Origin of the sequence: Nostoc sp. NMS7, from assembly GCF_017115085.1 — a bacterium.
In the GTDB taxonomy this organism is placed as follows: Bacteria; Cyanobacteriota; Cyanobacteriia; order Cyanobacteriales; family Nostocaceae; genus Nostoc.
Genome location: NZ_JABXKJ010000263.1, coordinates 1 through 52,788, shown reverse-complemented (window position 1 = coordinate 52,788; position 52,788 = coordinate 1). Strand labels below are relative to the sequence as shown.

Genomic DNA, 52,788 nt, shown 5'->3' with positions numbered 1-52,788 from the left:
GTTGAACTTGATAACGAAACCACCACAGAGCAATATGGAACGCCTGCAATTCTTGACCCTACACAGACCGGGTTAATAGTAATTAATAAAACTAAAGTTACCCAGAAATGGGTTGAAGATCAGGGCAAATTTACCATCACCTCGGAGACTGAGAAGCCTTGGGGTTTGATTGTATCAAGAGCTTTCTGGGATAAATTCGCCGAGCCGCCGGATTTACCGCCACAGCTATTTCAATCGTTTTTAGGCGAAAACCGAATTGAAGAATCAAGCTTTGAGAGTGTTGAGGCTGGCGGGAAGTTAATTCAGAAAATTACTAATTTTAATACAGATAAATCTCAATATTTAGCAGAGATAGAAGAAAATAGACCAGACTTCATTACAGGTGAGTTTGTTGGATTGAATCCGACAAAGCAAGTTACCGAAACTTATACTTATAATCCCAAGGAAGTACTTTTAAATAAAATTACCCAGACTCAAGAACTTGCAGTTATCGTATTAAATGGCAGTGATGAAAACTGGGATGATTGGGATAATATCCCAGAATATTTTGTAACTTCAGAAGAAAAGCATGAAGAGTGGAAGGAGATTGATAAATATACTTGGCAATATGAAACTTATACACTTAAATCCACTTGTAAAACCGAGGGTAGTAACGAAATTGAATATCCTGATGATGTAACGGCTAGAAGCCAGATGAAACTAAGCTTGACTTGGGATTCGAGCGAGAAACGCCGCTCAAATTCTGGGCAAGAAACCCCACCCGCAGCCGAGCGCCGCCCAACTACAACGCGCATAGAAGAAAACCCGGTTACTTACACTGCTTTATTCCAAGACCCGTGTAGCGGCAACTTCAAGCAACGTGAGCGCACATATAATGTGGAGTTTTTGGCAGGTATCAGCGTTTCCAGTGATGAAGTTTTCATTCCGTCTGATTCTGACGCCAATTTGCAACTCAAAGCTATTGCTAAACGCGAAGGCGAGTTACTTAGGGCTAGGTGGCAAGGGGCAGAAATGGCGGGAGCAATTCCCAATAGTTTACTTAATGGCTATCAACCGCTATTTGGGGTCAGCGCCGTTGAGTTTGATGGCACAGGGCAGAGCTATCTAGCTGATGGTTGCAGTTGGGTAGTTACGGCACAGAAGGCGTTATTTTCATGTGATGGACTTTGGGTAGGGCAAGCTCAGGGGTCGATTCCAGTACAAGGCGTAATTTTAATTACTGGAAGTACTCTAACTATTAATGGTGCGATCGCGCCAGGTGCAGTGATTACACCTGAAGGTAATGCTGTGGTGGGTGGTATAACAGTTACGCCTGACGGCAATGTGATAATCAATGGTGTAACTTTACCCGCCGACGGTAGCGTGGTAATCCCTGGCGTTGTCACTTTGCCTTACACCGAAATTGAAGCGATGTCTGGGGGGATGGCATTAGGTGGTGAGTGCATATGTTACCCATATTTGCTAATCACTATTACAGCAGTAATTCAAGGGGGGCTAGGATTCGGAGGAGAATGCAAAGGCGGCTTCTTGCTGCTTGGAGGAATGGGACTTGCGGGCGATTGCACAGGAACTACGCCCTTGCTCTATTGGGAAGATTTTAACTGGGATAGTACAGATCCTGGTATTTGGAACGGACTGCAACCATCACCCAATTGGGAATCAATAATTTGGGATGGAACAGACTGGGATAGGCTTTTCTAACCAATGACCAATGACTAATGACTAATGCCCAATGCCCAATGACTAATGCCCAATGCCAAACTTAATTTTTACTAATGCCTGGGTATCGCAAAGTGCCAAAATCCTTTTTCGTGGTGCTACTCCTCCCGATGCCACAAAATTTCGATTAGCATTGGCCAACACTGCGACATTGACCCGAAGTAACTTACTTGCTGACTTTCTAGCGAGTGAGTTACTTCCTGTAAATAGCTATGCTAGGGTATCTACCAATTTCTCAGATGGCAGCTATAACGCCACTTTATCGCGCTATGAATTACCCACAGTTAGCGCCAGCTTTGCGGCTTCCGGGGGTAGCCTCCAGTTTCAGACTGCTTTTTTAATTGCTAATTCTTCCGCCACAGCTTCACAATATTTCACCAACGCCAACGTCAATCCCACAAGCGATCGCATCACTCTTCCCTCTCACGGATTTGTAAATGGCGACCAAATTACCTTTACTGCTGATGCCCTAGCCGTTCTTCCTACTGGGATTGTTGCTGGAACTGTTTACACAGCTGCCAATGTCACCACCAATGATTTCCAACTAACTTTTATGTTGAGCGGAGTCGAAACAGGTGTGGATATCACAGATACAGGAAGCGGCACATTCCGCGCCAGGAGTGCTAATGGCATTATCGTCGCTTATGCCGTAGAATCAACCCCCATTACCATTTTTGATGGACAAGGCTACAGCTATAACATTCCTCTTGTAGTGCTAAATAGTGGTTATGTCACAGGAAGCTGATGATATTCTAAAACAGCGATCGCACCTCAACCGCCATTTATATCAGCAGAAGATTACCGATGCAGCAGAGGCTTTGGGAGAACAGACATTGCCTACTGCTTACACTGGCTTTGATGCGGAATCAGGGCTAGCAAGGTTGCAAGACAGCAATGGAAGTGTTTTTTATGGTGATGCTCAAACTAATGGAGCGATCGCCACTGGCGAAAACATTAGACTGAGGCGAGGTGGGGTGTTTGCCAAATATGACGCGATGCCTCGAAGAAAACCAGAAGTAAATATAGAAACTATGGTCAAGAATACCTATAGAGTCAAAACTTTATTTTGTATTTACAACTTAGATGGGCTTCATCTTGATGTTTACATTGGGGGCGATCGCTTAACTCCGAAAAAAATCTTCTCACTAGATAAAACTGGATTGATTTCTCCTGGCAATATTATGCTAGGAGGAATTACTAATTTAGGCAAAAAGGAAACAATTATTATCGAGACAGAAACAGCCACTTCTCAAAATTATATTTTACGACAAAACAACTCTAATAAGCAAATAACTTTTGAAAAGACATCTATTTGGACTGGGAGAGTTTATCTAAGAAATGGCACATTTGAAGCATCCTTTGGACTTACTGATGGAGAACAAAAACTAATTTATGATTCTAATCAGATAATTATTCTTCCCTTTACCATTACATCTAGTTATCAAAATGATTGTTTGGGGCGACAGCTAGTTACTAGTAATTTCAATCAAACTGTTAAATTTTGGACTCCTGACCGTTTGATTACAGATTATATTTACACAAGAGAATTTATATCAAGTAGGGCTAATCCTGGGAGTGTTATTGACTCTGGGACAACTTATTCCCAATTCAATGAACATTCTGAAGGCTACTTTCTAGTCCAGAAGACATCCGACGGTTACATAACTCAAGACTTTGCCTCTGATGGTGCGTTTGTAGAAAGAGATGAATCTGGTTATTATAGCGACCTCACAGTTTATACCAGAGTTTCATTACACGGGACAATAAAGGAGACTAAGAATGTATTGACTTATTTTCGCACAAATCAAAAACCTCTTATTTTAAATAACAGCGATTTTTTTATAATTAATCCTTCTCAATCTGAACAACCTTTGATTACAAAGAATTCAACTGTAGTTACATTTACGGTAATAGTAGCAGTTGAAGCTTTGATTCCTAACCCAGCTTTATATTATGAGCGAAGCTATTTAGACCCTAGCAATATTTCAGGTAATGTATTATTTAATTGGCTTGTAGATGGTGTCTTTGGATTAATCAGAGGGCAAGTTTATAATGTTTCTGTTATCCGAGGAATCGAAGGTATTGAAACTACACCAATCACACTTTCCATTACTATCGAAATATCATCAATTATTCCGAATATATCTACAGATTTTCCAGGATTAATAGTTTCGGACAATGGCTCTTTCTATTCTTACTATTTTCGTAAAGTCTTGGTTGGAAGTTTTTCGGCTATGATTAATAAATCAGTGATACCAGCAATCAATCTCCAACAGACACTTTCTAGTTATTTATCTGCTGATATTGATTCAGATGGATCTGGATTACGTGCGATAAGAAATTATATACCTGATTATTTGAAAACTGATAATTTTGTTAGTAATAAAATCTATTCAGTTATTGATACTAGCAAGAAAAAAGCGACTATCCAGCAATGGGATATTTCAGATAAAGGAGATATTACCTTTAATAAAATATTTACAGTTGATTATTTTCAGCCAAAAGGTATCGAGCAAAGCTTTGAAATATTAGGACATAGTTGCTATTAAATGGATGAAACATCAATACTGCGATCGCGCACTATTATCAACAGAAGCCTTTATTATTCCAAGCAGGTAGAGGCTCAAAAGAAAAGCGATCGCATCCTCGAAAACAGTGTAAAAATCCTGAATTACGATGCAGTTACAGGAAACTACAACGTACAAAACACCGCAGGGCAAATATTTTCAGCGAGAGCAATTTCCAATGGCGTATTCGCTACAGGCGATCAAGTGAGTTTAGTTGCACCGATTGGGGGAATACCAATCATTGATGCTATGCCGAGATAAAAGTGACCATTCAAACTGGATATGCGATCGCTGATATACCTGCCATAAAAGCTCTGACTCCCCTGCAGCGGACTAACGGCTACTCTCGCCAAGTGCAAGCTGATGCTGCTGGGCTACCTGCTTGGTATACCTGCATAAGTGCTAGTACTGCAACACCTGACGATGACCTAGTATTGCTACCCAATGACAACCCCACCACTGGTAGGTGGCTAAAGTGTGGTGGTGCTAGCGGTGGTGGTGCTGCGTTTGGCGGGATTATGGTTTGCACAAGCGGCTGTACAGTAGCCAGTGGTGGGTCAGGGAAGGCGCTGCAATTTTATGCGCCACAAGCCAATTTAGAATTAGTAATTGAGATTGGATTTGATATTAATATTCAATTGGTGAGTGATGCGATCGCTATCTACAGATGGTCAGCAGCCCCCAATACAACACTTTCAGGAAAGGAAAGCCTACCTATAATCAGCTTGCCTAATACTGGGGGCAAGTTCAACATCATAATCAATTCCACTTATCAATGGATTTCGATATTTGCGAAAAACCCAGCCAAAAACAATCTTTTGGATGGAGTTTGTTTTGTAGTTAATGGCAACGTAATTACTTTATTGGGCTACTCGTGATGAAATTAGTTAATGATTTCCTGATTGTTTTAGTAACAATAAGTTCTATTGTTACGGTGGCTATTATTATTGTCCCACTTGTTTATTTGTTCGCACCCTTGGCGAAGTATCAAGCCAGAATTCTAGAGCAACGACAGCGATTGCAACATAGTACAGACGCTACTCCTGAAGGTCGCTTTCCGTAAATTCATATCTATCTGGCTCATTCCATCTACTGTGATCAATCTCGCTAATTACCCTGGCTTCGTAGTAGCCGAGAAATTTGGAACATAGTCCACTAATATCGCAGATAAACCTGCCCACGCCACCAACCATTTGAATTTCGTTTGTTTCGGGATAATACCAGCAATTTGTAAATACTGTTCTTGCTGGATGAAAAAACAATCCTTTATCTTCTGGTTGATCATATCTGACTTCTACCAATCGCATCAATATCACTCCTTAATATGAAATTAGATAATTTTCTTGCTTGGGCATTAGCAAGGACAATAACTTTATTACCTAACTATCTTATTCTGCTAAAAAAACTAGAAATTGGGGTATTTTTCTTTTGTTGGCGATGTCTACGACAAGCAAAGAACCTCCCGGCTTACTATGGCAGTCTTGAATCGGTGCTAAAAGAACAAGCACTCTCTGAATACAGTCACGCTCAAGTATTCTGCCAGCTTACTGGCAGCAAACTCAATATGTCGGGGGCTGGGCTGATGAGCCGTGAGGAGAAAGCGGCTTTTGATTGGGGCTGTGTAAATTGGGATTCTAGCGGTGAATCCTACAAAGCTGATGGTATGAGTACTCGATATTTGGCGGCGAAAGTTTTCTTCGGATTTCGCACTGCTAATTCTTATGATTGGAGAAATCGCTTGGCATTTATGTACGTGCTGGAAGATTTTCAGTTCAAATTTTATCAGCAATTGATGCGGTTTGTTTCAGAAGAGGTGAGGAAAGAATTAGTTGCGATCGCTAACGATGAAGAAACTCACGCTATCCAACTTAAGTCGTTATTGTGGAATATTGTCGGAGCCAAGCGTCAGCAACAGTTAGTATTTTGGTGGCAAATGCGTTTGTATTTGGCGTTGATTTGTGTGCCTGTGGATGTTTTAAAGTTTGTGATTGGGAATTCTGTTAAGGACGTTTTGCGTGATGCTTAATGGCTACTGAACTAGATCCGATTCCGACGAACTCCGAAACGAAACAATATACTGACGAAGAAATTGGCAAAATCCTAAATACAGCCAAGGCGACTCGCACCGAACGTGACGATGCCGCTAAAAAGGCTAGGGACTTGGAAACCCAAGTTAACGAACTTTCAGAGAAACTAGAAAAAATCAAGGGCATCGACCCGGTTAAATACAAAGAATTAGAAATTACTGCTGCACAATACGAAGACCGCAAGCTCGAAGAACAGCGCGGTTTTGCTGAATTAAAAGAACGCTGGACAGGCGAAAAAACGACTCTCCAACAGCAAATTTTGCAGCTGCAAGAAAGTAATAGACAATCTCAAATTGTCAATGCTCTGGAGAAATCCTTCTATGCCACTGGCGGCAAATCGGGCAAAGATGATGACGGATGGACTTATTTTGACTTGATCCGCGATCGCGCCGCAACCCACATCGTGTTAGACGACCAGGGCAAAATCACCATCATTGACCCCCGCGACAAAACGCCACTCAAAGACACTAAGGGCGTGAGTTTCACTGTTGATGATTTGATGTTCAAATTGCGATCGGCGGGGCCTACAGCTTCTCTTTTTGAACCAATTAGCAATGGTGCAGGCGGCGGAATGACGCGAAGCCAAGGAAGCCAAAACGGTGCGATGGTAGCAGCCCAGATTATGCAGATTCCTAGTCGTAGCGATCGGATTACAAAATTCCGAGCAATGGGAATTACTTAATTAACTGAGTGATTCAGTAATTCAGTAATTCATTAGTCTTGCTTGGCGTGATGCCAGACAGATGACAAAATAATTCAGGCATCACATAATGGCGATGACTCTTTTGGAGGCGGCAAAACTTAGCGCTTCCCCCGTAACTGCAACGATTATCGAAGAATATGCCGCATCCAGTGACATCCTGCGGGCTATTACTTTTGAAAATGTCGCTGGCACCGGCAAGCACTACAACCGTGAAGATAAGCTTCCAGGTGTAGGGTTTCGCGGTGTAAATCAAGGCTATACAGAATCAGTGGGTGTGCTTAATCCCCAATCTGAAGCACTGAAAATCTTTGGTGGCGATTTAGACGTTGACCGCGCCATTATCGATATGCAAGGGCCAGAAGTACGTTCTGTGCATGAGATGCAGAAGGTGAAAGCTCTTGCGCTAGCTTGGACTTATAACTTTATCAAAGGTGATTCAACCATCGATCCGCGGGGATTTGATGGGCTGCAAGTACGACTCACTGGCAGCCAACTAATTTCTAATAATGATGCCGGTGGACCGCTTTCTCTAGAAAAACTTGATCAACTTATTGATCAAGTTGATGGTGGCACCCACTTGGTAATGGGCAAATCTGCACGACGAAAACTAAATCAAGCAATCAGAAATCGTACCGTAAGCGGTGATGTTGATTTCACTCAAGATGAGTTCGGCAACCGTGTGATGTTCTATAACGGGTTGCCAATCTTGATTGCCGATTACGACAACAACGGCAATACTATCATGGATTTCACCGAAACTAGCCCTGATAATGTATCTAGCACCCAATGCCAAAGCATTTATTGCGTTTGCTTCAAGGAGATGATGCTCAATGGCATTCAAGGTGCAATTGATGGGGTTTATGGTGTCAGTTCGCGTGATTTAGGGGAATTGTCAATCAAGCCGGTGTTCCGTACTCGCGTTGATTGGTACACCGCGATCGCCTGTTATCACGGTCGCGCAGCTGCAAGACTTTACGGCATTACCAACGCGCCACCAATTAGCTGATAAATCAATTGCCAAATCTATCTGTACTCCGAGGACAGATAGCTCCAATTTTTCGGTAAATTATTCATTCCTCGAAAATATATGGCTCGTTCAACGATCGCTAATCGTCGCGCTATCCTTTTGGATGCCAGTCTGATTTTACGTGATTTCACAACTGCTCTGGCTATCAGTGCAACAACCGCAGAAACAGCAATCAACACTGTTAACCCCGCCGAACTTTGCTATTACAAAGCCGTTACAGATGTTGCCGCTTATACCGGATACGTATACGGGACTTCATTTTGGCTAATCACCATTGAAGTATCCGCCGATAATTTGACTTTCATTCCCGTAGGCACGGTTAGCCCCATTGGACTTGCCAATCGCTTCCAAGTTCCTCTAAGTGGCGAATGGGTAGAGAAGAATTTGCCGGGTGTAGTTTATAGCAGCATTATTTACACCCGCGCTAAAGCTACAAAAATCGGCACTCCTGGAAACTTGAACTATGGAGCCTTCCTTGCATCATGAGCGTTCCAGTAACTCTTTATAGTCCAGATGGGAAACGCGATCGCCAGATTGCGGCGATCGATGCACCTGGGTGGATTGGCAAGGGATGGCTAAAAGAACCGCCCATAATTCTGCCTCCAGTGGTGCCAACTTTGGCATCAACTCCTGTCCCTGTGCCAGAGCCTCAAGAACTAATCGTCATCGATAGCGCAGCGTTAGCGACGCTAGGAGCGTCGGAAACCCAGGTCATCAAACGTAGCAAGTCATGACATATCAAGAAACGCCCTATCAAAAGTTTACTCCTGTTGACTCCGAAGGGAACCTTGTAGGTTCTGTTGGTGGTAGCAGTGGTGGTAGCGATGCCAGTGCTGCTAATCAAGCAACACAAATTACACGAGAGACTCAGATACTTAACGCGATCGCTACTCTCGCCTTACAGTTTCCTTCTGCTCCCATAGGCGATCGCTTAAAAGTTGATGTCCCTCTGCTAAGTGATCCTCCGACAAACACTACGCTAACGCAAATACTTGCTGCCATAAAGGCACAAATTAATCTTGCAGCAACCATTTGGATAAACGATTCAGGGCTTTACTATATTCGGAGAGAGCTAGTCGCCGAAGGCACAGGGGCGATAACGTATGCTTACACTGATCCGAATGGTAATGCCGCTAATCCCACAGGAGTTTTGCGCCCCCTCGCAACTTCAGATAGAAATGTCATAACTGCCTTCTATGATGTTTTGTCGCCAGGTACGGGGTATTCCGTTGGCGATTTGCTCGCCAGAGTTGGAGTTGTAGATGTTAATGGGACTCCACCCTCTCTTTCTGTAGTTTGGATGAACCTTTCGCTTGGGACAATTTTGGCAACTGCCCCAGTTGGCGCAAGCGTTGAACCATCCAACGAAAATGTCGGCGCTCGACAAATTGGCAATTGGTCTGTTGCTTTGTCAGATGTGGACGCCGCTAAGTTGTTGAATTTGAGTAATGCGATCGGTACTCCGATTACTGCTGCTGTAATGCCCTTTGGAGGTTCTGGGGTGCTTGGGTGGCTGTCGGGAATGTGGCTTCTTGTAAGCCGAATCCCTGCACAAGGAGTAGCGCTTGCGGCGGCTGCTATGCCTGTCACTTTAGCCACCGACGGGGTATTTGCTGTTTTCGCACAATCTATTCTGGCTAAATTAACTTTAGTGGGGGATGCTTTAAAAATAGATGGTAGTGCTGTAACTCAACCTGTATCAGCCACAAGTTTACCACTACCAAATAATGCAGTCTCTTCTACAGATTTTCAAGGTTTAGTTAATGTTTTGAATTCAATTCTCAGAACCATTGCTAGACCTTTGTGGGTTAATCCTAACAATAGTAATGTGAACTGTAATATTGCTAATGGTACTTTGTCAGGTGTGACAATAGTAAGTAGTGTTGGTACAGTTAATAATATTACATCTTTAAATTCTCTCAATAATCAACCAATTCAAAATACTCTCATGTATAGCTGCGATCGCACTACATGGGTGCTTAATGTTAGAAGGCAAATCACTTAACTATGATTCATTTATTTGTTTATTATGGCGCTAATAATGGGGAGCAACCTAATACAATTGCAAACTATTATGGGATTGATTGGACGGTATCAGCCCAAGGACATTTGAGAACGGTTGCGGATTCTACAGTAGCTTTAAATTTGTTGCTTACCTATCAAGCAGTTCAAGTTGAAACTCCTGATAATCAAACTGAGCAAGATGAATTAGATGCTCTTATTGTCGAGTTAAACAAACAAAAAAGAATTAAATATTTACAAGATTGTATTCTTGGCTATCAAAACTATTTAATTTCCTTACCTGAAGATACTGATCCAAATTTTATTCAAGAATTGAATGATTGTATGCTTGCTGCTCAAACTGAGCTAGCTGCATTATTAGGAGAATAATTATGCCGACTACTTTTAACTTTAAGCCAATTATTGATCTTCCAGAATGGCGACCTCTTGCTGTTGCACCGAATGCTAGTTCTAGTGGTAATCCTTTAATCTGTGACCTTAGAAATACAAAGGATAGACATCCAGAAATATTTCAGTTAATTTCTAATACAATTTTTAATTCTTATCAAGTAGAAAATGATGGTTGGTCGTTTGTTGGCAGTCCTGGTCTTACTGGTGCTGTAGGTGCAGGATCAGCAGGAATTTTTGTTCCTAGTCAAGGCGCTAGAGGTTCGATTGCTTCTGGTGCTACTACAACTAAAATCACACCTTCTAGTGCCCTTCTTGTAACCTTGGGATTGAATCAATTAGCTGCTAGAAGTGATAGACGGGGATATAGAATCAAAATTGTAGATAATGGTTCGGGAGGAACTGGAAAAACTGAAGAGAAGCTAATTAGGGCAAATACTAGTAGTTCTACGCCATTAATTACTTTAGACAGCGCATTATCTTTTACTCCTGTTGCTGGCTCTACTTTTGAAATTCTTTCTGGCAGAGCTTATTGCTTGGGTAGTAGTGTAACTCCGGGTTTTAAATATTACGACCCGGCATTAAATCTTTTCTCTGGCTCTCTTTCAGTTACAAACCTACCTGCTGCTATTACTATTGATTCTAGCCTTGTCGCTTTAGATGAGCTTTATGTTCCTTATACGAATGTTCCTGGCGAAGGATTTGTAGTTGGCACTTCTACTTATAATAATGGACTTTATCGATGCTTGTTAGCGACTGCAATTTCTAGCACTACTATCACCGGACAATCTGCGAGTGGTGATGCTAATGTACTTGCAAATGAATACAGAAACTTTCAAATAAGGATAGTAGAAGATACAGTAAATATTGGTTCAGTTGGACAAAGGCGGAGAATTACAAGTCATACTGCTGGGGCATCAGCAGTCTATACAATCCCAACTTGGTCGGTTACTCCTTCTGCTAATGCCAAATTTGTTATTGAAAGCAATAACGATATCTTGCTTTGGACAAGTGGGAATAATTCTACTTATTCTTATACAGCTAGTTCTGTTTCTGGAGGTCAAACTGCTGATAGTTGGTCAACTGCTACTTGGGCAAATAGACCCACAGCAATCAATACAGGTTGTTCTAGTTTTCAAGCATTTGGAATGCTTCTTGATGCTGATAAAAATTTAAGATATAGCCAAATTTATAGCTTTAAGGGTGGGAATGTTTTAACATTAGATATTCTTGACATTGCTGGGTCTGCAACTGGTTCATGGAGTTCATCAGTTCCTTATTCAAACAGTGGAATTACTTTTGGTTCAGGAACTTGCTTAGTTTATGACCCAGTTGGAATTGCTCCTGCTACTGGGGATATTGATACCAGGGGATGCAATGCTTATATAAATTTAAATGGCACATCAAACTTTTATAAGTTTGATGCTTTTACTAGAAGTTTAATTCAGTATCCTCAGCTTCGGTATACTCAAGGTACTCCTCAAGCAGGACAACGAATGGCAATGACGACATTTATAGATAATGTTGACAATACAAAAGTTAGTTTGATAATTACCCAGCGTGCTAGTGGGGCTGAGATGTTTCAGATATTAACTCAGAGGTGATTCCCGTTGCAATTCTTAAGCGGATTCTACAGTTAGAAAAGTTAACCACGCTGCAATAGCTTCAGAGTCTCATTTCGTGCCTGAGAGCGATCCCATCCTAAAGCAATAAATTGCCGACAGATAATCAGATCCTCCAGCAGTTGATTAATGCGATCTTGTTCAGAAGCGATCGCACCTTTAGCCTTCTTAATCGCTTCCTTGATATCCTTAGTTTGTGGTAGCACATCTAGATTCTGAATATGCCAATTGTGCTGGATGATGCGCTCCTGGCACATTTGTATTTGGATCTCAGTTGGCGGTGGTTGTTGCAGCGATTTAAATAATCGCGCTGCAAATTTTGGTGGCACTGAATAACCAATAATCGAGCCAGCAGTGGCGGTATCTGGGGGGAATTCATACCAATCAGGAAAACCTTGTAACCGCGCTGCTGCTTCAAGGGACAGTGATTTGACTGTTCCACCGGGTTCACCCTGAGCGGTGTCGTTCGCGCTTGCGTCTCCAAAGGAGAAGGGTAGCCAAATATCGGCGAACTTATTGCGGTTATTGCCTTTGCCATCGGTGAAGTGCGATCGCAGTATCGTACTGCAAGGGAGATGGGCGGGTTTGACTCTGTACTCTCTCTTTCTTGCTCCTATTCTCTGAATTAACAATGGTGTAGGTTCGTTTGTTGAAAGAAATTCTTCAAGTGCTTTCTTTTGCCCTGAAACCAATTCTGAATCTGTCATTTTGGGAATAAGGCCAGATACCATTTCATACCATCCCACTGGTTGAATTGGCTCCGGCAATGGTGGCAACCAGCCTTTAGCAGCGCGGACAATGAACCGCTCTCTGGCTTGGCAGTCCAGTAAAGTCATGATTTGTCCTTGCCAGAGATAGCCCTCTTCTTCTAATGCCTGGGCGATGACTTTGAAGCTTTGAGAGTCACGGTAACGCTTCACGTTTTCCAGCGTGAAGAATTTAGGCTTCAGGTAACGGATAATTTCGGCAACCGCGGTCGCCATATCAATGTCATCTTGTGTCTCGATAACCCCATCCTTGGCAACACTAAAATTGCTACACATCGGGGAAGCGTGGAGAAAATCGATAGTATGTGGTACGAATGGAAACCTTAACTTTGATATTTCCTGAACAGTTTTTCGCTCGACTTGGCAACCGTATTCGCCAAAATTGCGTTCGTGAGTGTCAGTGATCGCACCACTCAATTTAGGCTTTTTCGGGTCAAATTCCACCGCAATAAGTGGACGTATCCCAGCTTCCACCATGCCAGCCTCGACACCGCCGCCGCCAGCGAATAAGGTAACTGCGATCGGTGCACCTGGTGATAGAACTGGTTTAAATGACTTTTCAATTTCTAAATATTCATAACTCCACTGACAGCCACCTACATGACTCTCTGGCTGACAATCCCAACGAACTATAGCCCATTTCTTACAAAGCTCAAGAACAATTCCTTTTCGCTCTAACCTTCCTTTCAACCTATCACCAAAAGTATCTCGAACGCGATCACCTACTTTAAATTTACAATCAGATTCCAGAAACTTTTCAACAGGATTGGTTTCAACAACCGTGCAAACCATCAGTAGATTTGTGGGGATAAAAAACTCCTTCCCTTCCCACACACCCACTGCCATATCCTGACAAGAGTTTTTAAACTGCCAAGACCAAGGACAATCTTTCTCGCTAATCCAGTCGCCAGGGGAGAGAATTTTAATGTCTTCTGCGGTGGCTGGGCGTTTGGTGCAACTGGTGAATAATTTTCCAAGGTTGGGTGGGGCTAATTCAATCATTTATCCCACTCCTGGGCGATGGACTTTAAATCCTCTAAACTTTTCCCATTTCTGAATTTCACCGGAAGTCTTACGGGTTTGGTCTTGTGGCTCCATTTTGGCTTACGTCCTTGTCCGTTTCCCGCTCCAGATGTGCGAGGTATTTTGCGGACATAGCTGCCTTCAATTCGCTCCTGTACCCCAACTTGATATTTGTGAGCAAGCGTCATTTGATTCTGCACAAAATCATCCCCCGGTGACTTAAACCTCAGTGGGTAAGACCACGCCATAGAATCACAGCTATAGAGAAGCGATTGCACTACTGGCGACTCCAGAGCAGTTTGTTTTAATCCAAACCCATGTAGTCGCAAGTCGGGGCGTTTATTTTTGATGCTGGCTAAAATATCTTCAATTTGGTTCAGATCGGAGTTGCGCTTGCAAACACTACCAACACCTACCCACATATTTGGGAGTAAGCGATCGCCATACTGGTCAATGTGGCTCAGGTATTCCGAGATTTTATATCCCTGGATCACAGGCATAATCGGCACTTGGGGTACTAGGGGAAGCAATGCATCGTATCTTTCAATGGTCAATTGCTGGTGTTGTGTCACCGTCAGTCCGGTTCGTTCAAGAATGAACGGCTCACACATCCAGTCTTGGGATACAGCAATCAGCAAATTACCGCATTGACTCCAACGCCTGATCTGCATAGCGTACTCCCCAACAGATGAACGATATTGACCATATCTTGATATTTCAGTAAAAGCGCCTGAATCTAAAATCCAGTCTTTGGCTACAAAATCACTCTTCCTCTTTTGCAGCTGATTCACGCTGATCATCACCCCAGCACAAGGGAAGTCGGGATTAACGATAGTAGCAGCCTGGCTTGGACTGCTCCCGATAAAGAATAGGATACCGGGAGGCGATTCTGTACATAAACGATTGGCGATCGCCGGATGATTTTGTACAAAATCTTCATACGCTGGCTCAATCATTTCTTTGGCTCCCACATTGGGCATTGCTGTCCCACTCGCTCAAACATCTGTTCAACTTCCACCAAATACTCGCTCTCCACTCCGATAATTTCCAAAACCTGTTCGCGGACACCATCTTCAAAATGGCAGCACTCACCAGAGTAGGAATACAAACCGCTATCAACTACTGGGTGAAATTCTCCCATAAGACAATTGAGGCAAGATTTTACCTTGGCTGCTATCTCCTCATTGGTCTGTTTATTGTCAACCAGCCAAAGTTCGACCGACAATGCACAACCACCTTCGTCATCTCGCTGAATATGAGCAACGTGCTTCACGTCAAAACCCATGAGTTTTGTTTGCCAAAAAAGTGCGCGATGCAATGAAGTGCTAGGATCGGTTTCTATAATTAACAGAGGCTTTTTAGATCCTTTGATGTGGCACTGAATGTGATGATGATAATCTGGGATCTGCCTATAGGCAAAGCCTTCGCAAATCATGATTTTGGCAGGGGCGATCAGGTTAACTTGGGAGCTTATGAGTTCAAGTTGACGAGAAGAAAAATTCATACGGTTTCCTCCGTGTCACACCTGAGAGGACTTTGGCTCACAACTTTTAACCAAGTACAACTGCAAAAATAAGTTTCTCGATCAAGCTCATCACGACAGAGAATATCGGAATTAATCAATTCATCGTAAAGACCGCCAAAACAGTGGCAAGCATTAAGTTCTTTTGACAAGCGATCGCTCACTCTTGAGCAACTTAAACACATCCCATAAGTAGACCAATCGCCATCCCAACAGCCTCTAATGTGCCTGTATTTTTCACCTGCTTTTATAGGGTGATTGCACTCACAGCAAGGAAAAGACAATTCTGCCACTACCTCGTTCTCGTCGTACAATTCTTCTCCCTCTTCGTCGTCATAGTCGGGGCGATCGCAGTCACACATTTATTGCGCCTCCTCCAACCGTACAGCTAGGTTGCTTGGTATAGTTTATGCCTTCAATATCCATGTTAAAACTCCGGTTCTACAGCTTGTCCGTCAACGATGATGTAGCCAGCCTTTAATGCTTGTCTTTCTGCGTCTGCCATAACTGTTGGCAATCCAGTTGCCAACAAATCATTCCAATGGGATAGCCTGGTTTTATCTTCCTTATCTTGATCGCTAACTCTTGGCATCGACTTGCTACTCGCCAGATTTTTAATCTGTTCTGCAATAGGTTTTGGACTATCAACCGATTCAACGGCAGTAGACAAAGATTGTGATTTTTTATTTTGCTGGTCTAATTTTTCATAGTAAGCACGGGCTTCTAGGTCAATAGAATGTTTGTACATCTGGGCATTTTCTGCGCCCTCTGGGGTTGCTGTAGCTGCAATTTCATATTCGTCGGTTGCAGACTTGACTTTATCCCAAATGTCGTCGGGGACGGTTGCGACTGATTCAAGCACTGGGGTTATAGGTGCTGGTTGTGCAGATGCCATGATTTTCGGGTCTATGCTCTCGGTTGACTCTGGCGTAATTCCGGTAAATGCCCGTTGGTGTTTTATAAACTTTTGTTTTTCAATGTCGCTTATTTCAATGCCATTATTCATCCTGGCCGCAGCTGTCGCAGCATGACAGATCATGTGCTTGTGATATTCAGCCCATCGGCTTGCACAGCTTTCAGCAGTGTTTCTTAGTGAAGCTACAAAATCAGCTTCAGCTTGGAATTTATCTTGCTTATGAAACTTTTCCATGCACCTGCTAGTATGCCAATCAACAAAGCTTTGATTGAATCTTATAAATTCTGCTCTAGTTGGAGGTTCTAACCAGGGTGTATCTTCTCCACCATAGACAAGCGCTGGATGTGCAGTTTCAGCCCAGCGATCGTATTTTTGTTGGTCACGAGTTTTCCCTGTAAAAAATTTATCAGTTTTGGCGATTGCCACCGCCGCCGGAACAATTGCCTGCATGAAAGGCTTGCTTGTTAGTTGCGTAGTTTTTGGCTGACTTAACAACGTAGCAAAAGGTTGAGTTGTTGCTTCTTGCCCTATTTCAAATCCAAAATTTCTCTCTCCCTCTTTTTCCCCTTGGGGGGTAAGGGGGGAGGTAGTCTCTGAAGTATTTTCTGTATATATAGATTGAATGTTGTTTGTCGCAGGCTTGCTTACAGGATTTTGCAAACTGGATATATCAAGATTGTCGTTTTCAACAATCTGACAACCATCAGGGTTTGAGCCTTTAGTGAGAATAAGCTCATAAAGCCTTTCTCTATTAATCCTATAAAACAATTGGCTAGGCAGTCCCTCCTTTTTTTCCTCAAGAATTTTAAGCTTGAGTAATCTTTTTCTTGCAGTTGTTTGCTCGTTACGAGTAAGCGCAGTTTCCTGACACCACTCTTTTTGAGTTTTGTAGAACCAATTGTCTTCAAGCGTGGTACGGAAAGACCAATAATAAGCTTGGCTAAGAAATAAACCTTCTGTTGCACCGCCGCCTATAGTTGCAAAGATGCGATGAAATGCAATTGGTTTAGCCAGAAGGCTATCAAGTAAAGTTGTATGCATTTCACTTACCTTTGTAGCGAGCTATAGATTCTTCGATATCAAAAAGGTCTTGTCCTAAGAGAAGTTCTGCTGCTGTATTACAAACAGCCCAAGCCTTATCTTCTAACTCTTGTGGATTCCTACACGTTCCAATACTTGCAGGTAAAGTTTGAAACGAGAAATTAACAATCTTTTCAAGTAAAGATAAGTTAGTGATTCCTAAATAAAGAAGTCTTAGCGGCTGATAAAGCTCACTAGAATATCTACCTTCAGTAAATAATCCCTCAACAGATAAGCCTGAATTTTCAATCGTTAATTTAAAAGACTGCCTTAAGTACTGATTACAAGTTGGGCGATACCCAGTAAACTCAATTTCAAGCGCATCAAATAAACTTAGAGATAGGGTATCGTCTCTTTCTTTGCTGACTTCAAACCACTCACCAAATTTTCTATGCGGAACTAAATAGCTTCTGCTATGAAAATATTTTTCATCCCGATCGCATCCCAAACTAATAGAGGCGATCGCCGGTCTATACCCCATCGATGGCTCATCATCAGAATGCCAACCGATAGAGTCTTGGCCATTGCGATAGCGGTTGCCGATGACAATATCAAAGAAATGACCACAAAAAGCTGTAATGCGATCGCGTAAATTCAACAACTCCGGTGTCCAAGGCAGTGCATCAAGGGTGACGCTGTTGGAGTACAGATAACTAGCTCCAGGTACACCATACATACACTCCAATCGTGGGACTTGAAGTGGTTTGCCCAGCATTCGTATCTCATTTTGCTGCCATGCTAAGGCTTTGCAATGAGTTAGTAGAGCATCGGCTTTGGTGCTATGCAAAAAGCCAGGATGATATTCAATCGGCAGCGTGGTAGGGATATCAAATAAAGTTAATTGCTGCATTCCTCCTCCTCGTCATAGGCATAGTCGGGTTTATCACCCATGAATTCTTCATAAGCAATGTTTACCATCACGCTGCGGCTCTTGTGTGTTCATTCAAAGCTTGATAAGCAGCTTCTCTTTGCCCTTGGTTCCAATTGGCAGACGCTTTTCAGATTGCCTGATTTACCTCCTCTGGAGACAGGCGCATGAGTGCGATCGCTACCTCAGTCACCAAAGCAACGCCAGTGGTATTGAAATTGGTAATTAAGGCTGGAAGTTGCTCCAATGGTGGCGCTCCTTCATTCCGAGGAGCTTCTGTAAATAGTTGTTCACTTGCACCAAACCCTGCTTCTTTTTGGATCTCTCTTAACTCTTGCTTGACAGATGTGGGTGCTGTTGTCATCGCGTCTTGAACTGGTTTGAGGTGCGACAAAAAAATAGTTTTCTGCTCACTTTCCTTGTCACCTTCAATCAGGCACATAGCCGCATTTCCGGTGATCACCCGCACCTGAGCAAATTTGCCCTTATAGTCACCACCGATTATTTCTACTTTCTCCATCAATTTTGGAAGCCAGAGTTTATATGAAGAGGCAAGCTTTTGAGTATAGGTAGTACCTTGGCGAGTAACCTGTCTTGTTTCTGGTTCTATCTGTGTACCGTTCACAGATGGAGGTAGTTCACCACGAATTTTGCCCACGAAACTATTGCTCACACCGCACTGTTTAGCGATCGCGCGATCGCTCCATTTCTGCCATTCCTCATCACTGAGCAAGTTGCTAACAGCCCGGCGTTTATCCTCGTTGGTTCGCCGCAACCCGTGGTTGCCGTTGGCACCGACCGAGAAAAGCACCGCCTCTCTGCGAGTTCCCTGGCGGATATCGGCTTCAATTTCCAGAATCAGAACGGCAGTTGCGCTGATGCAACGATGAAAGCCGTCTGCCAGCCAATAACTTTGTCCATCATAAAAAACGACTACTGGGGGGAACTTTACGCCCTCACGCCAGAGTTGTGCATACTCTTCAATTATTTGTTGGTTTATACCCGCCCTGGACTGTGTACCACCGTCTAGCTTGATAGAAGCTATCTGTATCAATGAATGCTCTATTTTTACTTTTTGAACTGATACTAGAATCAGAGGTTGTCCTGTTTTCTTAGCGGCTTCTAGGGCATTTATCCCGCTAATTAATATATCCTCTGGGGTAACAATAATATCGGGTAAGTTACCCTTATTGTTTAAAATCTGAACTATTTTTTCTACTTCTTCTGCATCAACATAAGTGCCGAATGGTACTTGAATATTTGCAGGATTGATAGCAGATAAATCCTTACGGGTGTTCGATTGCACCGAAACATCTGGGTTTCGTGAAAGTAAAGTTTGTGTCATAATGTAACCATAATGTAAACATTTTTCTTGGGCGTAATCATCCACGATTACGCTATTTTTTTCCTTGCCGTTTTTCAGGTGGCAAGGATAATCGATCCCCACATTTTTTAATGTGAAACTGATATCTTGCAGTTCGAGAGGTAGGACTCCGCACATCACGTACTTCAATCCCAAATCTCAAAAACCCAGAGCGTACCATCTCACGCAATTGCTCGGAGTTGCCTAAGTCCAATCTGTCCCAAGCATCCTCTGTGTCGTACCACTGCCTTTGGTGTTGGGCATCGGCATTGACTCCTAGCATTTGGGCTAGTTTTTTTTTGACGAGCCTTTCCACGATCGCCTCAAGTTGGCTTTCGGGGATGAGTCGATCTCTTGAAAACTCCACATCGCCGGAGACAGGCGATGGGTCAATTTTGTATGGTGGACTTCGTTCCATAGTTACGCCACCAATACCTTGGAGCGTGAAACCAGACCACTACTGGCTTCCGCTTCATACTGTTCTTTCCGGTATTTTATTAGCCAGTCTCTCAACGCAAGATTGACTATTGCTGACTCAGGGACTGCCAGTGCTTTTGCTATGGTTACTACCTCCGATGCTGTAGCAATAGAGGTTGTATAGGATTTTTTAACTGGTTTTTCGCTTCCCTGTACTAGTTTTGCTCTTGCCACTTTAGTTGTAATAATTTCATTGTGTGGTTGCTATAAATCATACTATAAGAATCTGTAAACTGCGCTGGGACTTTTAACATCGGCTAAATGCTGAATTATGATTATGTGGATGGAAATTCTTCAGGCATTAATGGATAAGGAGCAATACGGAGAGCGTTTCATAGAAATTGTTACTAGAGCGAAAGGTGATCTCTCTCAAACTAAGTTTGCTCGCGAACTAGGCATTAGTTCGTCTACTGTTCAAAAGTGGCTAGCCGGAAATGGCTTCCCATCTTCAGAGAACATGGATAAAATTGCCAAAAAGGCCGGGCTAAGTGGTATTGATGCACTGCGTAATTATCTTAAGGGGGAAGAAGTTAAGAGCGATTCTGGCGATCAACCTATTTCGCCAGAGGAAATTTTTTTATTAGCCAAGAGACTGACTAAGGAGCAACGCAAGAGATTAATTAACCTCATGCTTGAGGACTTATAAGCTATACGATTTTTCGTCCCAAGCGTGGACAATGGTTGTTATGTCCATGCTTGGGACAAGTGTAAAAATCAGTTCTTTGCCTCTGTTCGCAATTCAGTTACCGCATCTTCTAAATGTTTCGCTACTGAACTCGGAATCGACCTTTGATTAAAGGCCCATTTGGAAAGCGCGTCTAGCAAGTCTTCCAGCAAAAAACCTTCTTGATTCAGTAGATTCAGAAAATCTTTGATGAAGGGAACGAGTGCTTCGCCACGAGCAATCCGCAAGACCCAGCGAATTGTTTTTTGTTCTTCGGCATCAATCATGTTTACTCCTGTTAATTGCTCGATTGCTGGCATCGCATTACCCGGCGCTTGGTTGCATCTAGCGCAAGCTGCTCTGAGATTTTTCAGTTTGTTGCTACCGCCCTTGGATAGTGGAACGAGGTGGTCGATGGTCATGGTTTCTACTGTTAGGTCGCAGCTACACCAAAAACATTTCATCCCGCATCGCTCAACCAAGAGCATTTTTCTATACCGCATCTGCCTGGGACGAAAGCGTTTTGTGCGCGTGAAAGTTTGTTCTGTGCAAGGTGCAGAGAAGTTTGCTATGGTTAAGCCACTCATAAATTTTCTCGGTTTGTGAATTTAAATCAACCCATGAGCTAGTGCCTGGTAAGCGATCGCTCCTGGGTTTTATTTTTGGGTAGTGAACGCCTTGTTACTGCCGTAAGCACCGCGTAATCTTCAGTCACTTTTCAGTAACTTTGTCATGACACCATTTTAAGTAAAAGAGTTAAGACTGAGATGATATTTTTAACTCAGTGTTCAACATGAATCACCTCAAGCGATTAATTGGTGTCTTGTCCATCACAGCAATCTCAGTTTTAATTACTAACGGACTTGTCTGTGCCCAAGATGCTGAAAAATACTTCAACGTTGGCTCTGATAGCAATGGCGATCGGTTTTTGTTGGATACCACCACTATGGGTGAGTTGGACACCATCACTATGGGTAAGAAAAAACACAAACTTGGAGAGGTTCTTAAGATTTACCAATTTAAAGATGACTTGAAGTTTGAGTATATGCTTCATGCTTCGTGCGGTGATGAAAGATTGTGGATGGTTGGGTCTAGAGTTTTCGACAGAAACACTGGTAGGAAGATAAGCGAGGGGAAGGAAGATAAGGAAATTCCGGTTACAGGAGATTCTCTTGGCAACATAGTAATGAAGTATTACTGCCAAGCTATCAAGGCTCGTGGGTGGGTACAGCAACAATAGTGCTGTTGCCTCTGCCTGCTGAGTGGGGCGATCGCTGCTGCGATCGCGCAGAGCGGACGCAGCAGTTAAAGCAATAAAAGATTTGATTAAGCTGGCGCTCGTTTTGCAGTTTGTACTTTTGATTGATGTATATTGAGCTTGGGGGGTCTACTCTCAAAGACGTGAGCAATCTGATGGGGTAGTTATGGATATATTGTCAAGTTATTTATACGCACGACCGTCTTTCATTGAAGGTGTTGCCAGAATAGTTGACTTTGGTAATACATTGCAGGTTTATAATACGTCATTAAGCCCTGGGCAGGCAGACTATTTAGCACTGCTGTCTGACTGGGTAGTTGTAGGAAATGATTTGCAAAATGCAATGGCAGAGTTTAAAGAAGTAGAGTCTCAAATCAACGATACGCTTATTGCCCAAGCGCGTAAGGCTTTAGCGGAGGCTCAGGTTTAGACAAAGGATTGAGGTGGTGTGATGGATAATGAAGACACAAATGAGACTCCTGGTGAAAAGTTGGATAAAGAACCAGCAAATCAAGTTGACAAAGAAAAAAGGATAATAGTTCAGGCAGCAATTTCAAGGTCTTCTGGGCCTATTCCTCCACCCGAAATCCTCAAAGCATACGACATAGTTAAGCCAGGTCTTGCTGGTGAAATATTCGAGATGGCCAAAAAGCAATCACAGCATCGCATAGAAATGGAAAAGACTATGATTGTTGGTGATAGCAAGCGTTCATGGGCTGGCTTGATTTTTGGTTTTATAATTACTCTCGTTTCGATTGGGACTGGCGCGTTTTTAATCCAACAAGGTCATGACGTTGCTGGAGGTGTTTTTGCTGGGACTCCTATCGTTTCGATAGTAACTGCTTTCATCTATGGCACTAATAAGCGATCGCAAGAGCGAACAGAAAAACAAAAAGCTTTGTTAGAGGTGGGTATGGATGATGAAGACGATGAAGACGACTAGTGTGATTCATTCTTTCTTTGCCTAAAATTTAGTGTTTTTCAGCAGCCCTCAGACTCCATGTCTGAGGGGTAACTTGTTTGTTCAAACATCTTAAAATACCTTTTCAGGAATACCTTGTCTCCCTATCCTCCTCTGCCTGCACCGCCCGATTTATGGCGACACTAAAGCAGCACATTCAGTTTTCAAGGTTCTGTGGTGAATCTGAAGGTTGGGGGAAGATAGTAGCTGCCGCGATCCCTTAGAGCAGTTGTCATCTGATAAAGGACAGTGCTTACCATCTTTTCTCCCTCGTGCTTCAGCCATGCGAACAGCCAAGTATCGTCAGTAAATGCTGTTCGCGGTTGGTGCGATCGCTGGCTGCTGATCCCAACTGGCGATCGCTGTTCTGTTGGCAGTAGACAACAAATAAAGGTCATGTCTTTACTGTGTCTGCTGGGTAAGTGCGATCACATTTGGTGATGACAAGTGCGATCGCTTTCGTGGGGATGACTCCCCAAACGCGGATGCTCTGCAAGAGAGTATCCGCGTAAAGAGCGTTATCTCATCTAGGTATAGGGAGAGAGCTTGGTCTGCTATTCTTTGCCTTGTAGTCCCTAACCTCAGCCCATTGTCGCATTGCTTTTTTGGAGGCTTCTAGCTTGATTTCATGCTTGTGTCTCCATCTCAGAACCCCTCCTTCATTAGATACGTGGCTGGCATTTAATGATGGATTAAGTTTTGATGCCCATTTCAACTCTTTTTCTACTAATTTTTCCTTTGAGCATTCTTCTAGAACCTGAAGCCCAAAACATTGCTCTCCGTGCTTATTATAGGAAGCCTGCAAATAACGATTGTGGCTGCTGTTTCTCAGCAATGTCAGATGTTCACCCCATCTAACTTTTATCTGACAGGAAGCCCCAACATAGCGCTCACCTGTGACAGTATTTTCGATGCAATAAATGCCAGAACTCATGCAACCTCCCTTCTGAGTTCAAATTTTGAGAGCGATCGCCTCTACTAAGGAGCGATCGCTTGTAATGATTCTAATCAATAATTTATCATTACACAATCATGTTTTTGAAAAAAATTAACCCGCCGAGTTACTGGCGGGTTTTTCTTTTAGCAGTTCTTGCATTTTTTGTTGTATTCGCCTGAGAGAAACATTCTCTTCTCTCAGGCGGCGGATTCCCCCTGAAGCTCTCCCTCCCTGTTTTGCAGTGATTGCTCCAGGTTTACTAGCCTCTGCCGTAGTTCAATGACATCACCTTTCAGTTCGACGACATCAACTTTCTCAGACCCATCAATGTAATCATCAATCCACTCGTTGACGATATCGGTTATTTTTTTACCTTCTTTTTCCAGTTTTTCGGCAAACCTACTTTTCTTTTCTGGATCTATTTGTACTTGGACGAACGTCCTGTCTCGTTTTGTCATGCTGATATATCTCAGTTGTCTCGGCTCTTGTAACTTCAAACTAGCAATAACGAAGGGTCATGACAAGTGTAATGATTCTCGTATTGACAACGTAATGATTATAGCATTACACTAAATACAGACACCAAAAAGCGTCGCCCTCCGACCAAGAAGAAACGACGCTTTTGGAACCTTAGTACATGACGTATCACAACAAGGATTTAAACCATAGTGGCACATCCCATTTACACCAGACAACAGCTTGAAAAACTCAAGTTGACTGAGATAAAAGCGATCGCACTCCAATTAGCACTCACTCCAGAAGGCGATCGCCGAAACAAAGATATGTGGATCAACACCATAATCGAGCATCAATCAACACAGGTACAAAAGCTATCTGTGTATGGTACACAGATAGGCGCTCCAAGGCCGTTAGTGGAAATGGACGGAGATGATTGTATTGTTGATGGGGAAGTCGTTGCTACCATCACCAGCGATGAAGACCTAACCCAGCCTTGGGTAGTGAAAATTGGCGGTGTGGAAGTCCATCGCCGCAACACTTGGGCACTGGCTTACGACTATGTGAGACACCATAGCAAGCACCACACATTACCAATAGCCGCCCCTACGTATCCTGCCTTTGAACCGCAACCGATCGCATTGCCGAAAGTTGGCGAGAGTCATTTTGTGGGCGATTTCCTCTTGAGATGCATTGAGGTTGGCGGTGAATATGCCGCTGTGTGGGATGTTGTTGATCAGGGTGTCCCAATGGGTGAAATCTCAATGAATTGGGATTGCTTTTGGACGCACAATCTCAGCCTTGGATTGTTCGCCACGCCACAAGAGGCAGTCGTTGATTTATGTGAGTCCGCTTGGGCGTTGGAAGAGACGCCAAAACCAGAGCTAGAAGCGAAATGCGCCACGGGGATACTCCCCGGTGGTCACTTTCGCGTTTTTGCGACCAATGATCCGAATGTGTTCGCGGTCTATAGCCGGGACTCAGGAAAACGCTACCAAGTTTGTCTTGACTCTAATTCCTGCACTTGTCCTCACTGGATTTATCGCCATGAGCAAGAGGGATTTGAAGATAAACATATTTTGGCAGTGAATGCGGCGCGGCGGGAAAAGTTTTTCACCATTGCCAGACATGGAAGTTGCTCACGTAGGGGAAGGGGAAGGTAAGCTAACCCCAGCCCTAAAGGGCGGGGCTTTGTAGTAGCCCTGAGCTATCTATATTGAGAGAACAACATAAACATCTCGAACCTCCCTACCTGAGCGAGGCGATAGACGACACTGAAGATTTAGTCGAAATAAAAATGAGCGATGATTACACCAGAAATTAGAGACGAATTACGTCAAATCCAAGCTGAACTTAAAAAACCTTTTCCTGCCACGCTCCACGAACTTAGGGAGTTACCTGGAGGCGGTAAAAAGTGGGTATTTCTGAAGTGGCAAACAATACGCGAACGACTAGATGAGGTTGCCCCGGAGTGGATATCTGATTATTCAGAAATTCAATACTTGGGTAATGATGCTATTTGCCGGTGCGGCATTACGATATTGGGGGTGAGGAAAGAGGCTCTAGCCAGCGTCCCAATTTCTGTTCTTAGTAGCGGTGGGAAGGAAATGAGCCGAGGCAGTGCGGCTGACAGACTCGCGGCTGAGGCGATAAAAAATGCTGCTGAAGCGTGGGGCGTGGGGAGATATTTAGACGATCAGCCATTCACCATTCGCCATTCGCTACCTTTGGGAGCGGATGAGTGAATTGGATGATACGATGTCTGAACAAATTCGTCTATTGTCTGAGCAGTATAAGCTTCGTTTGAAGGAACGGATGAAGGATTCTGTTGAGCAACCTAAAACTAGGAAGTCTCCATCCGATATATTCAATTCATCAAATCCAGCGAGGCGTAATCTGCCATCAACACCGCAATTGCCCAATCAAAGCGAATTACTTTCCGTTGTGCCAGCAGCCCCTGATAGAAACCTGATCAATGCCGAAATTGAGTCGCTTCTGAAGCGGAAAAATATTTCGGTTGAGCAAGCACAAAATGCGTTATTTGAGTTGTTTAAGGTGCGATCGCGGCAACATTTAAACGATAAACAACTCGCAGAGTTTTTAGAATATTTGAAATCACCCGCTAAAGTATGAACACAAAAATCATCTACCACAATATCAAACCTGATTTTCCTTGCCCAGATGGTATTTCAGCCGCGTGGGTGGCAGCAAAAGTTTATTCAGATGCAGAACTTATTGGCTGGCAATATCAGTCTGAAGAATTACCAGCAGTTGAAAATTTTGATCGCCTAATAATTGTAGATTTCAGCTTTCCAAAGGAAGTTTTACAGCAATGGTCAGACATGGAATGCCCCATCGTGGTTATTGACCACCACAAAACTGCTCAGAAAATGCTAGAAGGATTCGCCGGTGGCATACTCAAATTTGATATGAGCAAATGTGGTGCAGTGCTGACTTGGGAGCTTTTCTTTCCCAATCAACCTATTCCCGTATTTTTGGAGTACGTGCAAGACCAGGATTTATGGCAGTGGAAACTACCCCACTCAGAGGCAGTGCGCGAGGCTTTTGCTGTTCTGTGGCGCTCGTTTGAACTGTTTGATCAATTGGAGCCAATGAATCAGCAGGAGTTTCTTGATTACATGGTTCCAATTGGGCAGCCGCGATTGGATGAAAAGAGGAAAAAAGTGGAGGCGATCGCACTGCGTCATGAATGGCAGATATTAGCTGGCTATTCTATCCCCGTGGTTGCCCTAGTATCTGGTGAGGAGCGATACAGGAGTGATGTTTGTGCTTGGCTTTATAAAGAGTATCCCGAAGCTCCGTTTTCTGCTTCCTATCGTATTGAGAATGGAGTTGAGCATTGGGATCTGCGATCTGATAAAGATGGTAACAATTTTGATGTAAGTGCGATCGCCACACAATTTAATGGCGGAGGACATCACAACGCCGCAGGTTTCTCTAGGAAAGTTGAAGAAGATTTTCCTTGGTAGCAAGCTTTGAAAAAGTATAGATTATTTGATAATAACAAGGGATTTTAGATCCCTCATTTTGTTGCACAGAGATGCTGATTACTGCCTACCCACTAACTTGGCCACCAACAAGCCAACGCACACCCAACAACAAACGCGCCTCAGCTAGTTACCGTACTGGGTTTGCTAAGGCGCGGGACGATCTATTGAATGAGTTACGGCTATCTGGTGCAGATAGTGTCATCATCTCGTCTGGTATTCCACTTCGTAAAGATGGACTGCCTTGCGCTAGTTTTAGGGAACCCCTTGACCCAGGCATAGTGGTTTATTTCCGTGGCAAAGGGCAGAGTTACGCCCTTTGTTGTGATGCTTGGGATAGAGTCAAAGACAATCTTCGTGCTATAGGTGAATACGTCTCAGCTTTGCGCGCGATCCTTAATTGTCGAGTGTCACCCCTACAGCCAATTCTCGCCAAGCACAAAATTGAAGATTACGTTTTACAGCGTCCAGATGTGCAGTCCGAATCTGCTAAAAAGCAACGTGCTTCTAGTTCGTCAAACTCAAATAAAAAGCGATCGCAGAAGCGACAAAAGCAGCAACGGCAAAAAACTTGGGAAGAGGCTAAAAAGACGAACAGCACAAGCTCAAGTACCTCTTCTGAGTGGCGGCAAGTTTTAGGTGTTACTCGTGACGCAGATTTTGCCACAGTTCGGGCTGCCTATCGTGGTGCTGCTAGAGTTTACCACCCAGACGGTGGTATTTACCCAAATTCAGAAAAAATGAAAGCGATTAACCTCGCATTTGAGCAAGCAAAACTGGAGTATGGCAAGTAATTTCCTGCTATTATCCCTATTAGGGAGTGAAACTATTATGTATAAACCAACAGCCGACAGATTAAAAGAAGGTGCATTAGCGATAGAGAAATTTCGTACCCTTGCAGATCCTGAGCAAGAGTGGCTAATGGAGCTTTTGAAGGTGGGTAAATCGGCTGTGTTGGCTCTAAAAATTCTAGATACTATTTCCACTAATCCCCTCACATTTGAGGAAATAGCACATATTTGCGAGTGTAATCCGCAGACGGTAAGCCAAATCCTTAATGCTCTAGAGCAAGGCGGAATGACAATTCAGATGGACGAAACTTCCGCTTATGCTCCAACCGGCAGACCTCGGAAGTTAGCAAGGCGCTAGTCTGGCTAATTTTTCAACTCGAGCGATTCTGTAAGCCCTCAAACACCTTTGCGTGTTCAACTTGAGAAATCCATTTATTGTAAGTATTCCAATGAACAGTGGGAGAGTGCCCCATCCAGGCTGCCATTGTCGCCACCGGAGCTTTGTAGCGCACACTGCCGCGAATCGCGTAAGCGTGGCGGAGGTCGTAAGGTAAAAACGAGACATCTTTACGATCAAATGTTCGACTGACTCGTTGTCCATAATCCCGATACATTTTCCCTGTGCAATTTGGCTTTTTGATTTCCCAAAGCTGCCACTCTGCTGACCACTCTGGATGTAATGGATAGCAGATTCGCTCCCCTGTTTTCCCTTCAATGACATGACAGACATGGGGTGACGTTGGGGAGATTTCACGGAAAAATATTTCATGATCGCGCAAACCGTAAGTTGCCATTACCCCGTATGCCCACAGCCAGTTCGGGGAATTATCGAAAAGCGATCGCACCCGAATTATTTCATCATCAGTTGGAATCTGACGCGGCTTGGTTTGGGCGTTGCCGTAGTTACCAATATAAGGCTTGAGGTCTACTTTTATCCCAGTAAGCTCGGCTAAAATTTGCAATTTTTCACAAGTCCGTTTACGAGAGCGACTATTGGCGGCGGTGCAAGTAGCGGCTGCTATTAATGAGGCGATCGCAACTTCTCCCTTCAAATTTTTAAAGGCCGCTTCGTAGTCGTTTTTCCACGTAAATTGCGTATTGGGCGTGTCGCCTTTCTGGGCGAAGTAGTCGTTACGTAGCTTGTCTATCCACGTCCCCCAATCCCCACTTGCCAATTCCTGCTCCAAAACAAGATATCGACTCCAATCAAATTCACCCCTAGCCAGCAGCCCACCGACAATTTTGGCTTCTGCCTCTGCCCGTTGCAGTCCTGCGGGATTAGCATAAATCCCCAAGGCAAGATACTGCTGATAGGGCTTGGTTTTATTACTTCCTGATTTGGGTGGCAGTGTAGCTCTTAAGGAAAGGCGATCGCCCCTTTGTTCCACCCTCACCCCAATTTTACCCGCCTTAAGTCTCTCGTTTACCGCCTCAATTGTCCATTTCATGCGCCCTCTTACAAAGTTGCTCCTCTTGGGGTTTCCCCAAGACCGCACTTTGCGCTAATTCTGAGCTAAAATTACCCCGTGATTGCGGGTAATTCTAGGTGATTTACGGTGATAATATTACCGTAAATCACGGCAGCAAAATTATATGTCCAACAAAAAAGCCGCCAAGTGGCGACTTTTCGGTAATGGGCAGTACCAGACTCGAACTGATGACGTCCTGCTTGTAAGGCAGGCGCTCTACCAACTGAGCTAACCGCCCAATCATTAACTAATATAGCAAAACATTTCAGATTGCGCTAGTAGTTTTAAGAAAATCTTTTTTCTCTTATACTGACTCAGTATTCAGCACGGGCTAAACGCCCCGCGATCGCTAACAGGATTTAGGATGCCCTCTGGTCGGACGCACGATCGCATTACTATGTATACTCTGCCCTTCGTGGCGGGCGTTACTTTCTGGCAAACTCACAGTAGCAATGTGACTTTGTTGGTTGCAGGCGGGTTTCTCTTTGGAGGGCTGATGTTTGGCCCGGATTTGGATATTTACTCTGTGCAATTTCAACGCTGGGGTTTCTTGCGCTGGATTTGGCTACCTTATCAAAAAAGTCTCCGCCATCGTTCTTTTTTATCCCACGGGCCGATTATTGGCACGATTTTGCGGGTAATTTATCTGGGGTGTTTGCTGGCTATTTTGGCAATTTTCGTTTTGACGATCGCCCAAAAGTTATGGAATCTCAGTTTTACTTGGCAGGATTTGGGGGGAACTGTCTGGCGATCGCTGGTGGATTATGATACTGAATATATCGCTCTGTTTTTGGGGTTGGAACTCGGTGCGATGAGTCATTCTCTGTGCGATTGGGGCGGTTCGGCATACAAGCGGTTTCAAAAACAGGGGGTTCGGGGGTTGCTTCCTAGTGGCAAAATTAAGAAGCGGAAGGTGAGGAGGAGTGGTCGGACTAAGACAAAGAATTAAACGCGAAGGAACGCTGAGGGAAGCGCGGAGGGACGCTGAGGTATGGAAAATCAAGATGAGAGTTTGGTGGCGTTGCAGGAGTTGATTGAGGTGGTGGCGAAGTTGCGATCGCCTGATGGTGGTTGTCCTTGGGATTTGGCGCAAACTGCCGAAACGCTGATGCCTTATGTGATTGAGGAAGCTTATGAGGTGGTGGACGCTATTAAGGGTGGGGATCAAGAAGCGATCGCTGAAGAGTTGGGAGATTTACTATTGCAGGTGGTATTGCAAGCCCAAATCGCTAGCGAATCTGGACAATTTTCTCTCACAGAAATAACTCAGGGGATTTCCCAAAAGTTGATTCGCCGTCATCCCCATGTGTTTGGTGATGTGTCGGTGGCAAGTGTGGATGAGGTGCGGCAAAATTGGGAACAAATTAAAGCTGCGGAAAAAGGTGAAGTATCTCCAGATGCACAAAAACTTAGTGCTAAACTCGCTCGTTATGGGCGTACTCTTCCCCCACTGACGGCGGCGATGAAGATTTCTCAAAAGGCGGCGGCGATCGGCTTTGAATGGGAAAATATTCAGGGCGTCTGGGATAAGTTTTATGAGGAGTTGGGGGAGCTTCAACAGGCTTTGGCTGAGGAAACACCAGAACGACAAGAAGCAGAATTAGGCGATTTACTATTTGCAGTTATTCAGCTAGCCCGTTGGCATCATCTTGACCCTAGCACCGCTTTGCAAGGCACAAATCAACGATTCGTGCAACGTTTAGAAAAAATGGAGGCAGCTGTTGACCGTCCCCTTTCTGATTACAGTCTGGATGAGTTAGAAACTCTCTGGCAACAAGCAAAAGCCCAACTTGCTAAAGAGCAATAATATAGCAAATGGGTTGGCGTTCGCGGAGCGTCTCCTAGAGAAGCCCGTCGTAGGCATCGCCGAAGTAACAAATGTTATCGCCGAAGCAACAAATGCCATCCCCGAAGTAACAAATGCGATCTATCAATACTCAATAGATGCAGCGATCGCCACTGTAATTTCGTAAAAGTTCAAATAATAGCAGTATAAATTATTTACTTAAGAAAAAGACTAGAGAAACATAAATTACTATGTCTCTCTAGTCTGGTTAACGCATAAATCATATTTAAGATTTGGCAATAATGTCTGTAATAATACTTACAATAATTTTATAACTGTGAATTGACTACCTTTAATTTGCCTGTGTTCAATAATCACAGAATAAATCTTTTGAACCCACTCTTGCTTCACCCGATCAGAGTAATTGTTGATTACCCAGATGGTTCACCCGATTGGAGGAAGACAATAACCAATGATCAACTCACATTGATAAGATGACGAAAAGGTAAAGATTTGTACTATGACTATTCTTGATATTGCTTCTCCCCTAATTACGATCGCCGGACAAACCCGCCAAGCTGCAAGTAAGCTAGCGCTTCTCTCCACTGAGGCCAAAAATCAAGCACTTGTTGCGATCGCCCAAGCTTTAGAATCAGCTAAAGATGAAATTTTACAAGCAAATGTTGCTGATTGTGAAGCTGCTACTGCCGAAGGAATTCCCAAACCACTTTATAAACGCTTGCAATTAGATGAACATAAATTAAGAGATGCGATCGCTGGAGTACGAGATGTTGGTAAGCTAGCTGATCCAGTCGGTAAAATACAGATTCACCGCGAACTTGATAGTGGCTTAATTCTCAAGCGGATCATTTGTCCTTTAGGCGTTTTAGGGATTATTTTTGAAGCCCGGCCAGAGGCGGCGATTCAAATTGTTTCCTTGGCGATAAAATCGGGAAATGGTGTAATTCTCAAATGTGGAAAGGAAGCTGTGCGTTCTTGTGAAGCGATCGTTAAGGCAGTAAAACAAGGATTATCTCATACTGCTGTTAACCCGGATGCGGTACAATTGCTGACAACTAGAGAAGAAACTCTAGAACTTTTAAAGTTAGATAAATATGTAGATTTAATTATTCCTAGAGGTTCTAATTCCTTTGTCCGCTTTGTGCAGGAAAATACGCGCATTCCAGTATTAGGTCACGCCGATGGGATTTGTCATCTTTATATAGATAAAGTCGCCGATATTTCTAAAGCAGTTCCGATTACTGTCGATGCCAAAGCGCAATATCCTGCTGTTTGTAATGCGATTGAAACTTTGTTAGTTCACTCGTCGATTGCCAGAGAATTTTTACCAAAAGTTGCTGAGGCTTTGCAGGAACGCCATGTGGAATTAAGGGGTGATAAACGCACCTTAGAAATTTTACCTAACATCAAAACGGCAACACAAACAGACTGGGAAACAGAATACAGCGATTTTATTTTGTCGATCAAGATTGTAGATTCTATAGAAGATGCGATCGCCCATATTAACGAATACAGTTCTCGTCATACCGATGCGATTATCTCTGAAGATTTAACATCTGTTGAAACTTTCTTTGGACTGGTAAATTCAGCCAATATATTCCACAATTGTTCCACCAGATTTGCTGATGGTTTCCGCTATGGTTTCGGTGCAGAAGTAGGGATTAGTACACAACAAATGCCTCCCCGTGGCCCCGTTGGTTTAGAAGGATTAGTCACATACAAATATCAAATGACCGGCGATGGTCATATTGTAGCTACTTACACCGGGGCAAATGCTAAATCCTTTACTCATCAGGATTTAGTGTAAAATATCATTAAAAGTATATGCTCTAGTAACGCTAGAAATACACCGGATAAATCGGTGTATTTCTAGCGTTACAGCAGTTTTCATGTATTTGAACCACATCTGTCGTAGGGGCACAGCATTGCTGTGCCCCTACAGCGTGGTCTATTTACCTGAAAATAGCTGTAATAGCTTATCTGAGTTGTCAAAAGTTTGAATTTGGCCATGCCATCGGTGATCATTTGAGAAAACCTCGTCAAAGGCTCCATTAGTGTATTGACTAATTACCTTCCTCCAAAAGGCTTGTGCACCTAAGTTAAAAGCAGTCTGCCGTACCTCCCAACTACCGGGAAACTGGTTGAAAATGTGAGTAGCTACCTGTTTACCAATGCCCTGATTTCGATACCTCTTGAGGATAAAGAACTCAGCAATAGACCTAGCATTGTTATGAAGGTAAGTGTGCTGATTAACAAGTACAAACCCTGCCAGTTTCTCATCAATTTTAACTAGAAATGGGTGCCGTTCAGGTTCTGTCCAATAGTAATCAAGATATCGATAGCCAAAGAAGCCGCAGGCATCTACATCTTTAGCTTCTATCTCACTCAGATCATACTGATATAGTTCCATCAAATTACATAGCACTGACTTTTGTTGTTGAATAGCTTTTAACACTTCTATTTTCATAAAGCATTACGGTTTGAACTATCTGTTAAACTAATGCTTTCAACAAAGCCTGAAGTTTAAGCTGCACCTCTGCAAATTCTTTGTCAGGATCAGATCCCGCCACGATACCAGCACCAGCATACAATCTTGCGCGATCGCCATCAATTAATGCTGAACGAATTCCCACAATAAACTCGCAGTTCCCCTGAGAATCTATCCAACCCAGAGGCGCAGCATACAAACCCCTTTCAAAGCTTTCATAACGACGAATTTCGGCACAGGCGACATCTCGTGCTGCACCTGCAACGGCTGGTGTAGGATGCAATTGTGCGACAATCTTTAATGGATGTATGTTAGTAGGAACTGTAGCACTTATTGGTGTCCATAAATGCTGGATGTTAGATAATTGTCGCAGGCGAGGTGCTAATATTTGGGGTAATAAACCTAGCTGGGATAGGCGTTGTGTAATGAAATCAAGTACCAGCGAATGTTCATGCTTTTCTTTTTCACTATTGAGTAAGCGATTGGCATTAACTGCATCTTCAGCAGGGGTTTTACCTCGTGGTGCAGAACCAGCTAAAGCATCAGTAATCAACTGTTGATTATTAATACTAATTAATCGTTCTGGACTGGCACCAATAAAGTTTTGTCCTTTGCCATTACTTGTAGAAAAAATATAACAGTTAGGATGTATTTGCCTAAGATTATTTAAGGATTTAACTAAGTTAAACTGATTCCTTGATTTGACATCTAATATATCTGCTAATACAATCTTACTTAAATGACGAGAGCGAATTTTTTCCAAAGCAGACACTACTGAACCTTTAAATTGAGCAGCATTCCTGACGGATTTTTGGGATAACTTTGCTGGAAAATAATCAATATTAACAGAGTAATATTCTAAAGCTTGGAGAAATTCAATTTTATTTTGTACATTTTCCAACAAGGTTTGAATATTTACATTTGCATTGATAATTATATTTGTTACTAATATACAGCGCTGATTTTTTACAGCTACTTGCCAACGTGGAAGAAAGATGGTAGCAGATGGAAATGGATAATCTAGTTGGATATTTTTATCAAAAAAACTGAAATAACAAAAAAAGTGAGGCCCAGAAAAAGGTAGGTTAGCGTTACCAAAATTAATTATTTTTTTTAGACAAGATTTGATAAAATATTCTGCTTGAGTAAAACGGTCTGCGCCATCAATCTGTAATTTTGCTACAGCATCAATTGCCGCGATCGCTTCTCCTTTACCTTTGTCCTCAAAGTAAAAATTTATTTCATTTGCTTGTGTAAGTTGATCAAATACAAGTAAAGGGTCAACTAAATCGATCTCCTGAGAGATACTGACAATTTGCCTGCAATTATTTTTGACGCACTTTTCTTGCACTGCTACCAAAAATTGATATAAATCTTTGTGGTCTACAAAGAGGTTGCTACGACATGGTGAAACTGTCATGGATATATAGTAAATTTTTTTTAAGTTAACTTCCTAAAGTGTAATTAATCGTGGTCGTATTTCTACAGGTAACATATTAAGTTGTCATTTCACCAGCGTAGAATTTGTCTTGTTTGTGGTGTTCATAGACCCTAACAAGCCAGTTCCAGCCTTGGGCTATAACCGTGAGGGTGGAGTGTTAACAATGTAAGATTAACGAGCCACAGTAAAAGTGGCAGTTGTTTTTAGCTGATGAATATCTAGCGTCTCTTTACATCGTAAAATATCAAGTGTGAGTAATATTCCGGCAATTTAATTAATCACAACTGATGACTACCAAGCAGATTTTATATCCCAACACTAAGTTATGGATGGCAGCGATTAAACCGCCAATGTACAGCGTTGCCATTATGCCCATTTGGGTAGGAACAGCAGTAGCATTTGCCGAAACTAACATTTTTAATGGTGTAGTATTTTCTACTTTTGTAACTGCGGCAATCTTAATTCTTGCCTGGGAAAATATCACTAATGATGTCTTTGATTCCGAAACGGGTATTGATCAAAATAAGCACCATTCTTTGGTGAACTTAACAGGCAATAAGCCATTAATATTTGGGATAGGAAATTTGTGTTTAAGTTTGGGGTTGCTGGGCATAGTAGCGATCGCCTTTTGGCAACAAGACCTAACTGTTATCGGTATAATTTTGCTCTGTTGCGGTTTAGGCTATATGTATCAAGGACCTCCCTTTCGCTTAGGATATCAGGGTTTAGGTGAGATTCTTTGCTTTTTTGCCTTTGGCCCCTTAGCAGTGGAGGCAGCCTACTACAGCCAAACTCAAACTTGGTCAATAACGAGTTTAGCAGCCTCAGTGATTGTCGGCATTGCCACAACCTTAATTTTGTTTTGTTCACACTTTCACCAAGTTAAGGATGACATAGCAGCAGGCAAGCGATCGCCTATCGTCCGTCTGGGAACCCAAAAAGGCGCTCAACTCCTAGTTTGGTTTACTGCTAGCATTTATCCCCTCACCTTGCTGTTTGTGCTATTGGGAATTTCTCCAGCTTGGACGTTACTAAGTTGGGTGAGTTTACCCTTTGCCTTCAAATTATGCCGCCATGTCCAAGAAAATCATAACCAGCCGGACAAAGTTAGTAACTGTAAATTCATCGCCGTAGCCGTGCATTTCTGGGCTTGTTTGTTGTTTGGACTGGGATTTATGCTTTAGTAAAATTATTAATTGATGCGTTATCAATTTAAATTTCGTCCTTATCAGCGAAGATTTTTGCGATCGCTTACCACTAATCACGGTAACTGGGATATTCGTGAAGGTATTATCCTACGTCTCACCGATGAATCAGGTAAAGTCGGCTGGGGAGAAATTGCCCCCATTAGCTGGTTTGGTTCCGAAACCCTAGAACAAGCCTTAGATTTTTGTCGCCAACTCCCAGCAGAAATTACAGACGAGATAATTTTCTCCATCCCAGATGAGTTACCTGCTTGTCAATTTGGCTTTGAGTCAGCGCGAGAGTGGGGAGAGACGCGATTAATCGCGTCTGTACTAGGGAGTGAATTCTTTTCCATGCCCAATACTTCTCTACGAGAGGCTGCGCCAACGACTTCTCTACGAGACGCTACGCGAACGCTCAGTACAGGTGCACCATGCCCAATGTCCAATGCCCAATCTTTCAGTGCCTTATTAGCACCTGGGGAAGCGGCTTTAAATCAATGGGAAACGCTGTGGCAGCAGGGATATCGCACGTTTAAGTGGAAAATTGGTGTGTATGCGATCGCTGATGAACTAGAAATTTTTGAATCACTGATACACACCTTACCAGCCTTTACCAAACTGCGATTAGATGCTAACAGTGGACTCAACTATGAAAAAGCTAACTTATGGCTGTGGACTTGCGACAATCTCAAAGCAAATGGAGAACTACCCCTAGAAATTGAATTTATCGAACAACCGCTACCTGTTGAGCAATTTCAGGGGATGTTGGAATTGAGTATGAGTTATAAAACTGCGATCGCTTTAGATGAATCTGTCGCCACACTTGGGCAACTCGCCGCCTGTCATCAACAAGGTTGGCGAGGGATTTTTGTGATTAAGCCTGGGATAGTTGGATCACCATCTCGTTTGAGAAAGTTTTGCCACCAGCATCAAATTGATACTGTGTTTTCATCAGTATTTGAAACTGCGATCGCAAGACAAGCAGCACTCCAGCTAGCAGCAGAATTATCCAAAAACAACAGAGCAATTGGTTTTGGCATCGACCATTTTTTTGAACAAGAAGATACGTGGCTTCAAAGTTTATGGAACGACCTTTAGACTGTCTTAATAACCTTGCTCAGGATGATTGGCTTATCGGTTACAACAGCCATCAATTTAATCAAATAGCTCAAGAATTGTATTTAGAACTAACACAGTTATCAACGTGTGCAACACCACCAAAAATTATTATAGCTGAACGCGAACCATTACGATTTCTAGCAAGTTTTATTGCTGCTTGTGCAGCTAACTGTCCAGTTTTTCTGTGTAACCCCGACTGGGGAACACAAGAATGGCAACAAGTCCTTGATTTAGTACAGCCAGACATTATTTTGGGAGTAGGGAATAGGGAATGCGAAATAGGGAATGGGAATAATTACCAATGCCCAATACTTCGACAACGCTCAGTACAAGTGCCCAATGCCCCATGCCCAATGATTATGATTTCCACAGGTGGTTCATCAGGACAGATTAAGTTTGCCATCCACACTTGGGAAACTCTCATAGCATCTGTACAAGGATTTACAGAATACTTTCAACTAAAACAAGTTAATTCCTTTTGTGTATTACCGCTATATCATGTTAGCGGTTTAATGCAATTTATGCGCTCTTTTACTAGCGGAGGTAAACTGGCAATTCTGCCATTCAAAGCAGTAGAAGCAGGTCAAATATTAAATATTAAACAATCAGAATTTTTCATATCTTTAGTCCCAACGCAGTTACAACGTCTTTTAGAAAATCCCGAATTAACTGAATGGTTATCCCAATTTAATACTGTACTTTTAGGAGGTGCGCCAGCATGGAACGAACTACTAGAAAAAGCCAGATTTCATTGCATCCGGTTAGCACTTACCTATGGCATGACAGAAACCGCCTCTCAAATTGCTACCCTCAAACCAGATCATTTTCTGAGCGGTAAAATTAGCAGTGGTCAAATTCTTCCCCATGCAAAAGTAACTATTCGCAATCAGCAAAGCGAGATTTTAAATTCAAATCAAATCGGAAATATCACCATTAATGCTCAATCTTTAGCCCTTGGTTACTATCCTAAAACCAGAGAAAATCAGGATATTTTTCAAGTAGATGATTTAGGTTTTTTAGACGACCAAGGTCATTTAAATATAGTCGGACGTAGCAGCGACAAAATTATTACAGGTGGCGAAAATATTTACCCAGCAGAGATTGAATCAGCTATACAAGCCACTCAAATGGTTGCTGATATTTGTGTCATTGGCATCCCAGATAAACACTGGGGACAAGTATTAACAGCGATTTACATTCCCAAACAATCAGATACCTCTGCCTTAAAAATCCAAACTCTACTTAAAGAGAAACTCAGCAAATTTAAAATCCCCAAATATTGGATTCCCCAGCAAAACTTACCCCGTAACTCCCAAGGTAAAATTAACCGTCAACAGTTACAGCAAATAGCCACAGAATTCCTACAAAATTCCATCACATAATCTCTCTCGACTTTCTTCTCTCAGCGCCCTCTGCGTCTCTGCGGTTCGTTTCCAACCACTGGATTATCTCATCAGGTAATTCCTGCTTACTTCTACTACTTGCATCAATACAAACATGGCGAGTAATAGCCTTAGCAACTACCACCTCACCCACAGTAATTTCATAAGTAATTTCAAACTTATCAACACCTATTTTTTGGGGAATTAAGCTAATCAGCAACTTGTCCCCGACAAACATAGGGCGCAAAAAATCGACACTAGTATGAACAATGGGGAAAGCCACAGACGGATTCGTGAAAAAATCTTTGATATTAATACTTGATGCTTCTAAAGATTCTTCATAAGCTTCATGGCAAATACCCAAAACGTTAGCAAAATAAACTACTCCAGCAGCATCAGTATCTTGAAAGCGAACCGTGCGGTTGTAAGTAAAAGGCATTTTTGATAATTTGAAATTCAAAAATAAAAACGGTAGGCAATAAGTCTGCTTTGCAAACTAATTAGGCGATCGCTTCTACATTAACTCCAACGGCGGAACCTCAAAGTCATTAAACGAGCAAACATTGTAAGACAAAGCTGCTAAAGCTTTCACTAGCTTACCGTCGAGAGTCAGCAAAGTAGCACCTACCTGCTGGGAAAGCGCTACATAAGAAGCATCGTAGGCAGAAGTTCCATAACTCAAGCTTATAGTAACTGCATCCGCCATCAAATCAGCTGTTGAAACAACACGCAACGGAAAAGCTTTCAGAGTGGCTAAATCTGTCTGAACCTCAGCAGCAGTGTACATCCTTGCACGGACATACTTCCAGAACGTGTTAGCACACTCAATGTAAAAAAGGTCTGGAACAAAAATTTCTGTCTGTGGATTGGCGAGATGGCCGAAGAGTTGATTAACTTTGGCAGTTAGTGGGTCAGCAATAAAATACTTGATGCCCACACTGGTATCAACCACGCATCTAAGAGGATTGCTCATCTATCGCGGTCTTCTCGAATTAGTTCAGTACTATCAGGTAATCCAAAGTCTGCTGGATTCACACGGCGACGCTGGCGACTAATTTCCTCTAGGAGTTTTGGGACATTTTTTCGCCTTTCCTCTTCCGTTGGCTGTGTTTTTGCCTGCAAAGCGTTCTGCAAGATTGTAATAACTTGAGCATCAATTGAGTTATTTTCAGCTTTAGCTAACTCTTGCAGTTGTTGGTATAACTCATCAGGTATGTTTAGCGCATGAAGGGTAGCCATTGATTGACCTCCCAAAATAATTTATTGCTAATCGTAACATGATGTAAGCAAGAAGGGATTTCATGGAGAAAACTCCTCTTACAGGAGAGGAGTACAGTAAGTGTTATGGTTTAGATGCTATTTATTGAGTGTTTCAATTGCTTCTTGAATCAATTGCTTAGTCTTGTGAAGATTTAGCAGTCTAGTTTGGTCATAGCGTTCAGGGAGTGGAAGTAACTTACCCTCTAGCGTTGCCCGAATTAGCGCAGCTTGTTCATTAGTAGGTTCTCCGATTTCATAAAGCATCGTGCCGAGCGCCTCAGAACTTCTCCAACTAGGATTCCTTAAACCTGTTTTGTGGTCTTTGAACTGCTGAATAGCTTGGACTGGAAAAGTCAATAACGGAGTAATCCAGCTTATTTTATACCCTGGATTCCCTACTGCCTTGATTCCGTACCGTGCAGCTAAGTCTTTCAATTCTTTAAGCGTTTTGCTTTCAAGTTCAGAACGTGTAAACATAGAAATGCCTAATTTTCTAATTGGGTTTGGCAGCTACCCCAACTTGCAAGGGTCGGCTAGCTGCCAATTAAATTATCGCACGACTTCATGCGATACAATTGGTATATAAAAATTTTTATGCCTAATTACGAAGAAAAACCTTATTTAAAAAAGCATCAATTTGCCACTGATAGAGAAGAACCATTAACCGCAAAAATAACTCTCAGACTTCCCCCATCCATGCTGGAAAAATTAAAAAGTCTAGATAACTACCCAGAATTTGTCAGGCAAGCAATTTGGGATGCGCTAAATAAGCTAGAAAATTCAAACGACACTACAGAAGATTGATGATTTAATCCAGCATCTGATAAAAATAGCTGTTACCTCTCTGGTTGCTCGCAAAATATCCAGTATGTGACAGCAAATATTAACAACTATTTAGAAATCACGCTTATGCTTATTTAAGCAAGTAAGATATTTGACATACAAAAGTAGACTGGCGTATATTCAAAGGGTGCATTCTCAAGGACGATATTTGCTTATTGTTGCCTGCTCCCAACGCAAGCTTTCAGGTGAGGGATTAATGCCTGCGATCGCACGTTATGATGGGCCAGTTTTCCATTTACTGCGTCGTTTTTTGCAACAAAAACCCCCAAATCCACCAGATACATATGTCCTCTCAGCTGAGTTTGGACTTATCTTCCAGGATTATCCTATTCCGTGCTATGATCGCCGAATGACAAAGCAGCGATCTCAACAGTTGCAGCCAGAGGTAATTGCTAAATTACACCATATTCTCAATGCCAGACTTTACCCAGAAATTTGCATATGTCTGGGTCGTGATTATTTCAAAGCATTAGAAGGATACGATAGAGTTATTCAATCAGGCTCAGATGTGCAAATTGCTACAGGTTCTCTAGGGAAAAAACTTGTCAAGCTGCACACCTGGCTATATGGCAAGCCTCCTGAGCTAAATCAAAATCATTCAACCAATACCCTTCGAGGCAAAGCTTGTCTTAGAGGAGTAGAAGTTGAAATGACATCTGCACAGGTACTTGATGCAGCTCGTCAGGCTTTAGCAGAGGGAAAGGGTAATCCAGCCTCTTATCAGTCATGGTATTTACTGGTTGATGGACAACGGGTATCTCCTAAGTGGCTAGTGAGTTACCTGACAGGATTACCTGTCAGTTCTTTTCATTCAAGTGAGGCTAGGCGAATACTAGCCCAGCTAGGTGTTGAGGTTAGTTGTTTATGAATTTCCAAGACGATCAAAATCAGAGTTTAACAGATGAAAAGCTGCTGGAGGATTTACAGCGTCAGCCTCACATAATGATCAAGCTGTCTGAAAATGCTTTGCTCGTTGCAGAAAGTCTCCGTGATAACTATTTTAAGAACACAGCGAAATTTATTACGCACTTGCGTGGAGCAATGCGCCAAGCCGCGCGGGGAGAGCGGCAGGATCAAATATTAAGTGTTCAAGCAATTAATGATTTAAATTGGGAAGATGTTCAGGGTGAAGTTGTAACTTTTATTGATGGGGGTCTAGGACAAGTTCAAATGTTTAGTCCCGTTCCTATCCTGCTGCGGGTTGGTTCTTATCGTGTTAAGACTGGAGAGCGTAGTATTACAGAACGCGAACATTTTGATTATTACCCAATTATTTTAGGTGATTTGGAAGGTGGCAGTAAGGAGCGCAAAGATTTTCCAGATATTGTCCGAATTACAGCTGAACTTCTGGGTGGTCTGTCAGCCTTAAAACGAACACCTGACTTACGAGTTCTCATGTTTCATGGCCCACTAGTCTATATGATGAGTGGTTATGCAGGACATACTCCTTTTACTGAAAGAGATATTGACATATTTCTCCACCAGTACGCAGAACAACCTGGATTAGCTGAACAGTTAAAAAAAGAATTTTTACAGGAAGCTGGAATTGAAATTTACCCTAAAATAGCTCCAGATCGTTGTGATGAATGGGTAGAAAGGAGACTATTTGAACCATTATCATGGATTGCCTTTCTATATCGGCAATTGATTAAGGAAGCACAGCAAAGAAAGCCAAACATTCTTATTGCTGGTGTAGTTGAACGTGGTGAATTACCGTACAATGGAAAGAAATCTAAACTATCAACAAGGCTCATATATTCCAGTTATTCATATTAGTAATTTTTTAGAATATTATGTTGATGAAATAAAAAAATACAAAACATTACTAGATAAACCATATATTGCTTTGGGTGGTATAGTACCAAATTTATTACGTGCCACTAAAGCAATGCCTTATAAAAAAGTTTTAGAGAGCATTCACCATCTACGTGAAGAATTTAAACCTCAAAAGCTTCATGTCTTTGGTATTGGTGGTACAGCCACTCTTCATTTAGCCGCTTTGCTAGGTATAGATTCAGTAGATTCGAGCGGTTGGCGAAATCCAGCTGCTCGTGGCATGATCCAACTACCAGGAACAGGAGAAAGAATTGTGGCGGATTTGGGCAAGTGGAAAGGTCGTAGGGTAAGTCAAGAAGAAGAGAAAAGACTACAAGAATGTACTTGTCCAGCTTGCTATAAGTACGGTTTAGACGGGTTAAAAGCAAATGGTAGCTATGGCTTTTGGAATAGAGCAACCCATAATCTGTGGATACTCCTAAACGAGGCAGAACTTATTAAAGAACATTTAGATAACAAAACTTATAAAGATTGGTACAAGGGACACTTAGATAACACTACTTATCGTCCTTTAATCGAGCAAGTAGTAGAAATGTGTTTATGAGTCTATAAGAACGGAGAGGGGGAGATTCGAACTCCCGGAGGTTTTAGCCTCATCCGATTTCAAGTCGGACGCAATCGACCACTCTGCCACCTCTCCAGTAAATCTGTCAAACTTGTGCTTACCCTACTTTCAGACGCTATTCAGGCGTTTTTGTTGGTTAGCACTAAAGCTGACAGATAATACTATATCGTATCATCTACGCAGATTGCACAACTGAATGCGAATCTCTACGACACACTGCGCGATCGCTCATACAAAATTTCCTCCTCTGCCACCTGGAAGTCATTTCCCACCCAAACTAGGGAAACTTGCGAAACCACACCCGCCTCTAGGGTGATAATGGAAAAATTACGCAACTTCTCGCCGTCATTTTCCACAATTCTCGGCACAATGGCTGCATTCAAGTAAATTGTCCCCTCTGGACTTCTAAAGATGGGCTTGCGCTGCACCTTCTTGGTATGACGTAAATCTCGGTGCATGTGACCAAATGTCACCAGGGGAATGGTTTTACCAGCAGTCAAGGCTTGAGAAATCGCCTCACCAAAATCTGGATCACCAAAATCGCCGCCAATTGGGTGCCAGTCTTTGCCGCAGGGGTCTTCGGGGCGATTGCCTAACCCACTAGGCCCATTGTGACCCAAAAATATAATCGTCTGGTAAGCGGCGCTTTTCACCGCTTTCACGATGCGATCGGCAGATTCTTCCAAACTCGTCACACCGTAACGTTCTTGACAGATTTCCGCGAATTTCCACTCTGGTCCACCCCAGGTAAAGGGACGACCCCCCACTACAGTTAAATTCCAAGCGGGAAAATCCAACTTACCGTAACCGACATGGGACGCGCCTAATAAATCGAGTTGTTCCTGTACCCAGTCTTCCTTAGAGCGGTCATAAGGAGCCTTTTTGCGTCCCCATTCGGTGGCCGTATACCAAGCATCGTGGTTGCCCATTACGGCTGCTTTGGGAATATCGAGGGAGGCGATCGCTCTGACCACTTCCACCGATTCATTGCCAAAATCCCCGACAAACAGCGCTAAGTCAACACCCAGATGCTTGAGTGCAATACCATCTTCCACTTCCCATTGGTCGTGAACATCTCCAATTACAGCAATTTTGAGGGTTATCGATTGAGTTTTCTGACTGGTCATGCCACTTTCCTTGCCGTCTATCTCCAGGATATGAAACTCAGCCCGATTTGGACACAACCCCAAAATATCAACCGTCCACTATTTTTGGTAAAAACTACTATAATTGATTCCACAAGACATAAATTTGCAACTTAAAGCACCCCCTAACTGTGTTTACCACTGCACTAGCTCAACGAGAAAACACCCAACTGGGTGAACTACCACTAGATTTGTTTGCCGCCATTGAGAGTCTCAAAAAAGAACTCAACGCAGTTATCCTGGCACATTATTATCAAGAGCCAGATATTCAGGATATTGCCGACTTTATTGGGGATTCATTACAACTGGCGAAAGCCGCAGAAAAAACCAATGCGGATGTGATCGTCTTTGCTGGTGTTCACTTCATGGCAGAAACAGCAAAGATACTTAATCCCGATAAATTAGTACTTTTACCAGATTTGAATGCTGGTTGTTCTTTAGCCGACAGTTGTCCACCAGATGAGTTTGCAGCTTTTAAAGCAGCGCATCCAAATCATCTGGTGGTGTCTTACATCAACTGTTCTGCTGATATCAAGGCGATGAGCGATATTATTTGCACTAGTTCCAACGCTGTGAAAATTGTCCAGCAGATCCCGAAGGATCAGCCGATTATTTTTGCTCCAGATCGGAATTTGGGGCGGTATGTCATGGAACAGACTGGACGAGATTTGGTGCTATGGCAAGGTAGCTGTGTTGTCCATGAAACCTTTTCCGAAAAGAAAATTGTCCAGTTAAAAATTGCCCATCCCGAAGCAGAGGCGATCGCACACCCAGAATGTGAAAGTAGTGTATTGCGCCACGCCAGCTTTATTGGCTCCACAGCCGCCTTACTCAAGTATTGTCAAAATAGCCCCACCAAAGAATTTATCGTTGCTACGGAGCCGGGAATCATTCACCAAATGCAAAAACTATCTCCTGACAAGCGTTTTATTCCTGCGCCACCAATGAATAACTGCGCTTGTAACGAATGCCCGTTTATGCGGTTAAACACCCTAGAAAAGCTTTACTGGGCAATGAAAAATCGTACTCCCGAAATTACCATGTCAGAGGATATTCGTCTGGCTGCACTGCGACCAATGCAACGAATGCTGGAGATGAGCGTGTAACTAGTATTTTTTATATATGGTAGAGACGCAACAAAACTGGGTCTCTACCTACAAGTTATTTTTTCTAACCACTTGCAATTTCTAAAACATGGTGCTAAGATTTTGAATCGTGAGACAAATTGGGTCGGTGTCCGAGTGGTTAATGGAGACGGACTGTAAATCCGTTGGCTAGCGCCTACGCTGGTTCAAATCCAGCCCGGCCCACCACTTGCGAAGTTATAGGTTATAATGACTGGGTAAAGAGCAAAGCTCCCAGCATTGTAACTTACAACTGAAAAATCAAAGTTATATTTTGCCCGTGTGGCTCAGTGGTAGAGCACACCCTTGGTAAGGGTGAGGTCACGAGTTCAATCCTCGTCACGGGCTTTTTAAAATGACCAAACAACCAACGTAAAGTCAAGGGTTTTAGCCTTCTGAAGAGATTTAGCTGTAGCAATGCTCTTGTTTCTGTTGAAAATACTGTCATCAGTAATTGTTCCGTTAATACTACAAAAAACCCTTTACCAATTTTTTTGAAGAACAAAACTACCGTAAATTATAGATAGTTCAAAGATGTCTGTGGTAATTACAGCAGCTTTCTTATGGGATTCTGCACCGATAGAAAAGCCGATGAGATCAGCTTCTGGTTCATGTATTTCCTCTGAGTCATGTACACTCCACCTTATGTCATGACAATCCTGAAAAACTAGCACATAAGGCAAGCGATCCTCGGTAGGATCGTACACACATTCAACTGATACTTCGTTTCCCCATAGAGACACATTTACACTTGTAATTAGCGATGTCAAACCACTAAGTTTAAGTAAATGATAATCGTCCGGCATATTAATTACTCACCATTTCTCCAGTACTGTGTGTTCCAGGTATTTGATTACCAAATTCATCTCGTGTTCTAAGCAGACTACCATCTTTGTTAAGGCGCAATCCCCTGTTTATTCGAGAGCCATCAAGTCCATATTTTGGTGCTGGTGTACGTACAACTTCTCCGTCAGGGCGAAAAGTAAAAGAAGAGTCCAAATTACAAATAATTTAGATATACTTTTCTTTATCTTTAATAAGACTGGTTTTAACTCCTCACAACCAAAGATAAATATGGGTAGAACTTACATCTAGGTTGTCTGACAGGAGTGGAGAATGAGGTCAGTAAAAATACGAGGATTGAGAAGTATTTTGAAAACTGAACCAAAATAAGGAAAATATCTATTTCTACTGCTGGATACTATTCAAACTTCACCTAGCTAGAGTCACCGTGCCATTTGGGGAAGAGTTGACTTGAGCCTCAACTAGGCAAGGAAGTTGCGCGGTATTAGCTAAAAAATGCTTTATAAATCAAGTTGTTTAGCTAATTACCAAGATTTTTTCTTAACTTGTTAGCAATGGTTATCTGTCTGTGATCAAGAAAAGATTATTTAATTTTTTGGGATTAGTGATGGCGATCGCGATCGCCATTATTGCTTGTCAAAGTATACAATTACCAAGCAAACCCTCAGCATCTACCGCAGTCACCATTAAACTCAGTGGTTGGGGAGGCTCTCCTGTTGAGCAAAAACTCTTGAGACAAGTACTGCAAGACTTTGAAGCACAACATCCAACTATTAAGGTCAAATATGAAGTAATCTCCGACCAATATATGGATGTAATTAAAACTCGTTTGGTTGGGGAAGCCGCGCCTGATGTCTTTTATCTGGATGCGCTGGAAGCTCCTTTTTTAATGAGTCAAAATGTCCTGGAACCGTTAGATGCTTACATCACTCCTAAATTTGACCTAGTAGACTTCGAGGAGAACCTACTCGACAGCTTTAAGTATCAAAACCAGATTTATGGTCTTCCTAAAGACTATTCCACGCTTGCCCTGTTTTATAACAAAAAAGCCTTCGCCGCCGCCGGCTTGAGTAATCCGCCAGCTACTTGGGATGAATTACGTACCTACTCCAAACAATTGACAGGCAAAATTAACAGATACGGCTTTGGAGAAATTCCAGAATTGGCGCGTCAGGCTTATAAAATTAAAGCCTTTGGTGGACAACTAGTTAATCAAAATGGTTATGCAACCTTTGCGAGTGCAGCAGGTTTACAGGGTTTAGAGTTAGTGGTAGACCAGTATCAAAAAGACCGCTCCTCTGCCCAAAAATCTGATGTAGGGACAAACTCAGGTAGTGAAATGTTTGGTCAGAGTAAAGTGGCAATGGTGATTGAAGGTAATTGGGCAATTCCCTATTTAACTGAAACCTTTCCTCAACTAGAGTTTGCTACCGCGCAATTGCCTACTATTAATGACAAAAAACATACTATGGTTTTTACCGTTGCCTACGTGATGAATAAGCAAGCACAGCACAAAGCCGAAGCTTGGGAGTTGATTTCCTATCTCACGGGTAAAGAAGGGATGCAGAAGTGGACAGGAACAGGGTTTGCTTTGCCAACACGTAAATCAGTAGCAAAGAATTTGGGCTATGACCAAGACCCGTTGCGATCGCCATTAGTCGCGGGAGTTAATTATGCTACACCGTGGCAGGTAGGTCAGTATCCAAGTGCGATCGTGAATAACTTTGATAATCAGTTTGTTAGCGCCTTATTGGGACAACAACCATTAAAGCAGGCGATCGCGCGAGGGCAGAATGATGCGAATCAGCAGATTAAGGCGATGGAGTAAGCAATCTTTCTTACCTCTAACAAATCACTTTTGAGTAGAAATTTGCGATCTCTTTATCGGCTGTAATTATTGCAGCTTGATGACTTCTGGCTAGTGCGACAACAACTCGATCTACTGGATCTCGATGACCCCATTTGTGGCCATTCCTCAGTAGTTGGTGTAGTTAAATCCTCAAAGTACTTCACTTTACCGCGCATCTCCCCAAATAACTCCTCTGTTGAAGGTGTTTGTGGGTATTTGGAAATTTTCACGACTGGCTTACCGCGATCGGTAACTACAATTTCTTCTCCCTCTGACTCTACAAGTCGTAAGAACTCAAGAAGTTGAGATTTGAGTTCACTTTTGGAAATTGATTTCATAAAAACCGGAGTCATGACTATAGTCATATTTTAATAGGGCATAGCATGAACTATTACTCAATATTTACTGGTTATCACCAAGACCCATTGCGATCGCTCTTGGAACCAGTGCCAGGTATTGGAAAATTCCGAAGTGCAAAAGATTGCAGAAAAGTTTACTCGTACCAGTTGCTTCAAACCTTTAAAATTTGCTATCCTTGGTTTTGGTTGCTTTCCCCCGTCCTTGTTCGTTACTCACGAGAACGCCCATAGCAGATTGGTTTTTAGAGAGAATCGGTCCAATGCTTTCTTAGGGGGACGGAAAAACGGAAAGGAACCGCGTAGCTGCTTAGGTGTTCGTTCATTCAACCTAACTTCAGGGCTAGCCTTGAAGAAACTTAGGATGACTGTGTTTTATATACAGATGTCCATAGTTTGTCATAGATTGCTGTTGCAATCTGTGATTTGAGTTTGTATGCACGAATACCCGGTCAAGTAAAGCAGCACAAAAATAAGCTTTTAGCTACCGGAATTGTTGCAAACGCTCTCTTCAAGGCAAGCCTCCTAGATTAAACCCAAGGAGGTGAAAAAAGTGCAACATTCTATCAAATCTCTAAGCAATAGCAATAAGAGCGCATTCAATGCGGATGCCCCAGGCTGTTTATGTCTGGGGCTTTTGCTTTTGTGGTTGCTCGTTGCAAAAAAAAGCCCGGAATCTCTCCAGGCCGAATTTCAATTAAACTCACTCTCATCATAAAATTATGTTCACCAAAAAAAAGACTTCGCCCCTGCCTCCCAAGAGAAACTTGCCTCCTGGGAAGCCTCCTTACTGGTTGCTTGTCCTTGTAGCGATCGCTCCTATCTTTGCTGCCATCCTATCCGGCTGTAACCCTGTGAGCTTTTACCTGAGAGGGCTAGGAATTGAGTATCAGTTCCAAAAGGGGACTTGTCAGCTTCCCCTAAATCAGCCACAGAAGTAGGATGACGTAATCATCAAGATGCCTAGTGGTGCGTGGCTTGCCGCCGTAGGCATCGCTGGGCATTCTAATTTATTAGGACTTACGCAAAATATCTCTCAAACTCTGATTTCTCCGTGTCGCGCCAGTTGCTACAAGTCGGGGAACCCGCCCAACGCACTGGCTTCTCTGCGCCTCTGCGGTTCGTTATTCCGTAACTCGTGCGTAAGTCCTATTTATAAAAGGCTTGAGAATGTCCCTATCTAGAATAAGATCAGGTTTACTAATTATTTGGCAATGGAAGTTTCAAAACTTACGACTAAAATCGATAAATCAGGATATTTAAATCTTAATATTCCAACACAGTTACCAGCTGGAGATGTGAATATAGTAGTTGTTTTGAATCCAGTTTCTTCAAAAGGGAAGCAGCAAGCTAGTTATGATTTCTATGATTTGGTGGGGCGATTAACTTGGCTGGGTGATGCAGTAGCAATGCAGAGAACTCTACGCGATCAATGGTAATCGCTTTCCTAAACCAGAGACTTACTCAATGAGGTTGAAGCGATCGCTAGTACTCCTATGCTTGTTAGCAAGAGTTTACGAGAATAAAAAAGTATTTTCAACTTAATGGTTACAGATATAGCTCCAGGGCGTTGGATGTCCCTAATTATTGAAGGCAAAACATAGCCCTGTAAAGGTGAGACTAGAGATTTAGTCTCATATTCGTTTAACTTAACTCTTCACTTATTCTAAAATTTTGGCAATTCCGAGTTCAAAGGTCAAAATTCCGAGTTCAAAGGTCGAAATTCCGAGGTCAAAGGTCGGAGTTCCGAGTTCAAAGGTCGGAGTTCCGAGTTCAAAGGTCGAAGTTCCGAGTTCAAAGGTCGGAGTTCCGAGTTCAAAGGTCGGAGTTTCGAGTTCAAAGGTCGAAGTTCCGAGTTCAAAGGTCGAAGTTCCGAGTTCAAAGGTCGAAGTTCCGAGTTCAAAGGTCGAAGTTCCGAGTTCAAAGGTCGAAGTTCCGAGTTCAAAGGTCGAAGTTCCGAGTTCAAAGGTCGGAGTTCCGAGATCAAAGGTCGGAGTTCCGAGTTCAGAGGTCGGAGTACGATAAATAATCATGTACTACCGATCGCTACAGCCGGGTTAGTGCGAGATTAGGTTGAGGTTAAATAATGTTTCAAATTAACAGGCGGCGGAGTAACCCCAGGTGGAACATCACAGAAGACTTGGCTGGGTATATGTTCATGATGCCCACCATTCTGGTCTTAGGGGCTTTTGTAGTCTTACCCATTCTCTACGCCATTTTTCTTTCCTTGCAAAAAGTTCAACTCCTTGGCGGTATTGAGTACGAGTTCATCGGTTTTCGGAACTTCGCGCGATTAGCTGAAGATCAAAGGGTTTGGATTGCTTTGAGAAACACAGCAGAATATGTCGCCATTGTTGTGCCAACTCAAACTGTCCTAGCTTTAATTCTGGCGGTAACTCTGAATTCGGGGATTGGCGGTAAAAACTGGTGGCGCATCCTTTACTTTTTGCCCACAGTCACTTCTTCAGCAGTGCTGACGCTGATCTTCATGTGGATTTATAACACCGATGGACTACTAAACGATTTTCTGGCTTTTGTGCGGCTACCTACTTATAACTGGTTGGGTGATCCAGCAGTTGCGCTCAAAGGCATTATGATCATGAACATTTGGTCAACCGCGCCGTTTTTCATGGTGATTTATCTGGCGGCGTTGCAAGATATACCCCAAACACTTTATGAGGCGGCGGAACTCGATGGGGCGAATGGATGGCAGCAATTTATTTACATTACTGTCCCCTTGCTGAAGCCTGTAACCTTCTTTGTGGTAGCAGTGGGGGTGATTGGGACTTTTCAACTTTTTGACCAGTCTTACATCTTTTCTGGGGGTACTGGCGGGCCAAATAACGCTACCTTAACTGTGGTGCTGCTAATTTACCAAGCGGTGTTTCGGAATTTACAAATGGGATATGCAGCTGCGATCACATTTTTGTTAGCAGCAGTGATCATTGCCATCACTTTAATTCAGCGGCGACTGTTTGGAGGCGAACAAATTTGACTAAAATCGCTGGCTTATCCTGGCTCAAAGTCTTGTTATACGTCTTGCTGACACTTTATGCGATCGTCACCCTAATTCCCTTTCTCTGGGCACTTTCAGCATCTTTTAAGCCGCTAACAGAGATTGTCGGTGGTGAACCCAACTTTCTCCCCAAAAATTTTACTCTCGATAACTACAAGCAAATCTTTCTAGAAGAACCTTTATTTTGGCGCTGGTTGTTTAATAGTGTGGCGATCGCCGTCAGCGTCACTCTTTTAAACTTGTTGTTAAATTCAATGGCTGGTTATGCCTTGGCGAGACTGCGTTTTGTGGGTAAACGCTTTTGGTTCTTCCTAATCTTGACTGTGCTAGCAGTACCAGCGCAAATCACCTTAATTCCGACATTTTTGATTTTAAAAGCGATCGGCTGGCTGAATTCTTACCAAGGCATGATTGTGCCTAGCATGGTCAATGCCACTTTTATCTTTATGATGAGGCAATTTTTCGTTAATTTTCCTAAAGAACTAGAAGAAGCAGCTCAACTCGATGGCTTAAATACCTTTGGAATTTTCCGACATATTGTCTTACCTCTAGCAAAACCAGCACTAGCAGCACAGGCGGTTTTTGTATTCATGGGGAGTTGGAATAATTTTTTACTGCCTATAGTTATCCTATTTGACCCCGAAATGTTTACTCTCCCTTTAGGGCTGAACACCTTCAAAGGTCAATACATCAGCTATTGGAACTACATTATGGCGGCTTCTATGGTCTTCACATTGCCAGCTTTAGGCATTTACGCCTTTTTTAATCGCTACTTTATTCAAAGCGTCACCTTTACCGGAGGGAAAGGTTAATAATCATTGGGCATTGGGCATTGGGCATTGGGCATTGGGCATTGGGCATTGGGCATTGGG

Annotated in this window: 67 protein-coding genes, 4 tRNA genes and 1 pseudogene (1 of these 72 only partly in view); 44 read left to right on the top strand and 28 right to left on the bottom strand. The window is 42.8% G+C overall.

Annotation, left to right across the window (positions count from 1 at the left end; translation table 11 throughout):
• The 6 genes in view from HWQ38_RS38615 to HWQ38_RS38590 are tightly spaced (at most 52 nt apart) and all read left to right on the top strand, a layout consistent with a single transcriptional unit that may run on beyond the window.
• Positions 1-1,701, top strand: partial view of a hypothetical protein gene (locus HWQ38_RS38615; RefSeq protein WP_292805300.1) — the 3' portion only. It extends 732 nt beyond the left edge of the window; 1,701 of the gene's 2,433 nt are visible here — the last part of the coding sequence; its start codon lies beyond the left edge, outside the window; the stop codon is at positions 1,699-1,701.
• Between the two features lie 52 nt (positions 1,702-1,753).
• Positions 1,754-2,464, top strand: a complete 711-nt coding sequence (locus tag HWQ38_RS38610) for a hypothetical protein (RefSeq protein WP_292805297.1) — start codon at positions 1,754-1,756, stop codon at positions 2,462-2,464.
• Positions 2,448-4,268 (top strand): hypothetical protein, encoded by a 1,821-nt coding sequence (locus HWQ38_RS38605; protein WP_292805295.1) that lies wholly within the window; start codon positions 2,448-2,450, stop codon positions 4,266-4,268. Before HWQ38_RS38610 ends, HWQ38_RS38605 begins: the two co-directional genes overlap by 17 nt.
• Positions 4,269-4,547 (top strand): hypothetical protein, encoded by a 279-nt coding sequence (locus tag HWQ38_RS38600; RefSeq protein ID WP_292805293.1) that lies wholly within the window; start codon positions 4,269-4,271, stop codon positions 4,545-4,547.
• Between the two features lie 2 nt (positions 4,548-4,549).
• A complete protein-coding gene (locus HWQ38_RS38595; RefSeq protein WP_292805291.1) occupies positions 4,550-5,164 on the top strand; it encodes a hypothetical protein in 615 nt (204 codons plus the stop codon).
• Positions 5,164-5,349, top strand: a complete 186-nt coding sequence (locus tag HWQ38_RS38590; protein WP_292805288.1) for a hypothetical protein — start codon at positions 5,164-5,166, stop codon at positions 5,347-5,349. Before HWQ38_RS38595 ends, HWQ38_RS38590 begins: the two co-directional genes overlap by 1 nt.
• Here the strand turns inward: HWQ38_RS38590 and HWQ38_RS38585 are convergent.
• Entirely contained in the window at positions 5,324-5,593 is a 270-nt protein-coding gene (locus tag HWQ38_RS38585) for a hypothetical protein (protein ID WP_292805285.1), read from the bottom strand. The genes HWQ38_RS38590 and HWQ38_RS38585 overlap by 26 nt on opposite strands.
• Positions 5,594-5,610: 17 nt before the next feature.
• Between HWQ38_RS38585 and HWQ38_RS38580 the strand changes: the two genes are divergently transcribed.
• The 8 genes from HWQ38_RS38580 to HWQ38_RS38545 all read left to right on the top strand — a co-directional run bounded on the left by HWQ38_RS38580 (position 5,611) and on the right by HWQ38_RS38545 (position 12,116).
• A complete protein-coding gene (locus HWQ38_RS38580) occupies positions 5,611-6,312 on the top strand; it encodes a hypothetical protein (RefSeq protein WP_292805282.1) in 702 nt (233 codons plus the stop codon).
• Positions 6,312-7,055, top strand: coding sequence for a hypothetical protein (locus HWQ38_RS38575; protein ID WP_292805279.1), 744 nt, complete (start codon positions 6,312-6,314; stop codon positions 7,053-7,055). The genes HWQ38_RS38580 and HWQ38_RS38575 overlap by 1 nt, the downstream gene beginning before the upstream one ends.
• An 88-nt stretch (positions 7,056-7,143) precedes the next feature.
• Complete coding sequence (locus tag HWQ38_RS38570) at positions 7,144-8,082, top strand: major capsid protein (protein WP_292805276.1); 939 nt, start codon at positions 7,144-7,146, stop codon at positions 8,080-8,082.
• Positions 8,083-8,163: 81 nt separating this feature from the next.
• On the top strand, positions 8,164-8,589 hold the full coding sequence (locus HWQ38_RS38565; RefSeq protein ID WP_292805273.1) for a hypothetical protein: 426 nt from the start codon (positions 8,164-8,166) through the stop codon (positions 8,587-8,589).
• Entirely contained in the window at positions 8,586-8,837 is a 252-nt protein-coding gene (locus HWQ38_RS38560; protein ID WP_292805270.1) for a hypothetical protein, read from the top strand. Before HWQ38_RS38565 ends, HWQ38_RS38560 begins: the two co-directional genes overlap by 4 nt.
• Positions 8,834-10,108 (top strand): hypothetical protein, encoded by a 1,275-nt coding sequence (locus HWQ38_RS38555; protein WP_292805268.1) that lies wholly within the window; start codon positions 8,834-8,836, stop codon positions 10,106-10,108. Before HWQ38_RS38560 ends, HWQ38_RS38555 begins: the two co-directional genes overlap by 4 nt.
• Positions 10,109-10,110: 2 nt before the next feature.
• Entirely contained in the window at positions 10,111-10,494 is a 384-nt protein-coding gene (locus HWQ38_RS38550) for a hypothetical protein (RefSeq protein ID WP_292805265.1), read from the top strand.
• 2 nt (positions 10,495-10,496) lie between these two features.
• The gene (locus HWQ38_RS38545; RefSeq protein WP_292805262.1) at positions 10,497-12,116 is read left to right on the top strand and encodes a hypothetical protein; all 1,620 of its coding nucleotides are present in this window, start codon (positions 10,497-10,499) and stop codon (positions 12,114-12,116) included.
• Between the two features lie 41 nt (positions 12,117-12,157).
• On the opposite strand, the gene HWQ38_RS38540 is transcribed toward HWQ38_RS38545, so the two are convergent.
• The 9 genes from HWQ38_RS38540 to HWQ38_RS38500 form a co-directional block, all read right to left on the bottom strand.
• Positions 12,158-13,903 carry a DNA cytosine methyltransferase gene (locus HWQ38_RS38540; RefSeq protein ID WP_292805260.1) on the bottom strand — a complete coding sequence of 582 codons (1,746 nt, stop codon included), beginning with the start codon at positions 13,901-13,903 and terminating at the stop codon, positions 12,158-12,160.
• Positions 13,900-14,904 carry a hypothetical protein gene (locus HWQ38_RS38535; RefSeq protein WP_292805257.1) on the bottom strand — a complete coding sequence of 335 codons (1,005 nt, stop codon included), beginning with the start codon at positions 14,902-14,904 and terminating at the stop codon, positions 13,900-13,902. Before HWQ38_RS38535 ends, HWQ38_RS38540 begins: the two co-directional genes overlap by 4 nt.
• Entirely contained in the window at positions 14,877-15,428 is a 552-nt protein-coding gene (locus HWQ38_RS38530) for a hypothetical protein (protein ID WP_292805229.1), read from the bottom strand. The genes HWQ38_RS38535 and HWQ38_RS38530 overlap by 28 nt, the downstream gene beginning before the upstream one ends.
• On the bottom strand, positions 15,425-15,808 hold the full coding sequence (locus HWQ38_RS38525) for a hypothetical protein (protein WP_292805226.1): 384 nt from the start codon (positions 15,806-15,808) through the stop codon (positions 15,425-15,427). The genes HWQ38_RS38530 and HWQ38_RS38525 overlap by 4 nt, the downstream gene beginning before the upstream one ends.
• A gap of 65 nt (positions 15,809-15,873) precedes the next feature.
• A complete protein-coding gene (locus HWQ38_RS38520) occupies positions 15,874-17,403 on the bottom strand; it encodes a hypothetical protein (protein WP_292805223.1) in 1,530 nt (509 codons plus the stop codon).
• A 1-nt stretch (position 17,404) separates the two neighbouring features.
• Positions 17,405-18,292, bottom strand: coding sequence for an alpha-ketoglutarate-dependent dioxygenase AlkB (locus tag HWQ38_RS38515; RefSeq protein ID WP_292805220.1), 888 nt, complete (start codon positions 18,290-18,292; stop codon positions 17,405-17,407).
• A 148-nt stretch (positions 18,293-18,440) separates the two neighbouring features.
• On the bottom strand, positions 18,441-19,655 hold the full coding sequence (locus HWQ38_RS38510) for a hypothetical protein (protein WP_292805217.1): 1,215 nt from the start codon (positions 19,653-19,655) through the stop codon (positions 18,441-18,443).
• A gap of 52 nt (positions 19,656-19,707) precedes the next feature.
• On the bottom strand, positions 19,708-20,091 hold the full coding sequence (locus tag HWQ38_RS38505) for a hypothetical protein (RefSeq protein ID WP_292805214.1): 384 nt from the start codon (positions 20,089-20,091) through the stop codon (positions 19,708-19,710).
• 2 nt (positions 20,092-20,093) lie between these two features.
• A complete protein-coding gene (locus tag HWQ38_RS38500; protein WP_292805211.1) occupies positions 20,094-20,324 on the bottom strand; it encodes a hypothetical protein in 231 nt (76 codons plus the stop codon).
• 109 nt (positions 20,325-20,433) lie between these two features.
• Between HWQ38_RS38500 and HWQ38_RS38495 the strand changes: the two genes are divergently transcribed.
• Positions 20,434-20,796, top strand: a complete 363-nt coding sequence (locus tag HWQ38_RS38495; protein ID WP_292805208.1) for a helix-turn-helix transcriptional regulator — start codon at positions 20,434-20,436, stop codon at positions 20,794-20,796.
• A 68-nt stretch (positions 20,797-20,864) separates the two neighbouring features.
• On the opposite strand, the gene HWQ38_RS38490 is transcribed toward HWQ38_RS38495, so the two are convergent.
• On the bottom strand, positions 20,865-21,401 hold the full coding sequence (locus HWQ38_RS38490) for an HNH endonuclease (protein WP_292805205.1): 537 nt from the start codon (positions 21,399-21,401) through the stop codon (positions 20,865-20,867).
• A 206-nt stretch (positions 21,402-21,607) separates the two neighbouring features.
• Between HWQ38_RS38490 and HWQ38_RS38485 the strand changes: the two genes are divergently transcribed.
• The 3 genes from HWQ38_RS38485 (at position 21,608) to HWQ38_RS38475 (ending at position 23,015) form a co-directional block, all read left to right on the top strand.
• Positions 21,608-22,054 carry a hypothetical protein gene (locus HWQ38_RS38485; RefSeq protein ID WP_292805202.1) on the top strand — a complete coding sequence of 149 codons (447 nt, stop codon included), beginning with the start codon at positions 21,608-21,610 and terminating at the stop codon, positions 22,052-22,054.
• Positions 22,055-22,238: 184 nt separating this feature from the next.
• On the top strand, positions 22,239-22,502 hold the full coding sequence (locus HWQ38_RS38480) for a hypothetical protein (RefSeq protein ID WP_292805199.1): 264 nt from the start codon (positions 22,239-22,241) through the stop codon (positions 22,500-22,502).
• A gap of 21 nt (positions 22,503-22,523) precedes the next feature.
• Positions 22,524-23,015 (top strand): DUF2335 domain-containing protein, encoded by a 492-nt coding sequence (locus HWQ38_RS38475; RefSeq protein WP_292805196.1) that lies wholly within the window; start codon positions 22,524-22,526, stop codon positions 23,013-23,015.
• 182 nt (positions 23,016-23,197) lie between these two features.
• On the opposite strand, the gene HWQ38_RS38470 is transcribed toward HWQ38_RS38475, so the two are convergent.
• From HWQ38_RS38470 to HWQ38_RS38460, 3 genes are all read right to left on the bottom strand, one after another.
• Complete coding sequence (locus tag HWQ38_RS38470; protein ID WP_292805192.1) at positions 23,198-23,431, bottom strand: hypothetical protein; 234 nt, start codon at positions 23,429-23,431, stop codon at positions 23,198-23,200.
• Between the two features lie 125 nt (positions 23,432-23,556).
• Positions 23,557-23,967 carry a GIY-YIG nuclease family protein gene (locus tag HWQ38_RS38465; protein WP_292805189.1) on the bottom strand — a complete coding sequence of 137 codons (411 nt, stop codon included), beginning with the start codon at positions 23,965-23,967 and terminating at the stop codon, positions 23,557-23,559.
• A 200-nt stretch (positions 23,968-24,167) separates the two neighbouring features.
• Positions 24,168-24,428, bottom strand: coding sequence for a plasmid partition protein ParG (locus HWQ38_RS38460; protein WP_292805186.1), 261 nt, complete (start codon positions 24,426-24,428; stop codon positions 24,168-24,170).
• 210 nt (positions 24,429-24,638) lie between these two features.
• Here HWQ38_RS38460 and HWQ38_RS38455 point away from each other — a divergent pair, with 210 nt between their 5' ends.
• From HWQ38_RS38455 to HWQ38_RS38430, 6 genes are all read left to right on the top strand, one after another.
• Positions 24,639-25,589: a hypothetical protein gene (locus tag HWQ38_RS38455; RefSeq protein WP_292805183.1), complete on the top strand. Its 951-nt coding sequence runs from the start codon at positions 24,639-24,641 to the stop codon at positions 25,587-25,589.
• A 141-nt stretch (positions 25,590-25,730) separates the two neighbouring features.
• Entirely contained in the window at positions 25,731-26,171 is a 441-nt protein-coding gene (locus tag HWQ38_RS38450; protein ID WP_292805180.1) for a Rad52/Rad22 family DNA repair protein, read from the top strand.
• Positions 26,164-26,559: a hypothetical protein gene (locus HWQ38_RS38445; RefSeq protein WP_292805178.1), complete on the top strand. Its 396-nt coding sequence runs from the start codon at positions 26,164-26,166 to the stop codon at positions 26,557-26,559. Before HWQ38_RS38450 ends, HWQ38_RS38445 begins: the two co-directional genes overlap by 8 nt.
• On the top strand, positions 26,556-27,416 hold the full coding sequence (locus HWQ38_RS38440) for a hypothetical protein (RefSeq protein ID WP_292805175.1): 861 nt from the start codon (positions 26,556-26,558) through the stop codon (positions 27,414-27,416). The genes HWQ38_RS38445 and HWQ38_RS38440 overlap by 4 nt, the downstream gene beginning before the upstream one ends.
• A gap of 71 nt (positions 27,417-27,487) precedes the next feature.
• Entirely contained in the window at positions 27,488-28,228 is a 741-nt protein-coding gene (locus HWQ38_RS38435) for a J domain-containing protein (protein ID WP_292805172.1), read from the top strand.
• A 37-nt stretch (positions 28,229-28,265) separates the two neighbouring features.
• The gene (locus HWQ38_RS38430) at positions 28,266-28,583 is read left to right on the top strand and encodes a hypothetical protein (protein ID WP_292805169.1); all 318 of its coding nucleotides are present in this window, start codon (positions 28,266-28,268) and stop codon (positions 28,581-28,583) included.
• Positions 28,584-28,596: 13 nt separating this feature from the next.
• On the opposite strand, the gene HWQ38_RS38425 is transcribed toward HWQ38_RS38430, so the two are convergent.
• Positions 28,597-29,673 (bottom strand): integrase, encoded by a 1,077-nt coding sequence (locus HWQ38_RS38425; protein WP_292805166.1) that lies wholly within the window; start codon positions 29,671-29,673, stop codon positions 28,597-28,599.
• Between the two features lie 186 nt (positions 29,674-29,859).
• Positions 29,860-29,932 (bottom strand) — tRNA-Val (locus HWQ38_RS38420).
• A gap of 126 nt (positions 29,933-30,058) precedes the next feature.
• Here HWQ38_RS38420 and HWQ38_RS38415 point away from each other — a divergent pair.
• The 4 genes from HWQ38_RS38415 to HWQ38_RS38400 all read left to right on the top strand — a co-directional run bounded on the left by HWQ38_RS38415 (position 30,059) and on the right by HWQ38_RS38400 (position 33,308).
• Complete coding sequence (locus HWQ38_RS38415) at positions 30,059-30,643, top strand: metal-binding protein (protein ID WP_292805163.1); 585 nt, start codon at positions 30,059-30,061, stop codon at positions 30,641-30,643.
• 42 nt (positions 30,644-30,685) lie between these two features.
• Entirely contained in the window at positions 30,686-31,501 is an 816-nt protein-coding gene (gene mazG / locus HWQ38_RS38410; RefSeq protein ID WP_292805160.1) for a nucleoside triphosphate pyrophosphohydrolase, read from the top strand.
• Positions 31,485-31,667, top strand: coding sequence for a hypothetical protein (locus tag HWQ38_RS38405; protein ID WP_292805157.1), 183 nt, complete (start codon positions 31,485-31,487; stop codon positions 31,665-31,667). The genes mazG and HWQ38_RS38405 overlap by 17 nt, the downstream gene beginning before the upstream one ends.
• 333 nt (positions 31,668-32,000) lie before the next feature.
• Positions 32,001-33,308 carry a glutamate-5-semialdehyde dehydrogenase gene (locus HWQ38_RS38400; RefSeq protein WP_292805154.1) on the top strand — a complete coding sequence of 436 codons (1,308 nt, stop codon included), beginning with the start codon at positions 32,001-32,003 and terminating at the stop codon, positions 33,306-33,308.
• Between the two features lie 141 nt (positions 33,309-33,449).
• Here the strand turns inward: HWQ38_RS38400 and HWQ38_RS38395 are convergent, their stop codons facing one another.
• On the bottom strand, positions 33,450-33,968 hold the full coding sequence (locus tag HWQ38_RS38395; RefSeq protein WP_292805151.1) for a GNAT family N-acetyltransferase: 519 nt from the start codon (positions 33,966-33,968) through the stop codon (positions 33,450-33,452).
• A 25-nt stretch (positions 33,969-33,993) separates the two neighbouring features.
• Entirely contained in the window at positions 33,994-35,409 is a 1,416-nt protein-coding gene (locus HWQ38_RS38390) for an isochorismate synthase MenF (RefSeq protein WP_292805149.1), read from the bottom strand.
• A 308-nt stretch (positions 35,410-35,717) separates the two neighbouring features.
• On the opposite strand from HWQ38_RS38390, the gene menA reads away from it, so the two are divergent.
• The 3 genes from menA to HWQ38_RS38375 are packed head-to-tail and all read left to right on the top strand — an operon-like array spanning position 35,718 to position 39,118.
• The gene (menA, locus tag HWQ38_RS38385) at positions 35,718-36,614 is read left to right on the top strand and encodes a 2-carboxy-1,4-naphthoquinone phytyltransferase (protein ID WP_292805146.1); all 897 of its coding nucleotides are present in this window, start codon (positions 35,718-35,720) and stop codon (positions 36,612-36,614) included.
• A 15-nt stretch (positions 36,615-36,629) separates the two neighbouring features.
• Positions 36,630-37,715, top strand: a complete 1,086-nt coding sequence (locus HWQ38_RS38380; protein ID WP_292805143.1) for an o-succinylbenzoate synthase — start codon at positions 36,630-36,632, stop codon at positions 37,713-37,715.
• On the top strand, positions 37,700-39,118 hold the full coding sequence (locus HWQ38_RS38375) for a 2-succinylbenzoate--CoA ligase (RefSeq protein ID WP_292805140.1): 1,419 nt from the start codon (positions 37,700-37,702) through the stop codon (positions 39,116-39,118). Before HWQ38_RS38380 ends, HWQ38_RS38375 begins: the two co-directional genes overlap by 16 nt.
• Here the strand turns inward: HWQ38_RS38375 and HWQ38_RS38370 are convergent.
• The 4 genes from HWQ38_RS38370 to HWQ38_RS38355 all read right to left on the bottom strand — a co-directional run bounded on the left by HWQ38_RS38370 (position 39,111) and on the right by HWQ38_RS38355 (position 40,855).
• Positions 39,111-39,557, bottom strand: coding sequence for a thioesterase family protein (locus HWQ38_RS38370; RefSeq protein WP_292805137.1), 447 nt, complete (start codon positions 39,555-39,557; stop codon positions 39,111-39,113). The two genes, HWQ38_RS38375 and HWQ38_RS38370, sit on opposite strands and share 8 nt — an antisense overlap.
• A gap of 75 nt (positions 39,558-39,632) precedes the next feature.
• Complete coding sequence (locus tag HWQ38_RS38365; RefSeq protein WP_292805134.1) at positions 39,633-40,091, bottom strand: type II toxin-antitoxin system VapC family toxin; 459 nt, start codon at positions 40,089-40,091, stop codon at positions 39,633-39,635.
• The gene (locus HWQ38_RS38360) at positions 40,088-40,357 is read right to left on the bottom strand and encodes a hypothetical protein (protein ID WP_292805131.1); all 270 of its coding nucleotides are present in this window, start codon (positions 40,355-40,357) and stop codon (positions 40,088-40,090) included. The genes HWQ38_RS38365 and HWQ38_RS38360 overlap by 4 nt, the downstream gene beginning before the upstream one ends.
• A 117-nt stretch (positions 40,358-40,474) precedes the next feature.
• Positions 40,475-40,855, bottom strand: a complete 381-nt coding sequence (locus tag HWQ38_RS38355) for a hypothetical protein (protein WP_292805128.1) — start codon at positions 40,853-40,855, stop codon at positions 40,475-40,477.
• A 117-nt stretch (positions 40,856-40,972) separates the two neighbouring features.
• Here HWQ38_RS38355 and HWQ38_RS38350 point away from each other — a divergent pair, with 117 nt between their 5' ends.
• The 4 genes from HWQ38_RS38350 (at position 40,973) to HWQ38_RS38335 (ending at position 43,601) form a co-directional block, all read left to right on the top strand.
• Positions 40,973-41,182, top strand: coding sequence for a hypothetical protein (locus HWQ38_RS38350; protein ID WP_292805125.1), 210 nt, complete (start codon positions 40,973-40,975; stop codon positions 41,180-41,182).
• A 130-nt stretch (positions 41,183-41,312) separates the two neighbouring features.
• Positions 41,313-42,089: a DUF6884 domain-containing protein gene (locus tag HWQ38_RS38345; RefSeq protein ID WP_292805122.1), complete on the top strand. Its 777-nt coding sequence runs from the start codon at positions 41,313-41,315 to the stop codon at positions 42,087-42,089.
• Positions 42,086-42,997 (top strand): hypothetical protein, encoded by a 912-nt coding sequence (locus tag HWQ38_RS38340; protein WP_292805119.1) that lies wholly within the window; start codon positions 42,086-42,088, stop codon positions 42,995-42,997. Before HWQ38_RS38345 ends, HWQ38_RS38340 begins: the two co-directional genes overlap by 4 nt.
• Positions 42,942-43,601, top strand: a complete 660-nt coding sequence (locus tag HWQ38_RS38335; protein ID WP_292805116.1) for a hypothetical protein — start codon at positions 42,942-42,944, stop codon at positions 43,599-43,601. The genes HWQ38_RS38340 and HWQ38_RS38335 overlap by 56 nt, the downstream gene beginning before the upstream one ends.
• Positions 43,602-43,612: 11 nt before the next feature.
• Here the strand turns inward: HWQ38_RS38335 and HWQ38_RS38330 are convergent.
• Both HWQ38_RS38330 and HWQ38_RS38325 read right to left on the bottom strand, forming a co-directional pair.
• Positions 43,613-43,697: transfer RNA gene (locus HWQ38_RS38330), tRNA-Ser, on the bottom strand.
• Between the two features lie 131 nt (positions 43,698-43,828).
• Positions 43,829-44,749 (bottom strand): TIGR04168 family protein, encoded by a 921-nt coding sequence (locus tag HWQ38_RS38325; protein ID WP_292805447.1) that lies wholly within the window; start codon positions 44,747-44,749, stop codon positions 43,829-43,831.
• 149 nt (positions 44,750-44,898) lie between these two features.
• On the opposite strand from HWQ38_RS38325, the gene nadA reads away from it, so the two are divergent.
• The 3 genes from nadA to HWQ38_RS38310 all read left to right on the top strand — a co-directional run bounded on the left by nadA (position 44,899) and on the right by HWQ38_RS38310 (position 46,239).
• Entirely contained in the window at positions 44,899-45,873 is a 975-nt protein-coding gene (gene nadA / locus HWQ38_RS38320; protein ID WP_292805113.1) for a quinolinate synthase NadA, read from the top strand.
• A gap of 121 nt (positions 45,874-45,994) precedes the next feature.
• A tRNA-Tyr gene (locus HWQ38_RS38315) sits at positions 45,995-46,080 on the top strand.
• An 87-nt stretch (positions 46,081-46,167) separates the two neighbouring features.
• Positions 46,168-46,239 (top strand) — tRNA-Thr (locus tag HWQ38_RS38310).
• A 134-nt stretch (positions 46,240-46,373) separates the two neighbouring features.
• On the opposite strand, the gene HWQ38_RS38305 is transcribed toward HWQ38_RS38310, so the two are convergent.
• Positions 46,374-46,697 carry a hypothetical protein gene (locus tag HWQ38_RS38305; RefSeq protein ID WP_292805110.1) on the bottom strand — a complete coding sequence of 108 codons (324 nt, stop codon included), beginning with the start codon at positions 46,695-46,697 and terminating at the stop codon, positions 46,374-46,376.
• A 605-nt stretch (positions 46,698-47,302) separates the two neighbouring features.
• Here HWQ38_RS38305 and HWQ38_RS38300 point away from each other — a divergent pair.
• Positions 47,303-48,523: an ABC transporter substrate-binding protein gene (locus HWQ38_RS38300; RefSeq protein WP_292805444.1), complete on the top strand. Its 1,221-nt coding sequence runs from the start codon at positions 47,303-47,305 to the stop codon at positions 48,521-48,523.
• Between the two features lie 16 nt (positions 48,524-48,539).
• Here the strand turns inward: HWQ38_RS38300 and HWQ38_RS40730 are convergent, their stop codons facing one another.
• The gene (locus tag HWQ38_RS40730) at positions 48,540-48,674 is read right to left on the bottom strand and encodes a hypothetical protein (protein ID WP_366933403.1); all 135 of its coding nucleotides are present in this window, start codon (positions 48,672-48,674) and stop codon (positions 48,540-48,542) included.
• 70 nt (positions 48,675-48,744) lie between these two features.
• Positions 48,745-48,882: pseudogene (locus tag HWQ38_RS40725) on the bottom strand (type II toxin-antitoxin system Phd/YefM family antitoxin); the annotation flags it as partial.
• Positions 48,883-48,927: 45 nt separating this feature from the next.
• On the opposite strand from HWQ38_RS40725, the gene HWQ38_RS38290 reads away from it, so the two are divergent.
• The 3 genes from HWQ38_RS38290 (at position 48,928) to HWQ38_RS38280 (ending at position 50,339) form a co-directional block, all read left to right on the top strand.
• Positions 48,928-49,134 carry a hypothetical protein gene (locus HWQ38_RS38290; protein ID WP_292805104.1) on the top strand — a complete coding sequence of 69 codons (207 nt, stop codon included), beginning with the start codon at positions 48,928-48,930 and terminating at the stop codon, positions 49,132-49,134.
• 488 nt (positions 49,135-49,622) lie between these two features.
• Positions 49,623-49,841, top strand: a complete 219-nt coding sequence (locus HWQ38_RS38285) for a hypothetical protein (protein WP_292805100.1) — start codon at positions 49,623-49,625, stop codon at positions 49,839-49,841.
• A 273-nt stretch (positions 49,842-50,114) separates the two neighbouring features.
• Positions 50,115-50,339, top strand: coding sequence for a hypothetical protein (locus tag HWQ38_RS38280; RefSeq protein ID WP_292805097.1), 225 nt, complete (start codon positions 50,115-50,117; stop codon positions 50,337-50,339).
• Positions 50,340-50,561: 222 nt separating this feature from the next.
• Here HWQ38_RS38280 and HWQ38_RS38275 read toward each other — a convergent pair whose 3' ends face one another.
• Positions 50,562-50,933 (bottom strand): hypothetical protein, encoded by a 372-nt coding sequence (locus tag HWQ38_RS38275; protein ID WP_292805095.1) that lies wholly within the window; start codon positions 50,931-50,933, stop codon positions 50,562-50,564.
• A 53-nt stretch (positions 50,934-50,986) separates the two neighbouring features.
• Between HWQ38_RS38275 and HWQ38_RS38270 the strand changes: the two genes are divergently transcribed.
• Positions 50,987-51,895, top strand: a complete 909-nt coding sequence (locus HWQ38_RS38270; RefSeq protein ID WP_292805092.1) for a carbohydrate ABC transporter permease — start codon at positions 50,987-50,989, stop codon at positions 51,893-51,895.
• Positions 51,892-52,728, top strand: a complete 837-nt coding sequence (locus HWQ38_RS38265; RefSeq protein WP_292805089.1) for a carbohydrate ABC transporter permease — start codon at positions 51,892-51,894, stop codon at positions 52,726-52,728. Before HWQ38_RS38270 ends, HWQ38_RS38265 begins: the two co-directional genes overlap by 4 nt.
• Positions 52,729-52,788 lie beyond the last annotated feature (60 nt).

What these genes read in the sequence shown, in the direction of transcription:
- HWQ38_RS38525 (WP_292805226.1), bottom strand. Translation starts at nt 15,808, where the DNA reads ATGTGTGACTGCGATCGCCCCGACTATGACGACGAAGAGGGAGAAGAA.
- HWQ38_RS38430 (WP_292805169.1), top strand. Translation starts at nt 28,266, where the DNA reads ATGTATAAACCAACAGCCGACAGATTAAAAGAAGGTGCATTAGCGATA.
- HWQ38_RS38520 (WP_292805223.1), bottom strand. Translation starts at nt 17,403, where the DNA reads ATGCATACAACTTTACTTGATAGCCTTCTGGCTAAACCAATTGCATTT.
- HWQ38_RS38560 (WP_292805270.1), top strand. Translation starts at nt 8,586, where the DNA reads ATGAGCGTTCCAGTAACTCTTTATAGTCCAGATGGGAAACGCGATCGC.
- HWQ38_RS38355 (WP_292805128.1), bottom strand. Translation starts at nt 40,855, where the DNA reads ATGTTTACACGTTCTGAACTTGAAAGCAAAACGCTTAAAGAATTGAAA.
- HWQ38_RS38425 (WP_292805166.1), bottom strand. Translation starts at nt 29,673, where the DNA reads ATGAAATGGACAATTGAGGCGGTAAACGAGAGACTTAAGGCGGGTAAA.
- HWQ38_RS38280 (WP_292805097.1), top strand. Translation starts at nt 50,115, where the DNA reads ATGGAAGTTTCAAAACTTACGACTAAAATCGATAAATCAGGATATTTA.
- HWQ38_RS38335 (WP_292805116.1), top strand. Translation starts at nt 42,942, where the DNA reads ATGGAAAGAAATCTAAACTATCAACAAGGCTCATATATTCCAGTTATT.
- HWQ38_RS38440 (WP_292805175.1), top strand. Translation starts at nt 26,556, where the DNA reads ATGAACACAAAAATCATCTACCACAATATCAAACCTGATTTTCCTTGC.
- HWQ38_RS38475 (WP_292805196.1), top strand. Translation starts at nt 22,524, where the DNA reads ATGGATAATGAAGACACAAATGAGACTCCTGGTGAAAAGTTGGATAAA.
- HWQ38_RS38490 (WP_292805205.1), bottom strand. Translation starts at nt 21,401, where the DNA reads ATGAGTGGCTTAACCATAGCAAACTTCTCTGCACCTTGCACAGAACAA.
- HWQ38_RS38450 (WP_292805180.1), top strand. Translation starts at nt 25,731, where the DNA reads ATGATTACACCAGAAATTAGAGACGAATTACGTCAAATCCAAGCTGAA.
- HWQ38_RS38540 (WP_292805260.1), bottom strand. Translation starts at nt 13,903, where the DNA reads ATGATTGAATTAGCCCCACCCAACCTTGGAAAATTATTCACCAGTTGC.
- HWQ38_RS38290 (WP_292805104.1), top strand. Translation starts at nt 48,928, where the DNA reads ATGAACTATTACTCAATATTTACTGGTTATCACCAAGACCCATTGCGA.
- HWQ38_RS38545 (WP_292805262.1), top strand. Translation starts at nt 10,497, where the DNA reads ATGCCGACTACTTTTAACTTTAAGCCAATTATTGATCTTCCAGAATGG.
- HWQ38_RS38585 (WP_292805285.1), bottom strand. Translation starts at nt 5,593, where the DNA reads ATGCGATTGGTAGAAGTCAGATATGATCAACCAGAAGATAAAGGATTG.
- HWQ38_RS38505 (WP_292805214.1), bottom strand. Translation starts at nt 20,091, where the DNA reads ATGGAACGAAGTCCACCATACAAAATTGACCCATCGCCTGTCTCCGGC.
- HWQ38_RS38270 (WP_292805092.1), top strand. Translation starts at nt 50,987, where the DNA reads ATGTTTCAAATTAACAGGCGGCGGAGTAACCCCAGGTGGAACATCACA.
- HWQ38_RS38415 (WP_292805163.1), top strand. Translation starts at nt 30,059, where the DNA reads ATGCCCTCTGGTCGGACGCACGATCGCATTACTATGTATACTCTGCCC.
- HWQ38_RS38325 (WP_292805447.1), bottom strand. Translation starts at nt 44,749, where the DNA reads ATGACCAGTCAGAAAACTCAATCGATAACCCTCAAAATTGCTGTAATT.
- HWQ38_RS38340 (WP_292805119.1), top strand. Translation starts at nt 42,086, where the DNA reads ATGAATTTCCAAGACGATCAAAATCAGAGTTTAACAGATGAAAAGCTG.
- HWQ38_RS38350 (WP_292805125.1), top strand. Translation starts at nt 40,973, where the DNA reads ATGCCTAATTACGAAGAAAAACCTTATTTAAAAAAGCATCAATTTGCC.
- HWQ38_RS38435 (WP_292805172.1), top strand. Translation starts at nt 27,488, where the DNA reads ATGCTGATTACTGCCTACCCACTAACTTGGCCACCAACAAGCCAACGC.
- HWQ38_RS38470 (WP_292805192.1), bottom strand. Translation starts at nt 23,431, where the DNA reads ATGACCTTTATTTGTTGTCTACTGCCAACAGAACAGCGATCGCCAGTT.
- HWQ38_RS38555 (WP_292805268.1), top strand. Translation starts at nt 8,834, where the DNA reads ATGACATATCAAGAAACGCCCTATCAAAAGTTTACTCCTGTTGACTCC.
- HWQ38_RS38510 (WP_292805217.1), bottom strand. Translation starts at nt 19,655, where the DNA reads ATGACACAAACTTTACTTTCACGAAACCCAGATGTTTCGGTGCAATCG.
- HWQ38_RS38565 (WP_292805273.1), top strand. Translation starts at nt 8,164, where the DNA reads ATGGCTCGTTCAACGATCGCTAATCGTCGCGCTATCCTTTTGGATGCC.
- mazG (WP_292805160.1), top strand. Translation starts at nt 30,686, where the DNA reads ATGGAAAATCAAGATGAGAGTTTGGTGGCGTTGCAGGAGTTGATTGAG.
- HWQ38_RS38580 (WP_292805282.1), top strand. Translation starts at nt 5,611, where the DNA reads ATGAAATTAGATAATTTTCTTGCTTGGGCATTAGCAAGGACAATAACT.
- HWQ38_RS38495 (WP_292805208.1), top strand. Translation starts at nt 20,434, where the DNA reads ATGGAAATTCTTCAGGCATTAATGGATAAGGAGCAATACGGAGAGCGT.
- HWQ38_RS38550 (WP_292805265.1), top strand. Translation starts at nt 10,111, where the DNA reads ATGATTCATTTATTTGTTTATTATGGCGCTAATAATGGGGAGCAACCT.
- HWQ38_RS38570 (WP_292805276.1), top strand. Translation starts at nt 7,144, where the DNA reads ATGGCGATGACTCTTTTGGAGGCGGCAAAACTTAGCGCTTCCCCCGTA.
- HWQ38_RS38370 (WP_292805137.1), bottom strand. Translation starts at nt 39,557, where the DNA reads ATGCCTTTTACTTACAACCGCACGGTTCGCTTTCAAGATACTGATGCT.
- HWQ38_RS38590 (WP_292805288.1), top strand. Translation starts at nt 5,164, where the DNA reads ATGAAATTAGTTAATGATTTCCTGATTGTTTTAGTAACAATAAGTTCT.
- HWQ38_RS38465 (WP_292805189.1), bottom strand. Translation starts at nt 23,967, where the DNA reads ATGAGTTCTGGCATTTATTGCATCGAAAATACTGTCACAGGTGAGCGC.
- HWQ38_RS38285 (WP_292805100.1), top strand. Translation starts at nt 49,623, where the DNA reads ATGTTCACCAAAAAAAAGACTTCGCCCCTGCCTCCCAAGAGAAACTTG.
- HWQ38_RS38480 (WP_292805199.1), top strand. Translation starts at nt 22,239, where the DNA reads ATGGATATATTGTCAAGTTATTTATACGCACGACCGTCTTTCATTGAA.
- HWQ38_RS38390 (WP_292805149.1), bottom strand. Translation starts at nt 35,409, where the DNA reads ATGACAGTTTCACCATGTCGTAGCAACCTCTTTGTAGACCACAAAGAT.
- HWQ38_RS38535 (WP_292805257.1), bottom strand. Translation starts at nt 14,904, where the DNA reads ATGCCCAATGTGGGAGCCAAAGAAATGATTGAGCCAGCGTATGAAGAT.
- menA (WP_292805146.1), top strand. Translation starts at nt 35,718, where the DNA reads ATGACTACCAAGCAGATTTTATATCCCAACACTAAGTTATGGATGGCA.
- HWQ38_RS38380 (WP_292805143.1), top strand. Translation starts at nt 36,630, where the DNA reads ATGCGTTATCAATTTAAATTTCGTCCTTATCAGCGAAGATTTTTGCGA.
- HWQ38_RS38275 (WP_292805095.1), bottom strand. Translation starts at nt 50,933, where the DNA reads ATGATTATTTATCGTACTCCGACCTCTGAACTCGGAACTCCGACCTTT.
- HWQ38_RS38610 (WP_292805297.1), top strand. Translation starts at nt 1,754, where the DNA reads ATGCCAAACTTAATTTTTACTAATGCCTGGGTATCGCAAAGTGCCAAA.
- HWQ38_RS38395 (WP_292805151.1), bottom strand. Translation starts at nt 33,968, where the DNA reads ATGAAAATAGAAGTGTTAAAAGCTATTCAACAACAAAAGTCAGTGCTA.
- HWQ38_RS38600 (WP_292805293.1), top strand. Translation starts at nt 4,269, where the DNA reads ATGGATGAAACATCAATACTGCGATCGCGCACTATTATCAACAGAAGC.
- HWQ38_RS38515 (WP_292805220.1), bottom strand. Translation starts at nt 18,292, where the DNA reads ATGCAGCAATTAACTTTATTTGATATCCCTACCACGCTGCCGATTGAA.
- HWQ38_RS38365 (WP_292805134.1), bottom strand. Translation starts at nt 40,091, where the DNA reads ATGAGCAATCCTCTTAGATGCGTGGTTGATACCAGTGTGGGCATCAAG.
- HWQ38_RS38360 (WP_292805131.1), bottom strand. Translation starts at nt 40,357, where the DNA reads ATGGCTACCCTTCATGCGCTAAACATACCTGATGAGTTATACCAACAA.
- HWQ38_RS38575 (WP_292805279.1), top strand. Translation starts at nt 6,312, where the DNA reads ATGGCTACTGAACTAGATCCGATTCCGACGAACTCCGAAACGAAACAA.
- HWQ38_RS38375 (WP_292805140.1), top strand. Translation starts at nt 37,700, where the DNA reads ATGGAACGACCTTTAGACTGTCTTAATAACCTTGCTCAGGATGATTGG.
- HWQ38_RS38485 (WP_292805202.1), top strand. Translation starts at nt 21,608, where the DNA reads ATGAATCACCTCAAGCGATTAATTGGTGTCTTGTCCATCACAGCAATC.
- HWQ38_RS38305 (WP_292805110.1), bottom strand. Translation starts at nt 46,697, where the DNA reads ATGCCGGACGATTATCATTTACTTAAACTTAGTGGTTTGACATCGCTA.
- HWQ38_RS38530 (WP_292805229.1), bottom strand. Translation starts at nt 15,428, where the DNA reads ATGAATTTTTCTTCTCGTCAACTTGAACTCATAAGCTCCCAAGTTAAC.
- HWQ38_RS38300 (WP_292805444.1), top strand. Translation starts at nt 47,303, where the DNA reads ATGGCGATCGCGATCGCCATTATTGCTTGTCAAAGTATACAATTACCA.
- HWQ38_RS38400 (WP_292805154.1), top strand. Translation starts at nt 32,001, where the DNA reads ATGACTATTCTTGATATTGCTTCTCCCCTAATTACGATCGCCGGACAA.
- HWQ38_RS38445 (WP_292805178.1), top strand. Translation starts at nt 26,164, where the DNA reads ATGAGTGAATTGGATGATACGATGTCTGAACAAATTCGTCTATTGTCT.
- HWQ38_RS38460 (WP_292805186.1), bottom strand. Translation starts at nt 24,428, where the DNA reads ATGACAAAACGAGACAGGACGTTCGTCCAAGTACAAATAGATCCAGAA.
- HWQ38_RS38605 (WP_292805295.1), top strand. Translation starts at nt 2,448, where the DNA reads ATGTCACAGGAAGCTGATGATATTCTAAAACAGCGATCGCACCTCAAC.